The sequence below is a fragment of the Hamadaea sp. NPDC050747 genome (genome assembly GCF_040654195.1).
GTDB lineage: Bacteria > Actinomycetota > Actinomycetes > Mycobacteriales > Micromonosporaceae > Hamadaea.
This window is the reverse complement of the sequence record NZ_JBFAHM010000007.1, coordinates 1-57671: the sequence shown is the minus strand read 5'-3', so window position 1 is coordinate 57671 and position 57671 is coordinate 1. Positions and strand designations below refer to the sequence as shown.

53 protein-coding genes (1 of these 53 running past the window's edge) are annotated in these 57671 nt (G+C 69.9%); 30 read left to right on the top strand and 23 right to left on the bottom strand.

What is annotated here, in order from left to right; genetic code table 11:
* From AB0H43_RS17630 to AB0H43_RS17615, 4 genes are all read right to left on the bottom strand, one after another.
* Nucleotides 1-300, bottom strand: the 5' portion of a protein-coding gene (locus AB0H43_RS17630; RefSeq protein WP_360000419.1) for a hypothetical protein. 645 nt of this gene lie to the left of the window's left edge; the window shows 300 of its 945 coding nt (coding positions 1-300); it begins with the start codon at nt 298-300; its stop codon lies beyond the left edge, outside the window.
* Nucleotides 297-1337: an SPFH domain-containing protein gene (locus tag AB0H43_RS17625; RefSeq protein WP_360000418.1), complete on the bottom strand. Its 1041-nt coding sequence runs from the start codon at nt 1335-1337 to the stop codon at nt 297-299. The genes AB0H43_RS17630 and AB0H43_RS17625 overlap by 4 nt, the downstream gene beginning before the upstream one ends.
* Nucleotides 1338-1375: 38 nt before the next feature.
* Nucleotides 1376-2011 (bottom strand): TMEM175 family protein, encoded by a 636-nt coding sequence (locus AB0H43_RS17620; RefSeq protein ID WP_360000417.1) that lies wholly within the window; start codon nt 2009-2011, stop codon nt 1376-1378.
* A gap of 74 nt (nt 2012-2085) precedes the next feature.
* Complete coding sequence (locus AB0H43_RS17615; protein WP_360000416.1) at nt 2086-3627, bottom strand: M4 family metallopeptidase; 1542 nt, start codon at nt 3625-3627, stop codon at nt 2086-2088.
* 272 nt (nt 3628-3899) lie between these two features.
* Here AB0H43_RS17615 and AB0H43_RS17610 point away from each other — a divergent pair, with 272 nt between their 5' ends.
* Nucleotides 3900-4544 carry a hypothetical protein gene (locus tag AB0H43_RS17610; protein ID WP_360000415.1) on the top strand — a complete coding sequence of 215 codons (645 nt, stop codon included), beginning with the start codon at nt 3900-3902 and terminating at the stop codon, nt 4542-4544.
* Nucleotides 4545-4548: 4 nt separating this feature from the next.
* On the opposite strand, the gene AB0H43_RS17605 is transcribed toward AB0H43_RS17610, so the two are convergent.
* The 5 genes from AB0H43_RS17605 to bioB all read right to left on the bottom strand — a co-directional run bounded on the left by AB0H43_RS17605 (nt 4549) and on the right by bioB (nt 8777).
* Nucleotides 4549-5919: a nitric oxide synthase oxygenase gene (locus AB0H43_RS17605; protein WP_360000414.1), complete on the bottom strand. Its 1371-nt coding sequence runs from the start codon at nt 5917-5919 to the stop codon at nt 4549-4551.
* Nucleotides 5920-5934: 15 nt separating this feature from the next.
* A complete protein-coding gene (locus AB0H43_RS17600; protein ID WP_360000413.1) occupies nt 5935-6561 on the bottom strand; it encodes a lysoplasmalogenase in 627 nt (208 codons plus the stop codon).
* Nucleotides 6558-7424, bottom strand: a complete 867-nt coding sequence (locus AB0H43_RS17595) for a sterol desaturase family protein (RefSeq protein ID WP_360000412.1) — start codon at nt 7422-7424, stop codon at nt 6558-6560. The genes AB0H43_RS17600 and AB0H43_RS17595 overlap by 4 nt, the downstream gene beginning before the upstream one ends.
* Before the next feature lie 28 nt (nt 7425-7452).
* Complete coding sequence (locus AB0H43_RS17590) at nt 7453-7632, bottom strand: hypothetical protein (protein WP_360000867.1); 180 nt, start codon at nt 7630-7632, stop codon at nt 7453-7455.
* 149 nt (nt 7633-7781) lie between these two features.
* The gene (gene bioB, locus AB0H43_RS17585; RefSeq protein ID WP_360000411.1) at nt 7782-8777 is read right to left on the bottom strand and encodes a biotin synthase BioB; all 996 of its coding nucleotides are present in this window, start codon (nt 8775-8777) and stop codon (nt 7782-7784) included.
* A gap of 55 nt (nt 8778-8832) precedes the next feature.
* Between bioB and AB0H43_RS17580 the strand changes: the two genes are divergently transcribed.
* The 5 genes from AB0H43_RS17580 (at nt 8833) to aspT (AB0H43_RS17560) (ending at nt 16015) form a co-directional block, all read left to right on the top strand.
* On the top strand, nt 8833-9945 hold the full coding sequence (locus tag AB0H43_RS17580; protein ID WP_360000410.1) for an 8-amino-7-oxononanoate synthase: 1113 nt from the start codon (nt 8833-8835) through the stop codon (nt 9943-9945).
* On the top strand, nt 9942-10700 hold the full coding sequence (gene bioD, locus AB0H43_RS17575) for a dethiobiotin synthase (protein ID WP_360000409.1): 759 nt from the start codon (nt 9942-9944) through the stop codon (nt 10698-10700). The genes AB0H43_RS17580 and bioD overlap by 4 nt, the downstream gene beginning before the upstream one ends.
* A 64-nt stretch (nt 10701-10764) precedes the next feature.
* A complete protein-coding gene (gene aspT / locus AB0H43_RS17570) occupies nt 10765-12462 on the top strand; it encodes an aspartate-alanine antiporter (protein ID WP_360000408.1) in 1698 nt (565 codons plus the stop codon).
* 29 nt (nt 12463-12491) lie between these two features.
* Nucleotides 12492-14327, top strand: coding sequence for a bifunctional aspartate transaminase/aspartate 4-decarboxylase (locus AB0H43_RS17565; RefSeq protein ID WP_360000407.1), 1836 nt, complete (start codon nt 12492-12494; stop codon nt 14325-14327).
* Nucleotides 14324-16015 (top strand): aspartate-alanine antiporter, encoded by a 1692-nt coding sequence (aspT, locus tag AB0H43_RS17560; protein ID WP_360000406.1) that lies wholly within the window; start codon nt 14324-14326, stop codon nt 16013-16015. Before AB0H43_RS17565 ends, aspT (AB0H43_RS17560) begins: the two co-directional genes overlap by 4 nt.
* Here aspT (AB0H43_RS17560) and AB0H43_RS17555 read toward each other — a convergent pair whose 3' ends face one another.
* Complete coding sequence (locus tag AB0H43_RS17555; RefSeq protein WP_360000865.1) at nt 16016-17149, bottom strand: cytochrome P450; 1134 nt, start codon at nt 17147-17149, stop codon at nt 16016-16018.
* A gap of 121 nt (nt 17150-17270) precedes the next feature.
* On the opposite strand from AB0H43_RS17555, the gene AB0H43_RS17550 reads away from it, so the two are divergent.
* From AB0H43_RS17550 to AB0H43_RS17520, 7 genes are all read left to right on the top strand, one after another.
* A complete protein-coding gene (locus tag AB0H43_RS17550; protein ID WP_360000405.1) occupies nt 17271-18428 on the top strand; it encodes an acyl-CoA dehydrogenase family protein in 1158 nt (385 codons plus the stop codon).
* Complete coding sequence (locus tag AB0H43_RS17545) at nt 18425-20344, top strand: acetate--CoA ligase family protein (RefSeq protein ID WP_360000404.1); 1920 nt, start codon at nt 18425-18427, stop codon at nt 20342-20344. Before AB0H43_RS17550 ends, AB0H43_RS17545 begins: the two co-directional genes overlap by 4 nt.
* A complete protein-coding gene (locus AB0H43_RS17540) occupies nt 20341-21954 on the top strand; it encodes a 5-guanidino-2-oxopentanoate decarboxylase (RefSeq protein WP_360000403.1) in 1614 nt (537 codons plus the stop codon). Before AB0H43_RS17545 ends, AB0H43_RS17540 begins: the two co-directional genes overlap by 4 nt.
* Complete coding sequence (locus tag AB0H43_RS17535; protein WP_360000402.1) at nt 21954-23084, top strand: Glu/Leu/Phe/Val dehydrogenase dimerization domain-containing protein; 1131 nt, start codon at nt 21954-21956, stop codon at nt 23082-23084. The genes AB0H43_RS17540 and AB0H43_RS17535 overlap by 1 nt, the downstream gene beginning before the upstream one ends.
* A gap of 236 nt (nt 23085-23320) precedes the next feature.
* Entirely contained in the window at nt 23321-24259 is a 939-nt protein-coding gene (locus AB0H43_RS17530; RefSeq protein WP_360000401.1) for a PAC2 family protein, read from the top strand.
* A 124-nt stretch (nt 24260-24383) separates the two neighbouring features.
* Nucleotides 24384-25013 carry an HAD family phosphatase gene (locus AB0H43_RS17525; protein ID WP_360000400.1) on the top strand — a complete coding sequence of 210 codons (630 nt, stop codon included), beginning with the start codon at nt 24384-24386 and terminating at the stop codon, nt 25011-25013.
* A gap of 176 nt (nt 25014-25189) precedes the next feature.
* Nucleotides 25190-27586 carry an immune inhibitor A domain-containing protein gene (locus AB0H43_RS17520; RefSeq protein WP_360000863.1) on the top strand — a complete coding sequence of 799 codons (2397 nt, stop codon included), beginning with the start codon at nt 25190-25192 and terminating at the stop codon, nt 27584-27586.
* A 107-nt stretch (nt 27587-27693) separates the two neighbouring features.
* Here the strand turns inward: AB0H43_RS17520 and AB0H43_RS17515 are convergent, their stop codons facing one another.
* Nucleotides 27694-29796 carry a RecQ family ATP-dependent DNA helicase gene (locus AB0H43_RS17515; RefSeq protein ID WP_360000399.1) on the bottom strand — a complete coding sequence of 701 codons (2103 nt, stop codon included), beginning with the start codon at nt 29794-29796 and terminating at the stop codon, nt 27694-27696.
* Nucleotides 29797-29868: 72 nt separating this feature from the next.
* Here AB0H43_RS17515 and AB0H43_RS17510 point away from each other — a divergent pair, with 72 nt between their 5' ends.
* A complete protein-coding gene (locus AB0H43_RS17510) occupies nt 29869-30954 on the top strand; it encodes a hypothetical protein (protein ID WP_360000398.1) in 1086 nt (361 codons plus the stop codon).
* Between the two features lie 52 nt (nt 30955-31006).
* Here AB0H43_RS17510 and AB0H43_RS17505 read toward each other — a convergent pair whose 3' ends face one another.
* Both AB0H43_RS17505 and AB0H43_RS17500 read right to left on the bottom strand, forming a co-directional pair.
* Entirely contained in the window at nt 31007-32083 is a 1077-nt protein-coding gene (locus tag AB0H43_RS17505) for an endonuclease/exonuclease/phosphatase family protein (RefSeq protein ID WP_360000397.1), read from the bottom strand.
* 147 nt (nt 32084-32230) lie between these two features.
* A complete protein-coding gene (locus AB0H43_RS17500; protein ID WP_360000396.1) occupies nt 32231-32542 on the bottom strand; it encodes an MTH1187 family thiamine-binding protein in 312 nt (103 codons plus the stop codon).
* Between the two features lie 23 nt (nt 32543-32565).
* Here AB0H43_RS17500 and AB0H43_RS17495 point away from each other — a divergent pair, with 23 nt between their 5' ends.
* Nucleotides 32566-33147: an AAA family ATPase gene (locus AB0H43_RS17495; RefSeq protein ID WP_360000395.1), complete on the top strand. Its 582-nt coding sequence runs from the start codon at nt 32566-32568 to the stop codon at nt 33145-33147.
* A 94-nt stretch (nt 33148-33241) separates the two neighbouring features.
* Here the strand turns inward: AB0H43_RS17495 and AB0H43_RS17490 are convergent, their stop codons facing one another.
* From AB0H43_RS17490 to AB0H43_RS17480, 3 genes are all read right to left on the bottom strand, one after another.
* Entirely contained in the window at nt 33242-35161 is a 1920-nt protein-coding gene (locus AB0H43_RS17490; protein ID WP_360000394.1) for a M48 family metallopeptidase, read from the bottom strand.
* A 19-nt stretch (nt 35162-35180) separates the two neighbouring features.
* Nucleotides 35181-35777, bottom strand: coding sequence for a LemA family protein (locus AB0H43_RS17485; RefSeq protein WP_360000393.1), 597 nt, complete (start codon nt 35775-35777; stop codon nt 35181-35183).
* Nucleotides 35778-35901: 124 nt separating this feature from the next.
* Complete coding sequence (locus AB0H43_RS17480; protein ID WP_360000392.1) at nt 35902-36303, bottom strand: nuclear transport factor 2 family protein; 402 nt, start codon at nt 36301-36303, stop codon at nt 35902-35904.
* 58 nt (nt 36304-36361) lie between these two features.
* Here AB0H43_RS17480 and AB0H43_RS17475 point away from each other — a divergent pair, with 58 nt between their 5' ends.
* Nucleotides 36362-36985 (top strand): TetR family transcriptional regulator, encoded by a 624-nt coding sequence (locus tag AB0H43_RS17475; RefSeq protein ID WP_360000391.1) that lies wholly within the window; start codon nt 36362-36364, stop codon nt 36983-36985.
* 70 nt (nt 36986-37055) lie between these two features.
* Here the strand turns inward: AB0H43_RS17475 and AB0H43_RS17470 are convergent, their stop codons facing one another.
* Nucleotides 37056-37589, bottom strand: coding sequence for a hypothetical protein (locus AB0H43_RS17470; protein WP_360000390.1), 534 nt, complete (start codon nt 37587-37589; stop codon nt 37056-37058).
* 42 nt (nt 37590-37631) lie between these two features.
* Nucleotides 37632-38687, bottom strand: coding sequence for a DUF4037 domain-containing protein (locus AB0H43_RS17465; RefSeq protein ID WP_360000389.1), 1056 nt, complete (start codon nt 38685-38687; stop codon nt 37632-37634).
* A 169-nt stretch (nt 38688-38856) separates the two neighbouring features.
* On the opposite strand from AB0H43_RS17465, the gene AB0H43_RS17460 reads away from it, so the two are divergent.
* Nucleotides 38857-39876 (top strand): serine hydrolase, encoded by a 1020-nt coding sequence (locus AB0H43_RS17460; RefSeq protein WP_360000388.1) that lies wholly within the window; start codon nt 38857-38859, stop codon nt 39874-39876.
* Nucleotides 39877-39989: 113 nt separating this feature from the next.
* On the opposite strand, the gene AB0H43_RS17455 is transcribed toward AB0H43_RS17460, so the two are convergent.
* The gene (locus AB0H43_RS17455) at nt 39990-41213 is read right to left on the bottom strand and encodes an SLC13 family permease (RefSeq protein ID WP_360000387.1); all 1224 of its coding nucleotides are present in this window, start codon (nt 41211-41213) and stop codon (nt 39990-39992) included.
* 202 nt (nt 41214-41415) lie between these two features.
* Here AB0H43_RS17455 and AB0H43_RS17450 point away from each other — a divergent pair, with 202 nt between their 5' ends.
* The gene (locus AB0H43_RS17450) at nt 41416-45360 is read left to right on the top strand and encodes a P-loop NTPase fold protein (RefSeq protein WP_360000386.1); all 3945 of its coding nucleotides are present in this window, start codon (nt 41416-41418) and stop codon (nt 45358-45360) included.
* Between the two features lie 150 nt (nt 45361-45510).
* On the top strand, nt 45511-45921 hold the full coding sequence (locus AB0H43_RS17445) for a DUF2795 domain-containing protein (RefSeq protein ID WP_360000385.1): 411 nt from the start codon (nt 45511-45513) through the stop codon (nt 45919-45921).
* Between the two features lie 129 nt (nt 45922-46050).
* On the opposite strand, the gene AB0H43_RS17440 is transcribed toward AB0H43_RS17445, so the two are convergent.
* Entirely contained in the window at nt 46051-47052 is a 1002-nt protein-coding gene (locus AB0H43_RS17440) for a YbhN family protein (protein ID WP_360000384.1), read from the bottom strand.
* A 121-nt stretch (nt 47053-47173) separates the two neighbouring features.
* On the opposite strand from AB0H43_RS17440, the gene AB0H43_RS17435 reads away from it, so the two are divergent.
* Entirely contained in the window at nt 47174-47449 is a 276-nt protein-coding gene (locus AB0H43_RS17435) for a DUF2630 family protein (RefSeq protein WP_360000383.1), read from the top strand.
* A gap of 4 nt (nt 47450-47453) precedes the next feature.
* On the opposite strand, the gene AB0H43_RS17430 is transcribed toward AB0H43_RS17435, so the two are convergent.
* A complete protein-coding gene (locus AB0H43_RS17430) occupies nt 47454-47660 on the bottom strand; it encodes a DUF2277 domain-containing protein (RefSeq protein WP_290866869.1) in 207 nt (68 codons plus the stop codon).
* Between the two features lie 119 nt (nt 47661-47779).
* On the opposite strand from AB0H43_RS17430, the gene AB0H43_RS17425 reads away from it, so the two are divergent.
* The 3 genes from AB0H43_RS17425 (at nt 47780) to AB0H43_RS17415 (ending at nt 50269) form a co-directional block, all read left to right on the top strand.
* Nucleotides 47780-49228 (top strand): beta-N-acetylhexosaminidase, encoded by a 1449-nt coding sequence (locus AB0H43_RS17425; RefSeq protein ID WP_360000382.1) that lies wholly within the window; start codon nt 47780-47782, stop codon nt 49226-49228.
* A gap of 120 nt (nt 49229-49348) precedes the next feature.
* A complete protein-coding gene (locus tag AB0H43_RS17420) occupies nt 49349-49738 on the top strand; it encodes a DUF2784 domain-containing protein (protein ID WP_360000381.1) in 390 nt (129 codons plus the stop codon).
* Between the two features lie 15 nt (nt 49739-49753).
* Nucleotides 49754-50269 carry a DUF1877 family protein gene (locus AB0H43_RS17415; protein ID WP_360000861.1) on the top strand — a complete coding sequence of 172 codons (516 nt, stop codon included), beginning with the start codon at nt 49754-49756 and terminating at the stop codon, nt 50267-50269.
* Between the two features lie 14 nt (nt 50270-50283).
* Here the strand turns inward: AB0H43_RS17415 and AB0H43_RS17410 are convergent, their stop codons facing one another.
* Nucleotides 50284-50706: a hypothetical protein gene (locus AB0H43_RS17410; RefSeq protein WP_360000380.1), complete on the bottom strand. Its 423-nt coding sequence runs from the start codon at nt 50704-50706 to the stop codon at nt 50284-50286.
* 2 nt (nt 50707-50708) lie between these two features.
* Nucleotides 50709-51476, bottom strand: coding sequence for a hypothetical protein (locus AB0H43_RS17405; protein ID WP_360000379.1), 768 nt, complete (start codon nt 51474-51476; stop codon nt 50709-50711).
* A gap of 367 nt (nt 51477-51843) precedes the next feature.
* On the opposite strand from AB0H43_RS17405, the gene AB0H43_RS17400 reads away from it, so the two are divergent.
* The 7 genes from AB0H43_RS17400 to AB0H43_RS17370 all read left to right on the top strand — a co-directional run bounded on the left by AB0H43_RS17400 (nt 51844) and on the right by AB0H43_RS17370 (nt 57598).
* Nucleotides 51844-52833 carry a hypothetical protein gene (locus AB0H43_RS17400; protein ID WP_360000378.1) on the top strand — a complete coding sequence of 330 codons (990 nt, stop codon included), beginning with the start codon at nt 51844-51846 and terminating at the stop codon, nt 52831-52833.
* A 9-nt stretch (nt 52834-52842) separates the two neighbouring features.
* Nucleotides 52843-53310 (top strand): NUDIX domain-containing protein, encoded by a 468-nt coding sequence (locus AB0H43_RS17395; protein ID WP_360000377.1) that lies wholly within the window; start codon nt 52843-52845, stop codon nt 53308-53310.
* A 10-nt stretch (nt 53311-53320) separates the two neighbouring features.
* Nucleotides 53321-54073, top strand: a complete 753-nt coding sequence (locus AB0H43_RS17390) for a peroxide stress protein YaaA (RefSeq protein WP_360000376.1) — start codon at nt 53321-53323, stop codon at nt 54071-54073.
* 105 nt (nt 54074-54178) lie between these two features.
* Nucleotides 54179-54589, top strand: coding sequence for a hypothetical protein (locus AB0H43_RS17385; protein ID WP_360000375.1), 411 nt, complete (start codon nt 54179-54181; stop codon nt 54587-54589).
* Between the two features lie 13 nt (nt 54590-54602).
* Entirely contained in the window at nt 54603-55217 is a 615-nt protein-coding gene (locus tag AB0H43_RS17380; RefSeq protein WP_360000374.1) for a cell wall protein, read from the top strand.
* A gap of 68 nt (nt 55218-55285) precedes the next feature.
* Nucleotides 55286-56137, top strand: a complete 852-nt coding sequence (locus AB0H43_RS17375) for a MauE/DoxX family redox-associated membrane protein (protein WP_360000373.1) — start codon at nt 55286-55288, stop codon at nt 56135-56137.
* A 300-nt stretch (nt 56138-56437) separates the two neighbouring features.
* On the top strand, nt 56438-57598 hold the full coding sequence (locus AB0H43_RS17370) for an ROK family transcriptional regulator (RefSeq protein ID WP_360000372.1): 1161 nt from the start codon (nt 56438-56440) through the stop codon (nt 57596-57598).
* Nucleotides 57599-57671: the final 73 nt, after the last annotated feature.

The following is a 57671-nucleotide window of genomic DNA, read 5'->3' as shown; positions in this document are numbered from 1 at the left end:
GTCCTCGGGGCTGAACAGGAACCGGGGCAGGTCGGCGCGGTCGACCGCACCGCGTCGCCAGTCGGCCGGGATCGCGGCGCTCACCTCGGTCAGCGCCGCCTCCAGCGCGTCGTGGCGGGCCTGCACCTCGTCCAGACTGCGGCCCCGTTGGCGTAGAAAGTAGCCCGCCGCGCCGCGCGTACCGTGGCGGTCGAGGAGTTCGGCCAGCTCGCTGCGCCGGGAGACGACCACCACCCGGGGAGCGAGCGTGACTGACCGCACTCCTGGCGGCTCACGCAAGCGTTCGCCGGCGTAGCTCATCGGGACTCCGAGCCGCCCGAGAGCTTGGCGAGCAGCTGAGTCAAGACGTCGGGAGTGACGGTGAGCGACTGGATGTCGGGCAGCTGCCCGGCGAACTCCCGCAGCGTCAACGACTGCAGTACGCCGGGCGGCAGGTCACGATAGGCGCCGACGCGGGCGGCCTCCTTCTCCGCCTCGGCCAGCCCGACGACGCGTACGGCGTTGGCCCGGGCGTCGGCGAGCAGCTTCTCCTGCTCGGCCTGTGCGGTCGCGGCCACCCGCTCCCGTTCGGCCGCGCCCTGGGCGGCGGCGAGCTGCGCGGCCGCGTCCAACTCGGCCTGCCGCCGGGAGTTGGCGCCGTGCTGCTCCACGAGCTGCTGCTCCCGGCGAGCCAGCTCGATCTTGTTCTGGAGTTCGTTCTCGGCGATCGCACGCTCCTGCTCGACTGCTTGCGCGCGGCGGGCATACGTGGCGCGATCGGCTTCGGCCTGCACGGATTCCCGGGTCGGCGTCTGCAACGCCCGCTCCAGCTCCGGTTCCGGGCGGATGGCGACGACCCGGGCGCTCACGACCGCCACTCCGAGGTCGGCGAGCCGGGGGTCGTCGGCGAGCGCGGCCGACACCGCCTCGCGGACGGGGGAGATGCCGGCGGTCAGCGCCTCGGCCAGCGGCAGCCGGGCCAGCAGGTCCAACGCGGGCTGCTGGGCCAGCTCGGCGAGCAGTGTCGCCACCTGGTCCAGCGGCCGGGAGCCGGCCACGCCGGTCTGCGGATGGATCGAGAAGTCGAGCCGGGACGCGGCCACCGCCGGTTCGGCGACCCGGTAGGTAACCGTCGCCTGCACCGTCACGTCGGTGAAGTCACTGGTTCGCGCGTGGAACAGCAGCGGCAGCTCCCGATCGTCGACCGGCACCTCGCTGAGGACCGCGGTCAGCGGGCGGTACCAGAACGACAGCCCGACGCCCTCCCGCTTCACCTTGCCCTTGGCGTGATGCCGGACCCAGTTGGTCGGGGTGCTGCGCAGGTGCCGCAGAAAGAACCTGCGGGAGATGTCGGCCATGACTTCCCTTCCGGGATGAGGGGGTGCGCGCAGTGATGCTACTGAGCCGCCGCACGCTCCTGCCGGCCTCGGCGGATCCGCATGCCGATGGTGGAGATGGGCCAGGCGCTGATCCAGAAGAACGTCGCCCAGTCCGGGTCGGCGAACGCGATCGGAATCGACAGGCCGAACGCGACCAGCAGCGCGGACGCGCCGAAGACCATGTTGCTCGGAGCCGTCGTGGGCGCGTCCTCACTCCAGAGCTGCTGACGCGTCGCGGTCTGGGCCATCAGAATCCAGACGACGGCCCACAGCACCATGACGCAGGCGTAGAAGACCGGCCCGGCCGGGTGGTCGCCGAGCCCGGTGAGGACCTTGGTGGCGAACGGCATGAGGACGATCGCGAACAGGCCCAGGATGTTGAGCCAGATCATGCCGTAGGTGAGCCGCGCGATCTGCTGGAACATCCGGTGATGGTTGAACCAGAGCGTGGCGATCACGGCGAAGCTGATCAGGAAGGCCACGTAGTCCGAGCCCAGGTACTCCTTGAGCTGGTGGACCCAGTCTTCACCGCTCGGCACGGGCAGCTCGATGGCCAGCAACGTCAAGGCGATGGCGATGACGGCGTCGGAGAAGAAGATGACGCGTTCCAGGCCATGGCCGGACTCGGGCGCGATCTTGGGGCGTTCGGTCACGGCGTCATTCTGGCGTACGCCACCGACAGGTGCGGCCCCCAGGTAGTCCCCGGGGGCCGCGTTGAGAAACGTACTTACGACACGCTCACCGCGGACCAGGCGGCCGCGACGGTGGCGTACTCGGTCGAACCCGAGCCGTAGAGGTCGGCGGCGGCCGAGAGGGTCGCCGTCCGCGCGCCGCTGTACGCCGTGCGCGAGGTCATGTACACGGTCAGCGCGCGGTACCAGATCGCGCCGGCCTTGGCGTTGCCGATGCCGGTGACGGTCGCACCGTTGCACGTCGGGCTGGTGCCCCACGACGAGGTGCCGCTGCCGACGGCCAGCAGGTAGAAGAAGTGGTTCGCCACGCCCGACGAGTAGTGCACGTCGAGCCGCTTGACCGAGCTGGACCAGCAGTCGGCCGACGCCCCGTCCTTCGACGGCTTGTCCATGTAGCGTAGCGGCGCGCCGCTGGTCTGCAGCTCCTCGCCGATGAGGTAGTCGCCCGGGTCGTTGGCGTTGTTGGCGTAGAACTCGACCAGGGTGCCGAAGATGTCGCTGGTCGCCTCGTTGAGGCCGCCCGACTCGCCGCTGTACCGCAGGCCCGCGGTGTTGCTCGTGACGCCGTGGCTCATCTCGTGCCCGGCCACGTCGAGCGAGGTCAGCGGGGTCCAGCCGGTTCCGCCGTCACCGTAGGTCATGCAGAAGCAGGAGTCGCTCCAGAAGGCGTTGGTGTAGCCGCTGCTGTAGTGGACCCGGCTGTACGCCGCGACGCCGTCGTTGCGGATGCCGGTGCGACCGAAGGTGTTCTTGTAGAAGTCCCAGGTCATCGCCGCGCCGTAGTGGGCGTCGACGGCCGTGGAGTTCCGGTCGCTGAGCGTGCCGTTGCCGAAGACGTTGCTGCTGGAGGTGACCAGCGTGCCGGTGCCGGAGGTGGCGCCGAACAGGTCGTAGGTCTTGTGACCGCCCCGGGCGGAGTCGTTGAGCTGGTAGGTGCCGCCGCTGAGGACGGTGCCCACCGCGACGTCGCCGTTGTGGAAGCCGTGGCCCACACCGTCGGTCTGGATGGCGTCCCACGAGTCACGGACAGCGCCCGTCTTCGCGTCGACCAGGACGTGCAGTTCGCTCGGCGTCTTGTCGGCGGCCACTCCGCTGACGACCACCTCGTACGCCAGGGCGGTGTCGGCCCCGTCGGCGTCGACGACGAGCTGCGAGCCGTCGACCCGGCGGGACGCCGCCCGCGAGGCGCCCAGGGCGGCGGTCGCAGCCTGGGCGGCGGACAGCGAAGGCGTCGTGGACAGCGTCAGTCCACCGCGCAACGCGTGGCTCACACCCTTCCACGAGTTGCCCTTGCCGAGGTGGACGACGGTGTCGCCGCCGAGGACCGGCAGGCCTTGGTAGTACCGGTTGACGCGGACGTGCTCGGTGCCGTCGGCGTCGGTCTGCACGTTCCGGAGCGTGAACGACTCTCCGGCGCTGACCGCGCCCGCGGCCGCGTGGCTCTTGAGCTGCGCGACGGCTCGGCTGAACGGGCTGGGCGCCGCGGGGGCGGCGAGCGCGACCGGCGAGGCGGCGGCGAACAACGCCACCCCGGCGACCGCGGCACCCAAGACGGGGGTGATCCGGCGGATGGACAAGGTTTTCCTCCCTTGGTCAGGCGGACCGGGGCTGAGCTTCCTCGCCACGGTCCGTCCGGGTTAGTCGCCCATGGGCCGGTAGGCCAGGACGGCTGAACAGAAGGATGCTCATCTCCACGTGGTTTGTAAATATGGCGATGAAAGAATTACTCACGGTGATGATCGCCGGGTTCCCGACAATCGGCGAGCTTCCGCAGTGTCGGTGTCGGGCATTAGGCTCGCCGCGCTGAGTGATGGCTGAACAAGACGGACGACAGAAGGCTGGTTCGACAATGGCCGTGGTACGGCGTACCGGCACGATCCCGCAGCAGGCCTCCACGAAGGACGCCGCGCCGCAGCAGGCCCAGGCGCCCGGCGACGCCGAGACCGCGGCGGTCCCGACGATGCCGGCCCATCTCTGGGCGTTCGGGGTCGGATTGGCGTTGGTCGGCGGCGGCCTGCTCGCCGCCTGGGCGATCTGGGCGAACGGCCCGGTGAACACGTTCCGCGCCACCAGCGAGGGGTCCATCTTCGCCGGTCTCGTCGTGGTGACCGCCGCCGTCGAGCGCGTGCTCGAACCGTTCACCCGGTGGCTGCCGGGCCGCGCCGCGCAGCACCGCTATGACTGGGCGCTCGCCGCGATGGAGAACGGCGCCGGCACGACGGCCGCCACCGCCAAGGCGAAGGCAGACCTGGAGCAGGCCAAGGCGGACAAGGGCATCATCGCCTGGGGGCTGGCCACCGGCCTGGCCACCGTGATGTCGGCCAGCGGCGGCTTCTACCTGCTGCACATGATCGCCGAGAACCCGCAGTGGGACGCCGTCCCCGCGTGGGTCGACTCGCTGATCACCGGCCTGATCGTGGGCAGCGGGACCAAGCCGGTCCACGACCTCATCAGCCGCGTCCAGCAGAACAAGGAGAAGGGCCAGCTCGCCTAGCCGCCTAGGCCTTGCGGTTCCCGCGCAGCCAGCCTTTGCGCAGCGGCCCGGCGTCCGGGCCGCCCAACGCCAGGGACTCGGCGACGACGGGCACCTCATGGGTGGTCTCGTCGGCGGCCGGCGCCGCTGGGCGTACCGCCGGGTGATCCCGAGTGCGTTGCGCGGGCAGTGCCCCAGTCACGGACGTGGCGACCGCGACGCTGGCCGAGGCGTGGAAGGGGCAGCGCGACAAGTCCTTGGCGTTCTCGTCGAGGTAGAAGTTGGGCCGCTGGTCCGCCTCGGCGTAATACCGGTGGAAGACCGGGGTCGCGCCGCCCGACAGGGGCGGGACGATCCAGGACCAGTCGGCCGGGACCGTCCGGCCGGCCTTCTCCTCCTTGGCGATGTGGGTCAGGAAGTGCCGTGACTCCGTGTGATGGTCGGCGATCTTCACGCCGGCCCGCTCGAAGGACCACAGCACCGCCCGGTTCAGCTCGACCAGCGCGCGGTCGCGCCACAGGCTCGACTCGCGGGTGGTGTCGAGGCCCAGCCGAGCCGCGATGGCCGGGAGCTGGTCGTAGCGATCGGCGTCGGCGAGGTTGCGCGCGCCGATCTCGGTGCCCATGTACCAGCCGGAGAACGGCGCGAGCGGATAGTGGACGCCGCCGATGGTCAGCCGCATGTTGCTGATCGCCGGGACCGCGTGCCAGCGCAGGCCCAGCTCGGCGAACCAGGCCAGCTCGGGATGGGTCAGCGGCACTTCGAGCACCGCCTGCTCGGGCAACTCGAACAGGTGCGGCTCCTGGCCGGGCTCCTGCAGCACCAGCGGCAGAATGTCGAAGGCGCTGTGCTTGCCCCTCCAGCCCAGCTCGGTGACCGCTTCGGTGAAGTCGGCGTACAGGGGGTCGCCGATGCCGTCGCGGTAGCCCGCGTAGCGGATCAGCTGCTCGTTCCACAGCACGGTTCGCGGCCGGCCCGGCACGGCCTGCGGAAAGATCGAGATGACCGGACGGAGGCGGCCGCGGTTCTTGCCCTGTCCGGCGGCGATCTCCAGGTGCTGGACGAGCTGCTCGGCGGTGGCGTCGACCCCGGTGACGCCGCGGAGGTCACGGACGACCAGGCTGTTCCAGTAGAGCCGGCCGATGCACCGGCTGGAGTTGCGCCAGGCCATCCGTGCCCCGTAGATCAGCTCCACCCGCGTGTGCGCGTACGTGCCGAGGGCGTCGATCTGTTCGCGTACCTGCTCGACGCGGGCGGCGACGAGTCGCGCGTCCACGCCGAGCTTCGGTTGTTCGGCGTACAGCCGCCGCAGGAAGTCTTCCGCCTCGACCGGATCGGTGGGCTCGTTGTGGAACTGAGTGAGGGGGGCGTCGCGATAACCGGGGGCCGGGCTCATCCGGTCATTTAACGGTTACGATGCGTTGTCCATAGCGGACACTTTGTGCGACTGTCGCGCCCTGATGACAGCCGTCGCGAGCAGCACCTGGGCTAACGCATAGGTGACCATCACCCAGATGTCCGGGCCGGGCAGCTCGTGATCGGCCAGGCCCAGCGCGATGAGCGTGTCGGACAGGACGAAGAACGCGCCGCCGAGGCCCGCGCGCCACCCGAGGCGGGCGGAGGTCGCGCCAGTGGTGAACAGCAACAGAGAGTACGCGGCCACGGGGATCCGCAGCGCGCCGAGATCGGGCCACAACCACGCGATCAAGCCCACCCAGAGCAGCACATAGACCGGGAGGACACTGAGGCGGCGACGCCCGTGCCGGACGAAGTACGCGATGTAGCAGACGTGCGCGGCCCCGAAGAATCCCATGCCGACGAGGAAGAGGAAGTCGGGTTCGGCGAACTGAAGGGCCACGTCCCCGGCCGCCGACAGCAGCAGGGCGGCGACGATGAGGCCCGGCCCCTTCCGAAGCACGACGTAGAGCGCCAGCAACGGCATGAGCAGCGGTTTCGTGGCCCATTCGGCCCAGGTGACGTCGAAGGCGGAGACGACGATGTGCGTCACCGCGAGGACGGCGTACAGCGCGAGGATCACTTGCCGGCCCCCTCGGACTCGGCGGGCGCCGCCGGCTCCCAGCCCGGACCGGCGAAGATCCGGCCGAGCCGCTCCCGCCAGGTACGCGCGGCGCGCAGATCCCGGCCGATCGAGGCGTACTCGTGGAAGGCGACGCGCAGCGGGTTGTGGGTGCCGATGTTCTTGGTCAGCCCGTAGATCGGCCGTTCGGTCTCCGGGGCGAACGAGCCGAACAGCCGGTCCCAGACGATCAGGATGCCGCCGAAGTTCCGGTCGAGGTAGCCGCCCTGCGACGCGTGGTGCACCCGGTGGTGGGACGGGGTGTTGAGGAGGAACTCGAACGGCCGGGGCAGCTTGTCGATGCGCTCGGTGTGGATCCAGAACTGGTAGACGAGGTTCACCGAGCTGCAGAAGGCCAGCACCGCCGGGTGTACGCCCAGCGCGATCATCGGCAGGTAGAACAGCCAGCTGGTGAACCCGGTCCACGGCTGCCGGAGCGCGGTGGAGAGGTTGAAGCGGCGGCTCGAATGATGCACGACGTGCGACGCCCACAGTACGCGGATCACGTGGTGGCTGCGGTGCGACCAGTAGTAGAAGAAGTCCTGCGCGAGCAGGCAGACCAGCACCCATTGCCAGGTGATCGGCACGTGGAGCGGCGTCACCAGGTTGATCGCCGAGTAGACCAGCGCCGGGACGATGCCCCAGAGCAGGTCGAAGCCGAGGCTGCCCAATCCCATGGACAGGCTGGTGGCAGTGTCCTTGGCGGCGTACCCCAGCTCGTCGTCGTCCGGGTGGAGCCGGTACGAGATCGCCTCGAGCAGGGTCAGGAGGATGAACGCCGGGATGGACCAGAGCACGACGTCGGGCAGGTCGGGGACGGGCATGCGCGGATACTAGTGAGTAACTCTCGCGTTAGGAAGAGCGTGCTCCGTGTTCGACACAGGTCGCCGACCAGCCCGTCGGGACGACCTGCACTTTCATCCGCCGGCCGCACTCCGTGCAATAGCGCGGCGGCTCCAACTCCAGCGCCGCCGCGCAGCCGGCATGCGCCGGCCCGGCCACCAGCTGCCGCCCGCACCGCGGGCAATGCATAGTCTCGCTGCTCATCCGGACCCCTCCTCGAAGCGTGATCATTGCGTCAGCCATGCTGGTACAACGGGCATTTCACAGCCCGAAACGACTGACTGAACTTCTGGCGGCTCGCGCAAGCGCTCGCCAGCGGCTGACGCAATGATCAAGAACTACAGGGTTGCCGACAGCGCCTTGACGGGCATCTTCAGGTCGGCGAGTAGCTGCAGGTCTTGGGTCGCCGGGCGGCCGAGGGTCGTCAGGTAGTTGCCGACGATCACGGCGTTCACCCCGCCGAGCAGGCCGTCGCGCGTACCGAGGTCGCCCAGGGTGATCTCGCGGCCGCCCGCGTACCGGATGATCGTCCTCGGCATCGCGAGCCGGAAGGCGGCGATGGCGCGCAAGGCGTCCTTGGGGTCGAGGACCGGCTGGTCCTCCAGCGGCGTGCCGGGGCGCGGGTTGAGGAAGTTCAGCGGGACCTCGTGCGGGTCGAGGTCGGCGAGCTGGACCGCGAACTCCGCGCGCTGCTCGACGGTCTCGCCGAGGCCGAGGATGCCGCCGCAGCAGACCTCCATGCCGGAGTCGCGGACCATCTTGAGGGTGCCCCAGCGCTCCTCCCACGAGTGCGTGGTGACCACGTTCGGGAAGTAGGTCCGGCAGGTCTCCAGGTTGTGGTTGTAGCGGTGGACGCCCATCTCGACCAGCTCGTCCACCTGCTCCTGGGTGAGCATGCCGAGGCTGGCCGCGACGTTGATGTCCACAGCCTCCTTGATCGCCTTCACGCCCTCGCGCATCTGCGTCATCAGCCGGGCGTCGGGGCCGCGGACGGCGGCGACGATGCAGAACTCCGTCGCGCCGGTGGCCGCGGTCTGCTTGGCCGCCTCGACCAGCGACGGGATGTCCAGCCAGACGGCCCGGACCGGCGAGGAGAAAAGCCCCGACTGGGAACAGAAGTGGCAGTCTTCTGGGCAGCCGCCGGTCTTCAGCGAGACGATGCCCTCGACCTCGACCTCCGGCCCGCACCAGCGCATCCGCACCTCGTGCGCGAGCTGGAGGGCGTCGGCGATGCGCTCGTCCGGCAGCCGCAGGACCTCCAGCACTTCGGCCTGGCCGAGGCCGACGCCCCGGTCGAGAACCTGCTCACGGGCGCGGTCGAGGATGTCGGTCATGGCCGTACCCTACAAGGTGCCTTAACCAACGCTCACCTCGAAGGGGACCTGCGAAGTGTCCGACTGGCTGGCCACTCTGGCGCGCAAGGCAGAGCTGCGCGACAAGGCCGGACTGCGACGTGAGCTGCGTCCCCGTCCGGCCGCCGATCCGGTGGTCGACCTGGCCGGCAACGACTACCTCGGGCTGGCCCGCCACCCGGAGGTGCTCGCCGCGGCGGGCGAGGCGCTGGCCGAATACGGCCTGGGCGCGACCGGGTCGCGGCTGGTCCGGGGCACCACCGAGCTGCACGCGGAGCTGGAGCGGGAGCTGGCCGCCTGGATCGGCACCGCCGAGGCGCTGGTGTACTCGTCGGGGTACCTGGCGAACCTCGGCGTCGTCCGGGCGCTGGTCACACCGCAGACGGTGCTGGTGGCCGACGAGCACGTGCACGCCAGTCTGATCGACGGCTGCCGGCTGTCCGGGGCTCGCACGGTCACCTATCGCCACGGCGATCCCGGTCACCTCGCGAGCGTGCTTCGCGACACCAAGCGCGCGGTGGTGCTCACCGAGTCGGTCTTCTCCGTCGACGGTGATCTCGCCCCGCTGCGGGACCTGCACCAGGTCGCGCGCGAGCAGCATGCCCTGCTGCTCGTCGACGACGCGCACGGCCTCGGGGTCGTCGAGGACTCGACCGCCGGGCTGGCGGGCGCCGACGACGTGGTGATCACGGCCACTCTCTCCAAGGCTCTGGGTGGCGCGGGTGGCGTGGTCGCCGGTCCGTCCGCGCTGGTCCGGCATCTGATCGACACCGGGCGCACGTTCATCTTCGACACCGCGCTGCCGCCGTCGGTCGCGGCCGGCGTCCGCGCCGCGGCCAGGATCGCGATCACCTCCCCCGAGTTGCGGGTCGAGCTCCGTTCGCGCAGCTTGTACGCGTACCGCCGGCTGGCCGACGCCGGATTCCGCGTACGCCCGCCGGCTGGTGGCGTGGTGTCGGTGGAGGCGCCCTCGGCCGACCAGGCGGCGGCCTGGGCCGCCGCGTGCCTGCGTTCGGGGGTGGCGGTAGGGTGCTTCCGGCCACCGTCCACTCCGGACCACGTGTCCCGGCTGCGGCTGACGGTCAACGTCGGAGTGCCCCGGGCGGCCTTCGAGCAAGCGCTGGAGAAAGTCGTAGAGGCAGCACCATGAACACCCCTCCCACCGGTCCCCTCACCGGAACCGTCATCGTCACCGGCACGGACACCGGGGTCGGCAAGACCGTCGTGACGGCCGCCATCGCCGCCTGCGCCACCGCGAGCGGACTGCGGGTCGCCGTCGTCAAACCCGGGCAGACCGGCGTCGACCCCGCGTACGGGGAGGTCTCCGACGAGGAGGTGGTGCGGCACCTGGCGGGTCCGGCCACCACCCGGACGCTGGCGTCGTACCCCGATCCGCTCGCTCCGCTCGCGGCGGCCCGGGTGGCCCACCTGCAGCCGCTCGACCTCTACACCGTCGTGGACGAGGTCAAGCGGCAGGCGGCCGACCACGACCTCGTCCTCGTCGAGGGCGCCGGGGGACTGCTGGTTCCGATGGGTCCCCGCCTGGCGGACATCCCGGGCGGCGGCTCGTGGACCGTCGCCGACGTCGCGGTGAGCTTGGGCGCTCCCGCCGTCGTCGTGGCCCGAGCCGGACTCGGGACGCTGAATCACACGGCGCTGACCCTGGAGGCGCTGGATCGCCGGGGTGTCAGCGGCCTGGTGGTGCTGGGCGCGTGGCCGGCCGAGCCGGAGCTGGTTCATCTGACCAACCTCGACGATCTGCCCGGTGACCTGCACGGACTGCTCCCCGACGGCGCGGGTTCCATGGAACCTGGGGTGTTCCGGCGCAGTGCGCCCGGCTGGCTGACGGAGACGTTGTACGGCAGTTGCGAGGACCCTCGAATGCTGGCCGAGGACGATTACTGATCTTGCCCGTGGATGTTTCGCAATCACCACATCCAGTCAGGGCATTTGCCGTAATTTGCCTGGTATGTGGCATTGGTTCAAGGAGTCGATGCAAGCTCATCCCGAGCTTGCCATCTTCCTGACCCTCGCCCTGGGCTTCACCATCGGCCGACTGAAGATCAAGAGCGTCACCCTCGGCTCGGTCACCGGTACGCTGCTCGCCGGCGTCCTGGTCGGTCAGCTGGACATCCAGATCCCCGACCTCGTCAAGACGGTGGCCTTCATCGGCTTCCTGTTCGCCCTCGGCTACCGGGTCGGGCCGCAGTTCTTCGCGGCCCTGAAGAAGGACGGCGTACCGCAGCTGGTGATCGCCGTGATCGGCTGCGTCTTCGGCCTGATCGTCGCGTACGCCATGGCGAAGATCATGGGCTACGGCCCGGGCTGGGGCGCCGGACTGCTGGCGGGCGGGCTGACCCAGTCGGCGGTCATCGGGGTGGCGACCGACGCCATCAACGGCTCGTCCAGCATCCCCGACGATCAGAAGCAGACCCTCGTCAACCAGATCCCCGTCGGGTACGCCGTCTGCTACCTGTTCGGGACGGCCGCGGCGGCGTACTTCCTGTCGCAGCTGGCGCCGCGGATGCTGGGCACCCGGAACCTCGCGGCTGAATGCGCCGAGCTGGAGAGGCAGCTCGGGACGTTCTCCGACCCCGACAGCCAGCCCGCGTACCGGCAGGTGGTGCGGCGGACCTATCGCGTCTCCGAAGGTTCGGAGCTGGACGGCAGCACCGTGCAGGCCGAGGAGACGCTGGCCCGGAACCGGGGTCGCCGGATCTACCTCCAGCGCTTCCGGCGTGGGGACGAGCTGGCCTTCACCACGCCGGACACCGTTCTGCGGGCCGGTGACGTCGTCACGGTCACGGCGAACCACAGCGACTTCATCCACGGCGAGATGACCGCCGTCGGCACCGAGGTCGACGACACCGAACTGCTCGGCTACGACATCGAGACGCTCTCGGTCGTCCTGCTGAACAAGAAGCTCCAGGGGCGTACGCTCGCCGAACTGGCCCAGCAGGACGAGGCGCGCAACCTGTTCGTCAAGAAGGTGGTGCGTGCCGGCGTCGAGATCCCGTTCGGTCTGACCACCGTCCTGCACCACGGTGACGAGCTGACCATCGAAGGCCCCAAGGAGCTGGTCGAGCAGGCCGTCCCGGTCATCGGCAAGCCCAACCGGACCAGCGACGAGACCGACTACTCCTACATCGGGTTCGGCATCTTCCTCGGTGGGCTGATCGGCATCCCGACGGTGGCCATCGCCGGGGCGGACATCGGCCTGACCACCAGCGGCGGCGCGCTCATCATGGGTCTGATCTTCGGCTGGCTGCGCTCGCGGAACCCGTCCTTCGGCCGGTTCCCGCCGGCCGCGGAGTGGTTGATGGACACCGGCGGCCTGTGCATGTTCGTGGGCATCGTCGGCATCCAGTCCGGCCCCAACTTCATCTCCGGGGTCAAGAGCGAGGGGCTTGGGCTGCTCTTCGCCGGGCTGGTCGTCACGCTGCTGCCGATGTTCCTGACGCTGTTCCTCGGCAGGTGGCTCTACAAGTGGCCCACTGCCACGAACCTCGGGTCGACCGCCGGCACGTTCACCACGACGGCGTCGATCGGAGCGATCTGCGACGCGGCGAAGAGCCGCGTGCCGGTCCTCGGCTACACGGTCCCGTACGCGATCGGCAACACCCTGCTCACCATCTGGGGGACGGTCATCGTCGCCCTCTTGTCCTAAGTAGAACGATCTTTCGGGGGGAAGAAGAGATGCCTACGTCGAGGGCCGAACAGAAGCGACTCGAGTCGCTCAGCCCGTTCGAGCTGAAGAACTCGCTGATCGACCTGGCGAACGAGAACGTGAAGCTGGAAGCGGTCACGATGCTCAACGCGGGCCGGGGCAACCCGAACTGGATCGCGACCGAACCGCGCGAGGCGTTCTTCCTCCTGGGCCGGTTCGGCATCGAGGAGTCCCGCCGGGACTGGGACGAGTGGGACGGCGTCGGGGGCATGCCGACCAAGGCCGGGATCGCCCAGCGGTACAAGGCGTTCCTGCAGACGAATCGGAACGAGCCCGGGGCCTCGCTCCTGCAGCGCAGCTTCGACTACGGCGTCAAGAAGCTCAAGTTCGACCCGGACGCGTACGCCTGGGAGCTGGCCGACGGCGTGATCGGCGATCACTATCCCGAGCCCGACCGGATGCTGGCCCACATGGAGAAGGTCGTCCACGCGTACCTGGTGAAGGCGATGTGCGGCGGCAAGGCGCCGAAGCAGCCCTTCGACCTGTACGCCGTCGAGGGCGGCACGGCGGCGATGTGCTACCTGTTCGACTCGGCGCTGATCAACGGCATCCTGAACAAGGGCGACACGATCGCGATCATGACGCCGATCTTCACGCCGTACCTGGAGATCCCGCACCTGGAGCGGTATCAGTTCACCGTCGTCGAGCTGAAGGCGTCCCGGTTCGACTCCGAAGGCTTCCACACCTGGCAGTACGACCCGGCCGAGCTGGACAAGCTGGCCGACCCCAAGGTCAAGGCGCTGTTCCTGGTGAACCCGTCGAACCCGCCGTCGGTCGCGTTGTCCCAGGAGTCCCGCAACCACATCAAGCGGATCACCGAGACGTCCAACCCGGGCCTGACCGTGATCACCGACGACGTCTACGGCACCTTCGTCGACGGCTTCGAGTCGCTGATGTCGACGGTGCCGCGGAACACCATCGGGGTCTACTCGTTCAGCAAGTACTTCGGCTGCACCGGCTGGCGGCTCGGCGTCATCGCCGTCAACCGGGACAACATCTTCGAGGGCAAGCTGGCCAAGCTGCCGGCCAAGCGCAAGGCGCAGTTGAGCGAGCGCTACTCGTCGATCACGCTGGAGCCCGAGAAGCTCAAGTTCATCGACCGCATCGTGGCCGACTCCCGGCAGGTGGCGCTCAACCACACCGCCGGGCTGTCGTTGCCGCAGCAGATCCAGATGGGGCTGTTCGCGCTGTTCGACCTGCTGGACGAGCAGGGCGCGTACCAGGAGACCTGCCAGACGATCATCTCCCGGCGACTGCACGCGCTGGTCAAGGGCATGGGGGTGAAGCTGCCCAAGGATCCGCAGGCGGCGCACTACTACATCGAGCTGGACCTGATGAACTACGCGCAGCGGTATGTGAGCCCGGAGTTCGCGAGCTGGCTGGCGAAGAACTTCGAGCCGGTGGATCCGGTCTTCCGGCTGGCCGAGAAGGGTTCCGTCGTGCTGCTCAACGGCGGCGGCTTCGACGGTCCCGAGTGGAGCGTCCGGGTCAGCCTGGCCAACCTGCGCTATGAGTCTTATCAGGACATCGGCAGGTGGCTCCGGGAGACCATGGAGGACTACTACGCCGAGTTCCAGAAGGTGACGGGCGGCGCCCAGAAGGCCACCGGCGCCAAGGCCACCGCTGCGAAGGCGGCCACGAAGAAGGCGGCCGCGAAGAAGGCGGCTCCCGCGAAGAAGGCGGTCGCCAAGGCGCCGGCGAAGAAGGCGGCGACGGCGGCGAAGAAGGCGCCTGCGAAGAAGACGACGGCCAAGAAGACCACGACAGCCAAGAAGGCTCCCGCCAAGGCCGGGTCGAAGCGGTGAAGGACTGGCTGACCGATCTGTTCAAGTCGGTCGACGGGCTGGTGCTCTTCGTCTGCCTGGCGCTCGGCTTCGCGATCGGGAAGATCAAGTTCTGGAAGATCTCGCTGGGCGGCGTCGCCGGCACGCTGATCGTCGCCATCTTCGTCGGCATGCTCGGCGTGACGCTCAACAGCCAGGTGAAGAACATCGCGTTCGCCCTGTTCATCTTCACCCTCGGCTACATGAGCGGCCCGTCCTTCTTCGCCAGCCTCAACAAGGCCAGCCTGAAGTACGGCGTCTTCACGCTGATCGAGGTGGTCACCATCCTGCTCGTCGTCGGCCTGGCGACCGTCATCCTCGGACTCGACCAGGGCACGGCGGCCGGTCTGCTCGCCGGTGGCGCGACGGAGTCGGCGGTGGTCGGCACGGCGACCGATGCCATCGGCAAACTCGATCTACCGGCGGATCAGATCAAGATCCTCCAAGCCAACGTCGGCACGGCGTACTCGATCTCCTACATCATGGGCCTGATCACGATCGTGCTGCTGACCAGCCAGATCGCCCCGGCCCTCATGCGGATCAACCTCCGCGAGGAGGCCGAGAAGCTCTGGAAGAAGCTGGGCGGTGGCTCCGACTCCGAAGGCGCCACCCCGGCGTTGCCGGAGGTCGTCGGCCGGGCGCACGAGGTGACGATGGCGGCCGGGCAGACCGTGCGGCAGGTCGAGAACGTGCTGGGCCAAGGGGTGGTCGTCGAACGCATCCAGCGCCAGGGCGAGGCGGTCCCGGTGCAGCCGGACACCCGGCTGACCTCCGGCGACCTGGTGTTGTTCAACGGCCGCCGGGAAGGTCTGCTCGACGCCGACCAGATCATCGGCCCGGAGCGGGCCAGCGTGAGCGGGTTCAACGTCGACCTCGACGTCCAGGAGGCCGTCCTCACCGCGCCCGGATACGGCGGAAAATCGCTCGGTGATCTGCGGGAGGCCATCCCGGTGGGGGATCGCCACGGCATCTTCCTGACCGGCATCACGCGGATGGACCACAACCTGCCGGTCCAGAACGGCACGCAGATCAACACCGGCGACACGCTCAAGTTCACCGGGATGAAGAGCGACCTGAACAAGTTCGTCCCGCGGGTCGGCTTCAAGATCGATCCGACCGTGAAGATGGACATCGTCTTCATCTCGATCGGCATCATCCTGGGCATGCTCATCGGCAAGATCGAGGTGCCGCTGGGCGACATCCCGCTCTCGCTCGGCACCGGCGGCGGCTGTCTGCTCTCCGGTCTGCTGTTCGGCTGGCTGCGGGCGAAGAACCCGAAGCGGGGGCAGTATCACCCGGCGGCGGCGCAGGTCGTGAAGGACCTCGGCCTGGCCACCTTCATCTGCGCGGTGGGCCTGTCGTCGGGCCCGGAGGCGGTCGACCTGATCAAGAAGTTCGGGTGGGCGCTGCCGATCTCCGGCATCCTCGTCACGCTCATCCCGGCGTCGATCTCGCTGATCGTCGCTTGGAAGATCATGAAGCTGCCCGCGCCGCTCACCCTGGGCGCGGTGGCCGGTCAGCAGTGCTCCACCCCGGCCGCCACGGCGGTCCAGCAGGCGGCCGGCAACGCCACGCCGTTGATGAGCTACACCATCGTGTACGCCTTGTCGAACGTGGTGCTGCCGCTGATGGGCCCGATCGTCGTGGCCCTCGCCGGAGCGCTCAACTGATCAGCGACGCCGGATCTGGAAGGCGTCGGGCATACGGAAGCTGAGGTTGTCGGGGCACCACGGAGCCCGGACGACCTCGGTTTCGCGTACAAGGGAGGCGGCTTCGGCGACGACGACGGCCGCCTCCATGCGCGACAGCTGAGCGCCAATGCACCGATGCGCGCCCGCGCCGAAGGCCAGGTGCCGCCGAGACCCCCGTTGGCCGGGGACGAAGTCGTGCGGGTACGCCGTCACCGACGGGTCGCGGCCGGCTTCGGCCAGCCAGAGCAGGATCGACGCGCCGGCGGGGACGTCGACTCCGCCGAGCGAGACCGGCCGGGTGGCGACCCGGCGCCAGGTGGTGATCGGCGGGACGAGCCGGAGCCCTTCTTCGACCACGTCGTCGACCCGGATCGTGCCGCGAGCGAGCCCGCTCACGACGGACGGTTCCTCGGTCAGCCGGTGCAGCAGCAGGGTGAGGAACTGCGACGTCGTCTCCTGGCCCGCGACGAGCAGGAAGAACAGCGCACCGACGGCGAGATCGGGGTCGCCGAGGGCGCGGAGCTCGGCGATCATGCCCTCGCCCTGCTCGGCGTGCTTGCGGAGGACGGCGTGGTAGTGGCCGACCGTCTCGGCCAGGGCGAGCTGCCGGTCGTGGTCGACCGGGGCCCAGAAGAGTTCGAGCGCCGCCCGGGAGAACTCCTTCACGACGCGTACGTCGTCGTCGGGGAGGTCGACCAGCCGGGCGAGCACCAGCAGCGGCAGGTCCGAGGTGAGGTCGGCGTACAGGTCGACGGTCTCGCCGGACCGCAGCCGGTCCGCCAGGGTGGTCACCCGCCGCCGGACCACGCCGGTCAGCCAGCCGGCCTGGGCCGCCACTCGGTGCGGGTGCAGCGCCTGTTCCACCAGCGTCCGGATCGCCGGATGCGACGGGGTGCCGTTGTTGGCCAGCGTCGGCGGCAGCCGGAACCCGTGCCCGGCCAGTACCCGTAAAGCCGCGACCGGAATCGGGGTCACCGCGTCGAGGGCGTTGTCCGGCGCGAAGGTCTCCGGATCGGCGAGCACCTGCCGGACGAGGGCGTGGGCGGCGACGAGCACCTGGTCGCCCTGGATCACGACGGGGGAGTCCGCCGACGCTTCCCAGGTCCGAAACAGCACGTCATGGAGAGTATCCGGAGCGCCGGGGAGGGCTCGACCGAGCCGCCGGGAGCGCGGTCGGCATTGACAGCCCCGCGGCCGGGCGGTCTACTGACTCACCGATCAGTAAGGAGTCGCGGTGGACCTCCCGACCGACCTCGTGCCGTTGACCGACGAGCAGCGTGACCTGCTCGACCTGTGCCGGGAGTTCGGCGCGCGCGAGATCCGGCCGGTGGCCCGGGAGGTCGACGAGGCCGACACGGCGACGCCCTGGGAGCTGTGGCGTGCGGCGGCGGCGGCTGGGATCACCGACTTCATGCTGCCCACCGCGTACGGCGGGGGCGGCGCGACCGACGTGTTCACCCAGTGCCTCGTGCAGGAGGAGCTGGGCGCGGCCGACGCCGCGATCGGCAACCTGCTGACCTCGAACGGGTTCTTCGCCGACCCGATCCTCGAACTGGGCTCCGAGGCGCAGAAGGAGCGCTGGCTGCGTCCCCTGACCGGGCCGAACCCGCCGATGACGGCGCTGGCGGTGACTGAACCGGGCGTCGGCTCCGACTCGGCCGCGATCACCACGCGCGCGGAGAAGGCCAGCGGCGGCTACCGGCTGACCGGCCAGAAGGCGTGGATCTCCAACGGCGGCGTCGCGGAGTACTACGTGATCTTCGCCACCGTCGATCCGGCGAAGCGTGCCCGGGGTGTCACGGCGTTCCTGCTGGACAAGCACCGGGACGGGCTGAGCTTCGGGCAACCCATGAGGAAGATGGGCCAGCGTGCGATCACCAACACCGAGATCTTCCTCGACGGCGTCTTCGTGCCCGAGGAGGACCGGCTCGGCGACGAGGGCCGCGGCTTTCACGGCTTGATGCGTACCTTCGAGATCTCGCGGACCGTGCTCGCCGCCTCGGCCACCGGGCTCGCCCGCGCCTGCCTGGATCTCGCCACGAGCTACGCCCGTGACCGGGTCCAGTTCGGCAAGCCGATCATCGAGCATCAGGCGGTCGCCTTCCGGCTCGCCGACATGGCCACCAAGATCGCGGCGTCGCGCCTGCTCACCTGGCGCGCGGCCAAGCGTCTCGACGCCGGGCTGCCGTGCGCCGCGGAGTCCGCCATGGCCAAGCTGACCGCCAGCGAGACGGCGATGTTCTGCTCGTGGGCGGCGGTCCAGACCCTCGGCGGCTGGGGCTATTCGCGCGAATACCTCGCCGAGAAGTGGATGCGCGACGCCAAGCTGGAGGAGATCGAGGAGGGCACCTCCGACATCCAGCGGCTCATCATTTCGAGGTTCCTGCCGTGAACCCCCTCTTCGCGCCGGACTCGATCGCCGTCTTCGGCGCTTCGGCCAAGCCCGGCTCGTGGGGCCGTCACCTCGCCGAAGGCGCGTTGCGGTCCGGTGTGGACGTTCAACTGATCAACCCCCGGCCGGGCCGCCTGCATACCGTCGAGTTCACCCCGGCGCCCGAGCGGCCGATCGACCTCGCCGTGATCGCGGTGCCGGCCACGGGATTCGCGGCCGCCGTCGACACCGCCCTGGCCGCGGGCGCGCGGTCCGTCGTCGGGATCACCGCCGGCCTGTCCCGCGCCGAGTCCCGTCAGGTCGCCCAAGTGGTACGCGATCAGGGCGCGACCTTGCTCGGCCCCAACTGTCTCGGCGTCTACGACTCCCGGAGCGGCCTGAGTCTGCTGTGGGGCGAGCTGCCACCCGGTGACGTCACGTTGTTCTCCCAGAGCGGGAACCTGGCTCTGGAACTCGGCGCGATCGCGCGCCGGTCCGGGCTGGGATTTCGCCGGTTCGCCTCGTTGGGCGACTGCGCCGGACTGCGCGCGGCCGACCTGTTGCCCCAGCACGGCGACGCCCGGTCGATCGCGCTCTACCTCGAAGACCTCACCGACGGCCGGGCGCTGCTCGAGCAGGCGGCCGGGATCGTCGAGAGTGGAATTCCGGTGGCGCTGCTGGCGGCCGGGGGTTCACCGATGGGCGCGGCCGCCGCGAGTACGCACACCGGCGCGCTCGCGGGAGATCACGCGGTGCTGGCGGCGGGCTGCCGGGACGCGGGGATCCGGCTGGTGCGTACGCCGACCGAGCTGATCGAGGCATGCCGGGTGGCGCCGAGGATCCGGGGCGGTCGCCTCGGCGTCGTCGGCGACGGTGGCGGGCACGGCGTCCTCGCGGCTGATCTGGCGATCGCGGCCGGGCTGTCCGTTCCCCGTCCGCCGGTGGACCTCGCCGGAGCGGGGGAGCGGGACATGTCCGCGTACGCCCGGGCGGTCGCCGCCTCAGCGGTCGCCGGTGACGTCGACTGTGTGCTGCTCACGGGGTATTTCGGCGGCTACAGCGCGGACGATCCGGCGATGGCGGCGACCGAGCTGGCGGTGGCGGACGAGATCGCCGCCCGGGCTGCCGAGTCGGGCGTACCCGTGGTGGTGCATAGTTTCGCCGGATTCCCGTCCGGTGGCCCGTCGGCGAGCGTACGGCGGCTCATGGCGGCCGGGATTCCCGTCTGGCCTGCTGTCGAGCACGCGATCGGTGCGCTCGCCCACGCGGCGTGTCCGGTGCGGGGCATCCCGCCGATTCCATCGACTGTGGACAGCGTTCCGCCGGGCGACTGGTACTTCGCCGGCCGGGCCCTCCTGCCCGAGGTCGCCTTCGCCGAAGCCGAGCCGGTACGCGACGCCGAGGAGGCCGTGGCGGCCGCGGAACGGGTCGGGTATCCCGTCGTGCTGAAGGCACTCGGCCGGGCGCACAAATCCGACGACGGCGGGGTCGTCCTCGGACTGCGAACCGCGGCCGAGGTGGCCGCCGCGTTCGGCCGGCTTCCCATCAGTCCCGCGTACGCCGTGGAGCGGCAGCATGACCTCGCCGAAGGCGTCGAGGTGCTGGTCGGCGCGCGAGTCGACCCCTGCTTCGGCCCGGTCGTGGTGGTCGGCGCGGGCGGTCTGCTCGCCGAGGTGCTCGAAGACTCCGCCGTCGCGTTGGCGCCGGTCGATGCCGGCCGAGCCGGTGAGCTTCTGCGCCTCCTGCGGTTGTTCCCGCTCCTCGCGGGCCATCGTGGCCGGTCGGCCGTCGACCTCACCGGGTTGACCAGAGTGATCGAGGCGGTTTCTCAGGCGGTCTGCCGGACGGCCGGACTCGCCGCTCTGGAACTCAATCCGGTACTCGTCACCTCGTCCGGGGCTGTGGCATTGGACTGTCATGGAGAAAATGTTTCATGACTCATACCCTGAGCCAGCCCGGCTCGGCTCGGCTGACCGGTGGCGAAACGCTGGTCGCGAGCTTGGCCGCCCACAAAGTGGACACGGTCTTCGGCATCCCCGGCACCCATAACCTGGAGATCTACCGCCATCTGGCGGCGGCGAAGATCCGTCATGTCACCACGCGGCACGAGCAGGGCGCCGGATACGCCGCCGACGGGTACGCCCGGACCTCGGGCCGGCCCGGGGTCGCCCTGGTCACCACCGGGCCGGCGCTGCTCAACATCACGGCGGCGCTGGCGCAGGCGTACTCGGACTCGGTGCCCGTGCTGGCCGTCTCGCCCGGGATGCCGTTACGCCATCCGCAACGTGGCACCGGACTGCTGCACGAGATGCGGGATCAGCGGGCCGCGCTGGCCAACATCGTGCGCTATTCGCATCGTGTGAGCAGCCACGCCGAACTGACCGAGGCGGTCGCCCAGATCTTCGCCGACTTCGCCGCCGAACGGCCCCGGCCGGTGCACCTGGAGATCCCGCTCGACCTGCTCGCCGAGAGCGCCGAGGTGAACATCGCCGCGCCGTTGCGGATCGCCCGCCGCCGCGCCGACGAAGCGCAGATCATCCGGGCGGCGACCCTGCTGAACGGGGCTCAGCGGCCCGGCATCCTGGCCGGCGGCGGGGCGCGGGGTGCCGCCGCCCAGGTGATCGCGATCGCCGAGTTGCTCCACTGTGGAGTGCTCACGACCGCCAACGGCAAAGGCGTCATCCCGGAGAACCATCCGCTCAGCCTGGGCGCCGCCGCGCATCTGCCGACCGCCGGAGAATGGCTGGCCGATCGGGATGTGCTGCTCGCGATCGGCACCGAGATGGCGCCCAGCGACTTCTGGTACGAGCCACCGACCCCGCGTGGTGAGGTCATCCGCATCGACCTCGACCCGACCCAACTGCTCATCAACGCCCGCCCCGCCCTGCCGATCTGCGGCGACGCCACGGCCGCGCTCGAGGAGCTGCTGCCGCTGCTGAAAGCCGCCGACGGGATCGCCGAGCAGAGCGCTGCCTCCGGCGTACAAGCGAAGATTCGAGCGGAAGCCCGCGCGGAGGGTGCGCGCTGGACGGCCTGGATGGACGCGCTGGCCGGGGCCCTGCCCAAGCGCGCGCTGGTCCTCGCGGACAACGCGATGGCGGGGTATTACGGCGCGCTGGGCAATCTTCCGGTGCACGAGCCCGGCGCGTTCGGCTTCCCCACCGGCTTCGGCACCCTGGGCTACGCGCTGCCGGCGGCGATCGGCGCGAAGGTGGCGCGCCCGCGACGGCCGGTCGTGGCGTTGTGCGGCGACGGCGGCCTGATGTTCAGCTGCCAGGAGATCGCCACCGCGGCGGCCGAAGGCGTCGCCCTGCCGATCGTCGTCTTCGTCAACGGCGGCTACGGCGAGATCCGGGCCGAGATGCGCGCGGCGTCGATCGACCCGATCGGCGTCGACCTGCCGGTGCCCGACCTGATCGCGCTCGCGACCGCGCTCGGCGGGGCCGGCTTCGCCGTCCGCACCCCGGACGAGCTGCGCAGCCTGGTCAAGGCGAGCCTGGAACACCCCGGGCCGACCCTGCTCGTGGTGGAGGAAGAGGTCCCCTAGTGTCCTATCTGGAAGTCACCTGGACCGACGAGGTCACCGGCTGCCGCGGCTACCTGGTCGTGGACGCGCTGCGGCAAGGCGTGTCCAGCGGCGGCCTGCGCATGCGCGAGGGCTGCACTCTCGACGAGGTGCGCGACCTGGCCCGGGGGATGACCCTCAAGGAAGCCGTCGTCCGCGTCCCCGGCGACCGCTACCAGCCGTTCGGCGGCGGCAAAGGCGGCATCGACTGCTCGCCGCACCACCCGGACGCGCGGGGAGTCCTGCGCCGCTACCTCCAGGCGATGCGGCCGCTGCTCGAAACGGTCTGGTCCACCGGCGAAGACCTCGGCGTACGCCAGGACGTGCTGGACGAGCTGGCCGGCGAGATCGGGCTGCGGTCCACGATCGAAGCCGTCCTCCGGCTCCTGCCCGACCCCGAAGCCGGCCTGGCGCAGGTCAAGGCGGGCTTCGCCGTCGACGTCGACGGGATCAGCCTGGCCGACCTCGTCGGCGGCTACGGCGTCGCGACCTGCGCACTCACGGCGCTGGGCGCTTCCGCGCCCTCCTCGCGCGCGGTGATCCAGGGCTTCGGCTCGATGGGCGGGGCCACCGCCCGCTACCTCGCCCGGGCCGGCGTACGCGTCGTCGGGATCGCCGACGCGGACGGGCTCGTGGTGAACCCCTCCGGCCTCGACGTGGAGCACCTGCTGCGTCATCGCGACAGCTTCGGCCGGATCGACCGGTCCCAGCTCGCGCCCGGCGACGCCGTCTCGTCGGACTCCTGGCTCGACGTGCCCTGTGACCTCCTCGTGCCCGCCGCCGTCTCGTACGCCCTCACCTCGGACACCGCGCCGACTGTGCGAGCTCGGCTGGTAGTGGAGGCGGCCAACGTCGCCACCACCCCCGCCGCCGAAGCGCTACTCCATGCCCGCGGCGTCGTGGTGGTGCCCGACTTCGTGGCGAACGTCGCCACCAACGCCTGGTGGTGGTGGACGCTCTTCGGCGACATCGCGCCGACCGCCGACTCGGCGTACGCCAAGATCTCCGCCGTGCTGGAGGCGCTCACGCGCTCCGTCCTGTCGCAGGCGGCCGCGTCGGGCGTGATGCCTCGCGTCGCCGCCGAGGCCATCGCCCGCTCGCGAGTTGCCTGACGGACGGCGTTCATGATCATGGTCATTTGCGCGTTGTCATGACGACACGGAAGTGACCCTGATCATGGGTGGGCCTTCGGCGGCGGCTCGCGCGGGTGTGATGTGATCGGGGTCGCGGAGGCGCGTCTGGCCGCACTCGTGGCGGTTCGTGCGAGCGCGCTCCGAGGCGGGAATGGATCACGAAGCGCACGCGTTGTGTGCTTTGTACGTGTGCGGACCGTGAGAGGTTTACGACTGTGCGAGACCCGCAGGAACTCTTCGAGCTGGCGCCGGAGCTGACCGGCCCGGAGGCGGCCGATCTCGGGCGTCCGGTGCTGTTGCACGCCCTGAGCGGGTTCATCGACGCCGGCGGGGCCGGCCGGCTGGCCCGTGAGCATCTGCTGGACGTCCTGGAGCCGGCGCTGCCCGGCCAGTCGGTGGTCGCCTCGTTCGACATCGACCAGCTGCTCGACTATCGGGCGCGGCGCCCGTTGATGGACTTCGCCGCCGACCACTGGGAGTCCTACGACGACCCCCGGTTGGAGCTGCATGCCCTGCGCGACCACGACGGCACCCCGTTTCTCCTGCTCACCGGCCCGGAGCCGGACATGCAGTGGGAGCGGTTCATCGCCGCGCTGACGATGCTCATCCGGCGGCTCACCGTCCGCGTCACCGTGGGCATCCACGCTATTCCCATGTCCGTGCCGCATACGCGACCGGCGGGGGTCACCGCCCACGGGACGCGCGCCGAGCTGATCGCGGGTTACGAGCCTTGGATCGATCGGGTACGCGTACCGGCGAGTGTGACGAATCTGCTGGAGTTCCGGCTGGGCGAGACGGGGCTGGACGCGATCGGGTTCGCCGCGCACGTGCCGCACTACTTGGCTGAGGGGGAGTACCCGCCGGCCGCCGAGTTGCTGCTGACCTCGGTCTCCCGGGCGACCGGGCTGCTGCTGCCCGCCGACGAGCTGCGGGAGGCCGGCGTTCGCGTACGCGCCGAGATCGAACGCCAGCTGGTGAGCAACCCGCAGGCGGCGGCGGTCGTGAAGGCGCTGGAGGAGCAGTACGACGCGTTCACCCGCGGCCGGGACGCCAATCTGCTGACCGAGCCGTCGCCGTTGCCGACCGCCGACGAACTGGGCGCGGAGCTGGAGAAGTTCTTGGCCGAGCATTCGCGGCGAGACCAGGCCGACTAGTTCACCCGCATTTCAGCGTTTCGAGGGCGGTTTTCCTGGCGGAGGACCGCCCGCAGCGCTATCCTTCATCTCCCCTGCTGGCAGAAAGGCCCCCTGAGCAGGGTGTATGTGAAGGGAGGGCGGAGTGAGCCGGCTGCATCTGTTCGACATGGACGGCACGCTGATCCGCGACTCCTCGGCCAACATCGAGCTGGCCAAGGTCATCGGCAAGGTGGACGAGTTTCGGTCACTGGACGGCCAGTTCGCCTTGGGCGTGGTCGACTCCGCCGAGTACGCCCGGCAGGCGTACGCGATGTGGTCCGCGTTGACGGAGGACGTCGTGGCCGACGCCTTCGCGCGGGCGCCGTGGCTCGCGGGCATCCGCGACGTCTGGACCGAGATCACCGAACGCGGTGAGCACTGCGCTGTCATATCTTTGTCGCCGAGTTTCTTCGTCCGCCGGCTGAGCGCCTGGGGCGTGCACGACGTACGCGCGGCGATCTTCCCCGACGTGCCGTTCCCGGCCGGCACGACCCTCGACGTGTGCGGTGTGCTGAACCCCCAATCGAAGGTGACGATCGCCGACGAGCTGGCTGCCCGATACGGTCTGACCAGGGACGACTGCGTCGCGTACGGAGACTCCAAATCGGACAGCGCGTTGTTCGCGGCAGTGCCCGTCCGGGTGGCCGTGAACGGCGACCACCATGTGCGTACTTTGGCGACGCATGTCTATGCCGGGGGCGATCTGCGGGAGGCGTACGCCCTCGTACGGTAGTCGCCACCCTACGCTCGGCTAATACTTTTCGATACTACGGTATTCCGATCTCCCGATATATCGTCTAGGTTGCATGTCGTCTCTCCGATCGAGAGGCTTACCACCACGCTCGACACCTGATCAACCGAACGGTGGAGAGCGACCCCCTACCGGAGGTGGACATGCGCAGAATCGTCGTGGGGTTGCTTGGCTTGTCGCTGGCGTCCGGACTCGGCACCACGCTGGGTTCGGCCGCGCTCGCGGCGCCCAAGCCGGCGACCCCAGTCAGCACGGAGGTGACCGGCGACAGCGTGCCGGGCACCGACGAGCTGCCCAACCCCTTGGAGGACAAGCGAAGGGAGCTGCGCGAGCAAGGTCTCACCGCCGTTCTGAACGGCGAACGGAAGGCTGAGCAGCGCGGCGCGAGCACGGTCGTCAAGGTCGGACAGACGGCCGCCGGCTCTCGCAACGCCTTCTCGGGGCGTGGGAAGAAAGACCAGTACGTGGAGCTGTCTCGGGAGACGACCGACCGGGTCTTCGTGATCCTGGCCGAGTTCGGCGACACGAGGCACCCCAGCTACCCCGACCAGGACACTGACGTCAACACGCAGGGTCCGGCGACATTCGAGGGTCCGCTGGTCAACTCGATCCCGGAACCGAACCGCGCGGTCGACAACTCGACCGTGTGGCAACCCGACTACAACCGGGAGCACTACCAGGAGATGTACTTCGGCACCGGCAAGGGTGTCGAGTCGCTCAAGACCTACTACGAGACGCAGTCGTCCGGGCGGTACAGCGTGGACGGCACGGTCACGGACTGGGTCAAGGTCCAGTACAACGAGGCGCGCTACGGCCGGTCGAACGGCTACCCGTGCGCCGGCAACGTCTGCTCGAACACGTGGGCGCTGATCAAGGACGCGGCCAACCAGTGGTACGCCGACCAGAAGGCCCTCGGCCGCACGGACGCCGAGATCGCGGCCGAACTGGCGACGTTCGACAAGTGGGACCGTTACGACTTCGACGGCGACGGCAACTTCAACGAGCCCGACGGGTACATGGACCACTTCCAGATCGTCCACGCCGGCGGCGACCAGGCCGACGGCGACCCGCAACAGGGTGAGGACGCCATCTGGAGCCACCGCTGGTACGCGTACACCAACCTCGCCGGGTCGCAGGGCCCGGCCGGGAACCTCCTCGGCGGCACCCAGATCGGCACCTCGGGTCTGTGGATCGGCGACTACACGATCCAGCCGGAGAACGGCGGCCGGAGCGTGTTCTTCCACGAGTTCGGTCACGACCTCGGCCTGCCGGACGACTACAACATCACCTACGGCGGGGACAACAACAACGAGCACTGGACGCTCATGGCGCAGAGCCGGCTCGGCGCCAAGGGCGAGCAGTTCATCGGCGACCGCGCCGGCGACCTCGGAGCCTGGAACAAGCTGCAGCTGGGCTGGCTGGACTACGAGACGCTGGTGGCGGGAGCAGGGGTCGGCGGGAACCGGACGCTGACGCTCGGCCCACAGGAGTACAACTCGACCAAGGCGCAAGCCCTCGTGGTGGTGCTCCCGAAGAAGGAGGTCGTCACCGCGCTGGGTGCGCCGGCCGCCGGTGCGAACCAGTGGTGGAGCGGCTCCGGTGACGACTACGCGGCCACGCTGGCCCGGCAGGTGACCCTGCCGGCCGGATCGGCTTCGCTGTCCTTCCAAGCCCGGTACGACATCGAGGACTGCGGCGCCGACGCGTGCGACTACGCGTACGTCGAAGTCGACGACGGCACCGGCTGGAAGGCCATCCCCGGCAGCATCGCCAAGGCGGCCGAGGGCAACGGTATCGACGGCACGCAGGCAGCGTGGACCGCGGCGACGTTCGACCTGTCGGCGTACGCCGGCAAGACGGTCTCGCTGCGCATCCGCTACGCCACGGACGGCGCGGTGGCCGGCAACGACCCGGCGGTGCCGAACGGCATCTTCGTGGACGAGGTCGCCATCACGGCGAACGGTTCGGCGATCTTCGGTGACGGCGCGGAGAGCGGCGCGAACGGCTGGACCGCGGCGGGCTTCTCCGCCGTCGGGACGTCCATCTCGGCGTTCTACGACAACTACTACATCGCCGGGCACCGGTCTTACGTCTCCTACGACAAGTACCTCAAGACCGGGCCGTACTACTTCGGTTACCTGAACACGGCGCCGGACAAGGTCGACCACTACGCGTACCAGCAGGGCCTGCTCATCTCCTACTGGGACACGTCGTACGCCGACAACGACACCTTCGCCCACCCCGGCTCCGGCCGGAACCTGTACATCGACTCCCACCCGGTTCCCCTGTACAACCTCAACGGGGTTCCGTGGCGGTCGCGGGTCCAGGTCTACGACGCGCCGTTCAGCCTGACCCGGGCGGACTCGTTCACGCTGCACATCAACGGCGTGGCGAACTACATCCGGGGCCAGGCGGCGCAGCCGCTGTTCGACGACACCAAGACCTACTGGTACGCCGAACTGCCGAACCACGGCGTCATCCTGCCGGCGGCGGGGGTCAAGATCCGCGTGCTCGACGAGAGCGGCACGTCGATCAAGATCCGCGTCACCTCCTGACGCTTCGTTCCCTTCTAGTTGCGTGATCATTGCGTCAGCCACGTCGTTTCGGGTGGCGATTTGTCCGCTGAAACAGCATGGCTGACGCAATGATCACGCGGGAAGCATCACGCGTTGAGGGCGAGGGCGAGCGGGTAGACGGCGGCAGCGCCGGCCTGCCGTAGCTCGCGAGCGACCAGGGTCGCCGTCCAGCCGCTGTCGACGACGTCGTCCACCAGCAGAATCGGGCCATCGACAGTGGACAGTGCGGAGGCGAGGCCGGCGCCGATCTCGATCGAGCCGTGGACCAGCCGCAGCCGTTGGGCGCTGTTACCGCCCGCCACCGGGGACAGCGGCCCGAGCGGGGTGGTGAGTCCGAGCAACGGAAGCCGGCCGATCTCGGCTATCCGGGTCGCGGCGGACGCGACGAGCTCGGGGCGTCGGCGGGAGCCGATGCCGACCACGCCGGCCGGGCGTACCGGCCAGGGGTCGTCGCCTTTGGCCCAGTCCTTCAGCACCTCCACGAGCGCCTTCAGGACGTCGTCGGGCACGGGTCCGTCCCCGGCGTCGAGGAGCGACCGCAGCCGTGGCCCCCAGCCGAGGTCGGACAGTCGGCCGATCGCCCGGCCCGCCGAGGCCTGCTCCTCCGGCGGTACGCGGCCGGACAGGTCGAGGCCGATGGCGGCCAGCCCGGTGGGCCACTGCCGCCGGGGCTCGATCGTCACCCCCGGCCGATGCAGGTACGCCGTCGCCGCCGCCAGTGCCTCGTCGCTGACGGAGGACGGCAGGAACGCCCCGGCGCAGGTGTCGCATCGTCCGCACGGCTGCGACTCGGGATCGTCGAGCTGCTGCCGCAGGAAGTGCATCCGGCAGTCCGAAGTGGAGGTGTACGCCAGCATGGCGCGCTGTTCGGACTCGCGGGCGTCGGCCACGCGCCCCAACCGGGTGGTGTCGTAGGACCACTTCTCCCCGGTCGCGAACCACCCACCCCGTACGCGACGGACGGCGCCGTCGACGTCCAGCACCTTGAGCATCATCTCCAGACGCGTACGCCGCAGGTCCACGAGCGGTTCGAGCGCCTGCGTCGACAGCGGCCGACCGGCCTGGTCGAGGACGTCGAGCACCCGGCGTACCTGTTCTTCGGGCGGGAAGGCGAGCGAGGCGAAGTATCGCCAGATCGCAGTGTCCTCCTTGCCCGGCATCAGCACCACGTCGGCCGACTCGACCGCACGACCGGCCCGGCCGACCTGCTGGTAGTACGCGATCGGCGAGGCGGGTGCGCCCAGGTGCACGACGAACCCGAGGTCGGGCTTGTCGAAGCCCATGCCCAGCGCCGACGTCGCGACCAGCACTTTGACCTTGTTGTCGAGGAGATCCTGCTCGGCCTGGCGGCGTTCGGCGTCCTCCGCCTGTCCGGTGTAGACGGTGGCGGAGTAGCCGCGCGACCGCAGGAACTCGGCGGTCTCGCTCGCTCCGGCGACGGTCAACGTGTAGACGATGCCGGAACCGCTCAGGCCGTCGAGGTGGTCGGCGAGCCAGCCCAGCCGGTGCGCCGCCGACGGCAACGACAGGACCGACAGCCGCAGGGAGTCCCGGCCGAGCGGGCCACGCAGCACGAGGACGTCGGCTCCGAGCTGCTCCGCGACGTCGGCGCAGACCCGTCCGTTGGCGGTGGCGGTCGTCGCCAGCACCGGCACTCCGGCGGGCAGCTCGCCGAGCAGCGTACGCAGCCGCCGGTAGTCGGGCCGGAAGTCGTGACCCCAGTCGGAGACGCAGTGCGCCTCGTCGATGACGAGCAGGCCGGTCGTCGCGGCGAGCTTCGGCAGCACTCCGTCCCGGAAGTCCGGATTGTTGAGCCGTTCCGGGCTGATCAGCAGCACGTCGATCGCCCCGGCGCGGATCTCGTCGGTGATCTGGTCCCACTCCTCCAGGTTCGCCGAGTTGATCGTCCGAGCGCGGATGCCCGCCCGTTCGGCCGCGGCGACCTGGTTGCGCATCAACGCGAGCAACGGCGACACGATCACCGTCGGCCCGCTGCCGTTCCGGCGCAACAGCGCGGTGGCGATGAAGTAGACGGCCGATTTGCCCCAGCCTGTCCGCTGCACGCAGAGGACGCGCTGATCGCGTACGACGAGGGCCTCGATCGCCGTCCACTGATCTTCGCGCAGGGTCGCCGCGGCTGACCCGACCAGCTCACGCAGGACCGATTCAGCCTGATCACGCAGCTCCACGCCACAGACACTACAGGCGGACCCTCCGAACGGCGGTTGCCGCTGCAGTGGATCGATGAAATCGTTTGCGCCGTGACCTTGATCCTCACCGGACCTGCGCAGACCGCGGTGCACCGGCCGGCCGAGTTCACGCTGGAGGCGGTGCGCCCCGCGTACGAGATGGGTGAAGAACCGATCATGACCGTGACCGGTCCGTGCGGCCTGACCACCGCGGTGCCGGCTTTCCGCCACGAGGCGGGGTGGCGCGTGCGGTTCGCGCCGCCGCTGGCGGGTCACTGGCAGCTGGTCGCGAGTCAGGGAACGGAGCTGAGCCCGCCGCTGTCGATGGAGGTCGAGGCCGACCCGCAGGCGCATGGGGCGATTCACCCGCAGGATGGGGCATTTCGCTACGAGTCGGGTGAACCGTTCCTACCGCTGGGTGCGGACCTGGGCCCGCTCGCGGACGCCGACCGTCGGCTGGCAGAGCTCGCGGCGGCGGGCGCGACGGTGGCACGCCTGGCCGCCGAGCCGCCGGGAGAGACCGCAGCGCGGCTGGACGAGGTCCTCGACCAGGGATCTGAGCTGGGCCTTTCCGTGATCATGATGCTGCCCGCCGCGGACTGGGCGCCGCACGCGGCCGCACGCTGGGCCGCTCATCCGGCCGTGTTCGCCTGGTCGCCACCGAGTCTGGAGTGGACGGAGGTGCTGCGGGCGGCCGATCCCTACGGGCATCCGATCGTCGGGGTGGACGTCGAGATCGGCTCCGGCCGGGCTGACCTGCCGGTTCTGCACGACGGCGACCGCTCCCCGTGGGCAACGATCTTCTCGGGATTCGCCGGTCACCTCGCCGACGTGGACTTCCGCGGCCTCCGCACGTTCCTCGCCGGGGAGCGGCTGAGCCGATACACGCCCCTCGCGACCGGCCCCGCCCTCGCGCTGACCTCGCCGACCAAGGCGCTGCTGTGGATCCCGTCCACAGCAGAGGGATCGGTGGCGCTGACCGGCTTCGCGCCGGGCGCCTACGTGGCCACCTGGTGCTCGACCGCCGACGGGTCCGCGCGGCACCAGGATCCGATGGTCACGGCCGACGGCACGATCCGGCTCGCGGTCCCCGCGCTTGCCGCAGACTCGGCGGTACGCCTGACGCAAGCCGTCCCGGCGCAGCGCACGCCGTCGTAGGTCCCCGAGAGCCGTCGCCCCCGAGCGGCGGTCGCCGCCCGGGGGCCGTTGGTCAGGCGGTGGTGCTCACCTCGATGAGGCCACGGTAGAAGTCGTGGTCGGAGACGATGTCGGCGACCTCGATCGGCAAGGCGCTCACCGAGGCCGGGTCCACGGTTTCGGAGTAGAAGATGTAGTCGTACTTCGTGGCCGTTCCGAGAGTCTTGGCACCGCTGCGGCAGGCCGCTGCCGACGTGCTGCACCGCGTCCCGTAGTAGCGGTCGTCATCCTGGTCGGCCTCGTAGAACATGCCGAACCCGCCGCCGGGCAGGGTTTCCGGGCGGTAGAAGGCGTCCATCGCGGGGTCGACGGCGTGCGAGTTGAAGTCCCCGCCCACGACCACGATCTTGCGGCCGGCGATGTCGCCGTCGAGATCGGACGCCAGGCGCGTCGCCTGCGCTGTCCGGGCTCGCTTGTTGATCCCGGCGGGATCCTGGAATGCGCGGAAATGAACGCTGCACCCCTTGACCACGCGACTGCCCAGCTCCGCCAGGCGGACGTCGAAACACAGCGCGCGGAAGGTCCGCGGATTGACCGCAGTCGACCCGTTGATCTGATGGCGCTCGCCGCCGACCGAGATCTCGTCGCGGCCGCTCAGCGTGCCCCGGGCGGCCATGACCTGACCAATCCAGCAGCGTCGGTCGTCATTGGACGGATCCGCGTCCTCGTTCACCGCACAACTTGTCGCCCCACAACCGGTGTAGTTGGTGAGCATCGCGGTGAACCCCATCTGATACTGCCCGGATGTGAAGGTGTGCGCGCCGAACCACTCGAACTGCTGGTAGCACACCTCCTGAAACATCATCAGATGCGGCGAGTAGGCGTCCACCAGATCGGTCACGACCGGCAGATTGGTGGTCGTCCCGTGCTGACACATGCCACCGCAGATGTTGTGGCTGATCACCTTGAGCCCCACGGTGGCGGCGACGGCGACATTCGCCGTGACCGCGCCCGCCGGGGCTGGAGTCGTCAGAACGGTGGTGGCCGTGACCTCGCCGGCCGAAAGAACCGCGGCCCCACTGGGCACCGCGCCCGGGATGATCATCCCGGCGACGGCGATCACCAAGATCGCCAAACTCCTGCGAACCACGTCTTCGCTCCTCCCCAGGTCTTACGTGGTCGTCGAACTCCTCCGTTCGCTGGAATCACGGCCGGTGGAACCGACGAAGACCACCCGGACCGAGCCGGCCGGCTCGTGGCGGTCGGGGGGATTGTGCCACTAAATCCATCGATCCGGTCAGTCCGCCTTTTCGCCGAGGAGGCGGTCGACGGTCGCGACCTTCGCGTCCAGCGCGCCGCTGACGCCGTCGCGCCAGTCGAGTTTGAGCACGAGCCCGGTACGCGGAGAGCGGGCGTGGACGGCCTCCGTGGCGGCTTTGACGACGGCCATCACCTCGTCCCAGGTCTCGCCCTCGATCGTGGTGAACATGGCGTCGGTGCGGTTGGGCAGGCCGGACGCGCGTACGACGCGAATGGCCTCGGCGACGATCTCCCCGACGTCCTCGCCGGTGCCGACCGGGGAAACACTGAACGCGACCAGAACGGACATGATCACGAGGCTATCATCGGGGCGTGAAAGACCAGGTCGCCGACGTGTGGGTGGTCGCCGGGCCGCCCGGGGCGGGCAAGTCGACCGTCGCCGGGCTGCTGCTGGAGCGGCTCGATCCGGTTCCGGCCCTGCTCGACAAGGACACCCTGTACGCCGAGTTCGTGGCGGCGACCCTGGCGGCGTACGGGCGGCCGGAGGGCGAACGCGAAGGACCCTGGTACGACGAGCACATCAAGGAACACGAATACGCCGGGCTCACCGCGACGGCGCGGGAAGTGCGCTCGCACGGCTGTCCCGTGTTGCTGTCGGGACCGTTCAGCGGCCCGATCCACGACCCGGAACGGTGGCACTCCTGGGTCGGCGCGCTCGGCGGTCCCCGCGTACGCCTGGTCTGGGTGCACACCGATCCGGTGACGCTGCGGGGTCGGATCGAGGCCCGGGGGCTGGCCCGAGACGGGCAGAAGCTCGCCGACTACGCGGCGTACGTGGCGCGGATCCGGCCCGACCGGGCTCCGGCGGTGCCACATGAGCGTGTGGACAACCGGGGTGGCCGGGAAGCGCTCGCTCGGCAGGTCGCCGAGATCGTGCAGCGGGCTCAGTACTAGTGCCGCGGCTTCCGGCGGATCAGGGTTCCCGGTCGAATCTTGAGGAAAGATTCGACCGGGAACCCTGATCCAGCGCCAAAAGGGGTGTGGCGGGTCAGCTGAGCGGGGGGAGCGGGCAGTGCAAGAGGGAGCACACCGTCCGCAGTAGCTCGCCCTCGGCGACGGTGACCGTGCCGTCGGACGCGATGACCGCGACGATCGCCTGAACCAGGCGCGACTTGTCGTCCGGGACGAGCCCGTCCAGCGCGGCCCAGACCGATTCGAGTTCGACGACGCCCCGTGGGGGAGCGACGTACTCGGCTTGCTTGCCGGGCAGCAGGACGGCGACTCCGGCGTCGAAGGCGCTCTGGGCCCGGGTGGCGCTGACCGCGCCGGCCTGGGCGAGCACCGCCAGCAGGATGAGCGCGGCGTCGGTCGAGGTCGCGAGCGTACGCGACGGCTCCCGCCAGCCGGACTTCGGCTTCATCGACTCCTGGAGCTGATCGAGCAGCAGCCGGGACAGGCAGTACTCGAAGACGGTCAGCCGGCCGTCGGCGTGGATCAGCGCGAAGACCGCGCCCAGCAAGGCCTGCTGATCGGCGGCGGCCAGCGAGCGCAGCGCGGGGAAGGCGATCTCGGCCAATGGCAGGCGGTGAGCCGGAGCCAGGGTGGCCAGCTCGCCCGCCTCCGTCAGCGCGGCGTCGGCCATCCGTTGCCCGAGCTTTTCCAGCAGCGTCCGGTACTGCGCGTCTCGAGCCGACGGGTCCTCCGCCATGAGCAGGCCCAGGACCAGCGGGCCGACGGTGTGCGGGTTGCGGGCGCGGACGAGCACCGCCTCGGGGATCTGACCGAGCAGCGCCCCGGCCCGCTGGTAGGACTCGCTGGTCGGCGCCGCGACCTGAGTGACCACGACGGACGGCTGGACGGCGGCCTTCGGAGCGGCCGCGGGCGCGACCGGCGGGGGCGGGGCGAAACCGAGGGCGATGTCCTCCTGCTGCCCGTCCGGCGGCTGCTGCGACCACTGCTGGGCCAGCCGGTCCAGCTCGGCGGGGTCGAACTCCGGCTCCAGCACCTTGATGCGATCGGCCAGCGGCGGGTGGGTGGCGAACAACGAGCTGAGGCGGCGGCCGGAGCCGAACAGCATGTGGCCGACCTCCTCCTCGCGCGGGTTGCGGATCTGCGACCCGGTCGGCAGCCCGCCGATCTTCTTCAGTGCTCCCGCGATACCGGAGGTCTGCCGGGTGAACTGCACAGCCGAGGCGTCGGCCAGGTACTCGCGCTGCCGCGACACCGAGGCCTGGATGAGCCGACCGGCGAAGACGCCGATGAGCCCGGCGCCGACCATGGCGATTCCGATCAGCGGCAACGGGTTGCCGCCGGACTTCTCGCCGTCTTTGGAGCGGTTGCCGCCGCCGCCCGCGAAGAAGCCCCACCGCAGCAGCTCCCGGCCGATGACGGTGAGGAAGAGGATGCCGAACAGCAGCCCGATCAACCGGATGTTGAGCCGCATGTCGCCGTTGAGGACGTGGCTGAACTCGTGCGCGATCACGCCCTGCAACTCGTCGCGGTTGAGCCGGTCGAGGGAGCCCTGAGTGACGGCGACCGCCGCGTCCGTCGGCGACCAGCCCGCGGCGAAGGCGTTGATGCCCTGCTCCTGGGGCAGCACATACACCTCCGGCACCGGTACGCCGGACGCGATGGCGATCTCCTCGACCACGTTGCGCAGCCGCCGGAGCTGGGGGTTTGTCGTGTCCTGCGGCACGAGGACGCCGCCCAGTTCGATGGCGACCTTGCCGCCGCCGCCCCGCAGGCTGACCGTCCGGAACAGGCTGGCCAGCCCGATGGACAGGCCGGTCACGAAGGCGGCGGCGACCGCCAGCCCGACGATCGTCGTGGGATCGGAGTCCCAGGCGCCGAACGCCGTGATCACCGCCAGCGAGACGGTGACGATGATGCCGATCACGGCTACGACGAAGAGCACCACCAGGCGCGCCGACATGCGGCGGACCTGTTGCTGGCGGCCGAAGAAGTCCATCCGAGGGGTCCGCCCGGGCTCAGAACTGCACCTTGGGCGCCTGACGCTGCTGCGGGTCCTCGATCTCCAGCAGCGCGGCCTGGCCGAAGCCGCCCATCCCAGCGATCATGTTCGCCGGGAAGACCTCACGCTTGTTGTTGTAGGCCATCACGGAGTCGTTGTAGGCCTGGCGGGCGAACGCCACCCGGTTCTCGGTGCTGGTCAGCTCCTCGGAGAGCTGCATCATGTTCTGGTTGGCCTTCAGGTCGGGGTAGGCCTCGGCGACGGCGAACAACCGGCCCAGCGCCTGGGTCAGCATGCCCTCGGCCCCGCCCAGCTCCTGCATCGCGGCCGGGTCGCCCGGCTTGCCGGTGGCGGCGGACTGCGCCGCGACCGCCCGGGTCCGCGCCGCGGTGACGGCTTCGAGCGTCTCCCGCTCGTGCTTGATGTAGCCCTTCGCCGTCTCCACCAGGTTGGGGATCAGGTCATGCCGCCGGGTGAGTTGCACGTCGATCTGAGCGAAGGCGTTTTTGTACGCGTTGCGCGCGCGAACGAGCCCGTTGTAGACGGACACGCCCCACCCGCCGACGACCAGCACGATCAGAACCAGACAGACGATGCCGATCAGCCATTCCATGGCGCTCTCCTTGGGCAGCGGGACAGTTCCCCCTTGGGATCTCCACCTCAGCCTAGGCAATGGAGTCCACTGGGGCTGATCAACGGGGGGCCGGTCCCAGATCGGCCCGGCCCCCGCGCAGCGATCAGGCGGCCGGCCGGAGCTTGCTCACGTCCGGCGGACCCGAGCGGGGGTCGTGCAGCGGGCCGATGTGCACGGCGGCCACCCGCTGGTCGTCGCCGTCCCCCACGGCCACGATGGTGACCCGGTAGCGGCCGGAGCTGTCCTTGCCCTGGTGGGTCGTGTGCTGGTCGAGTACGCCGATCACCACGGCCGCGCCGCCGTGGCCGTGCACCTGGGCGTCCTCGACCGCGACGGCCTGGTTCTCGAGCCCCTGGCCGAACCGGGCGAGCCATTGTGACCGGTTCAGCACGAAGCCGAACGGCCCGACGCCGACGAATTCGTCCGCCAGCACCTGGTCGAGAGCGTCAGCGTCGTTCCCCTGCTCGGCGGCGGTCCAGCGCTGGACGAGATCGAGTACGGTCATGATCCTCTCCCTAAACTTGGTGTTGCCCCAATTTTAGAGCCGACCTAAGATTAGCGCCATGGGGTTGCGTGAAGTCAAGAAGGAGCAGACCCGGCGGCACCTCGCCGAGGTCGCGGGCCGGTTGTTCGCCGAGCGCGGGTTCGATCGCGTGACCGTCGCCGAGGTGGCCCGCGAGGCGCAGGTCGCCGAGGCGACCGTCTTCAACTACTTCCCGGCCAAGGAAGACCTCTTCTACTCCCGGTTCGAGAGCTTCGAGAGCAGCCTCGTGGCCGCCGTGCGTGATCGTGCTCCGGGCGAAACGGCGTTGGCCGCGTTCCGGGGTCGCCTCCTGCAGACCGGTGGCCTGCTGGCCCAGGTCGCCACCGATCCGGAGGCCTGGGAGCGGCTGCGTACCCTCAACCGCGTCATCTCCGGCAGCGCCGCTTTGCGTACGCGGGAGCAGCGGGTCATGGCGGAGGCGACCGTGGAGCTGAGCGGCGTCCTCGCGGCGGAGCCGGGCGGCGACGCGGTCACGGCGTACGTGGTCGCCAACGCTTTGATGGGCGTACACCGGGCTCTCATCGATCACGTCCGCAGAGCCGTCGCGGCCGGTGTCGCGCCCGGGCGGATCGCCGCGGAGACCACCGATGTCGGCGTACGCGCCTTCGACCTGCTCGCCACCGGGCTGGGCGGGGAGTCGTGACACGGTTCGGCTCGCGTACGCGATGGGAGGAGCCGTGGGGCCGCCGCACGACGAGCCCCACGGCCCGGGGTCACGCGATCATCGCGCAGATGTCCTTCTCGGTGCCCTGAGCGGACGTGATGGTCCGGCCCGTGGCGGCGAGTTCGGCGGTGTAGCGGCCGGTCATCAGGTAGAGCCCGGCGGCGTGGTTGTTGACGCGGTCGCCGCGGAAACCGAGGACGATCGGGCCGGACCAGTCCCAGGTCTGGCTGCCGTCGGCGTGGTACGTGACGACGTGAGCGTGGCCGCTCGCGTTGACGGTGGCCGACGTGCCGGTATCCAGATTGGTCACCTTGACGGTCAGCGGGCCGACGTACTCCTCCTGGAGTTCCGGCTCGGTGGCGACGACCCGGCCGCGGACGCCGTCGATCGGTTCTTCCAGGCGGACGGGGAAGGCGCACAGCGCGCCGCCGGGAATCTCGGCGGGTTCGCTGGGCGTCGGGAACCAGCCGGAGTCGCCGTAGGGGCTCTCCGGCTGCCCGGCCGCGGTGGCGGGGATGACGACGGCGGTGACGCCGAGGGCAGTGGTCAGGGCGGTGATGGCGAATGCTCGGATTAGACGCACGAGGGGTGTCTCCTCACGATCGAACTAACCAGGTACCTCCACTTAACTGGTTAGTCCGTCCGTCAGGTTGTCGTAGATCCCCGCGAGCTTCGCGCGGTTGTCCGGATTGCTCAACAGGGGGTCGGAGTCGACCCACTGACCGACCGCGCCCACGCCGTACGGGATCGCCTTCAGTCCAGGGTCGGTGACCTCCGCCAGCAACGAGAACGGCACCTCGTCGGCGATCGTCCGGAAGGGACGGTCGAAGAACCGGGCCGTCGCCGTCTCCGGTCCGGGGCGCCCGTTCTCCCGTTGCACCTTCAGGAGCAGCTCGGCCGCGTCGAGGACGGCCTGCTCCCGGTCGCGCCAGTCCGCCGCGCTCAGGAGCCGGGACAGCGGCTCGGTCAGGGCTTCCTTCGCCGGGAGCAACGCTTCACGCCATTTGGCGTACGGCGCCCAGCGCCGGTGGACGAGATAGGACAGCTCCATCAGGTCCCCGGCCAGAGCCGCCGAGATGATCCGCGACTGGAGTTCCTGACCTCGCTCAGCGGTACGCCCGATGAACGACATCCGCATGCCGATCCGGATCCAGGCGGTGGCCAGCACGAACCGGTCCACCTCGGCCGGGTACCAGCGCAGCGACTCGCGGAGCGGACCCAGTTCGCCGGTGGTGTCGGCGAAGACGGCGCCCGCGGTGACCTCCAGGACGCCCTGGCCGGTGACGGTCAGCCAGCCCTTCGTCGTCAGTTCGCGGCCGGAGGAGGGTCGCGTACCGAGGCGGCTGGCCGCGAAATCGGTCACCGTCGCCACCTCGACCTGGTGCGATTCGGTGCGGTTCCACGTCACGGGGAAGCGCACGGGATGGCCCGCGTACTCGGCCGGCAGCTCCGCTTCGAGCACCGTGTGCACGGACTCCACGCGAGCGTGGTCGGCGTCGGGCAGGAGGAGGGTCAGCCGGCACCCCCAATCGTGATCGCGGCTGATCTCGTCGTCGAGCCCGAGCATGTCCGAGCCGGAACCCAGCCGGGCGGTGGCATGGCGCAGCTCGGGGAAATGCCGCGCGAGCAGCGGCTCGACGACGTCGGCGGCGAACGCCCGGGAGAGGTCGATGCCCTTCATGATCGCAGCAAACCGGAAAACCCGGCCGACATGCAACGTAATTCCGCTTCGCTGACGTCTCCCGCACAGATGATCTCTACAAGGAGGGGAACTGCATGAGCGACCGCAGGTCGATCATCCAACAGCACAGCCCCAGTCATGCGAGCGCCGGCCGCAGGACGGTGATCGCATGACCACTGCCATGAGCCGCCGGGCCGCGCTCGGATTCGGTAGCGTCGCAGCTGCGACCGCCGTGTTCGGCACCGCCGACTCCGCCGCCGCCGAGGAGGCCAGCCTGTCCGTGTCCGCCCAAGCCACCCCGGAGCAGGCCGCCGCCGCGATCAGCCTGGTCTACAAGGCCGCCACGAAGAAGGCCGGGGGCACCTGGAACGCCAAGGTCAGCGTCGAAGCCGCGGCCGGGCCGATCTCCGCTGTAGACGAGGGCGTCGACGACACCGTCGAGGCGTACAGCGTGAACAAGATCCCGGTCGCGATCGCGGTGCTCGACAAGGTCGACCGCGGGCTGCTCTCGCTCGACCAGCGCATCGAGGTTACCTCCGCGATCGTCATCCCCGGCGGCGACGGCATCTTCAGCCTCGACGGGGCGTACCCCAGCTCGGTCACCCTGGGTCACGCGCTCGCCGCGCTGCTCACGGTCTCCGACGACACGGCGGTACGCCTCTGCGGGCTGGTCGCCCCGGCGTTGGAGATCAACCAGATCCTCGTCGCCAAGGGCTTCCCGCGTACGCAGGTGGAGCCGGTCGCCAACCCGAACCGGTTCTTCCTCGGCACCACCACGCCCACCGAGATGCACAACCTGCTCCGGGCGCTGGTCCGGGGCGACCTGCTCAGCCCGGCGTCCACGGCGTACCTGTTGGGTGTGCTCCGGTCGCCGATCGCCTTCACCGACGGCGTACGCCGTGAGATGTCCTCGGACGAGCGGGCTCGCATCGCGACCAAGGCGGGCTGGTTCGACGACGGCCGCAACGAGGCCGGGATCATCTTCGACACCGCGGGCGCGCCCCTGCTCACGTACGCCTTCTTCGCCCGAGGTCAGGCGCACCCGGAGGACTTCGGCGCGACGCACCCGGCGGTGCAGGCGCGGGCGGCCATGGGCCGGGCGTTCCTGAGCATCCTCGCCCGGCTGTCCGGGCCGGCCGAGCTCACCACGCTCACCGCTCGGACCTACCGCCCCTCCAACGGCGGCTAGCCCCCTCGCTGTCAGTGGCGGTTTCTCAGCGCTGGATCAGGGTTCCGCGTCGAATCTTGACCCAAGATTCGACCGGGAACCCTGATCCAGCGCTCACGGTGAGAGCGAGATCGTCAGGTGACGATCAGGACCGCCACGCTCGCCGCCAGCACGGCGGCGGCCGTGGCGGCTCCGGTCAGGACGAATTTACGCCAGTCGATCGCGACACCCCGGTTGCGGCAGTGCTCCGCCCAGATCAGCGTGGCGAGCGACGCCCACGGCGTGATCAGCGGGCCGACGTTGGTGCCGATGAGCAGCCCGAGCAGCTGCGTGTGGTTGGCTTCCGGGATGACCGCCTCGCCCGCGACGTAGCTGGGCAGGTTGTTGAGCAGATTGGCGAATCCGCCGCCGGCCACCGCCGCACGCCAGGCGCCCTCCGCGCCGGGGTCGGTGCCGATGAGCGAGGTCATCATCGAGTCGAGACCGTGCTGGCCGACCGTCTCGACGACCAGGAACAGGCCGGTCACGAAGACGACGAGCCGCCAGGGGATCAGCCGCCAGCTCAGGTGCCGCCGTCCCCACTTCGCGAACGCGGCGACCAGGACAGCTGTGCAGACCGGAGTCATGTACTCCAGGGGCACGTCCAGGAGCAGGCCGGTGATGAAGACGGCGCAGCAGACGGAGGCGACCCAGAACAATGGACGGTTGGCCGCCCGGTGCGGCGCCGGCGGGGTGTACCGCTGCGGGTTGCGCCGCCAATAGAAGATCCAGAGACAGCCCGCGACCACGACGATCGCGGCGATCTGGGGCAGCACCATCCGCTCGGCGAAGGCGACCGGGCTGAGCTGTACGCGATCGGCGGCGAGGAGGTTGGTGAGGTTGGAGACCGGTAGCAACAGGCTCGCCGTGTTGGCCAGCCACACCGTCGTCATCGCGAGCGGCAGCGGAGCGACCCCGGCACGGACGGCGGTCGCGAGCATGACCGGCGTGAGCAGGACGGCGGTCGTGTCGAGGTTGAGGAACATCGTGGTCAGCGCGGCGAAGGCCAGGCACAGCCAGAACAGGGCGACGTTGCTGCCCCGGGCGGCGATGGTCACGCGCGCGGCGATGACGTCGAAGACCTCGGCCTCGGCGGTCAGCTCGGCCAGGATGACCACGGAGAACAGGAAGATCAGGATCGGCAGGATGCGCGTCAGCGTCTCGCTCGCGTCGTGCGTCGGCAGGAGCCCGGTCGCGGTCGCCAGGCCGCCCGCGACGAGCAGCGCGATCGCGAGCCAATCCATGCCGCTGAGCCGGCCGAACAGCCGGCGCGGCTGCGCCGGCGCGACCGCCGAGGCGGCGGAGAGCTCTTCGTCCATTGCCACCTCGCGACGCCGTCGTATGCCCGTCTTCACCATGCGCTCGCCTCGCCCGAGCCGGGGCTGACGCCGGGATGGGTCATGAACCGGACACCCGAACAGGAACGCCGCATGATATCCACGTAGTGCCTTCGACAAGTGCGATGGAAGTGCCTTGCCAGAAAGTACAACAAGACCGCAAGGGCGAACGGGGGACGACCACGTGGCGGAACTGACCAGGCTCGGCGGCGCCGTCGAGAACATGACGTTCCTTCGGCTCGACGGTGAGCTGATCGTCGCGGCCAGCCGCAGCCAGGGCGTGGAACTGCGTACGGCGCCGGAGAACGAGGTCATCCGGGTGCTCGCCACCGGGATCGCCGCCCATTCCGTCGCCCGGCTGCCGGGGCGGGACGGCGTACCGGATCGGCTCGTCGTCGGCGGGGCCGACGGTGTGGTCCGGCTCTACGATTTGGCCACCGGCCGGCAGGCCGCCGTGCAGCGGGTCGGCGAAGGCGCCGTTCAGGACGTGGCGGTCGGTGTGCTGGCCGACGGCACCCAGGTCGTCGGGGCGATCCACGACGAGGGCGTCGTCCTCTGGCTGCCGGGCTCCGACAGCGTCATCACCCTGCCCGACTCGGCCGGCGGCGGCGACGTCCGCCCGTTCAAGATCTGCGCCTATCGGGCGCTCGGCTCGCAGTGGCTGGCGTGTGCGTACAACGACAACTCGCTGGCCACCTGGGACCTGCACGACCTCGACCGCGGCCGGGTGTCGCGGGAGCCCCGAGTCCACGGTGGGCAGATCTGGTCGCTGATCGCCGTCGACGAGCCCGCCTCGGGGTACGTCGTCGCCAGCGGCAGCGCCGACGGCACCGTCAAGCTCTGGATCGCCGACCGGAACGCCGGGCTGCGCCTGGGCCGGACCTTGTACGAAGCCTCGACAGTCCGCCGTCTGCGGTTCGTCCGCGACGCCGAGACCCCGCTGCTGGTCTCGGCCTCGGCCAGCGGTTCGGTGGCGTTGTGGCGGTTCGACGGCCCCACCGACCGGCCGCTCCGGGAGATCACCCGGCACCTCGGCGAGGTCTGGGCGCTGGCCTGCGCGACCACCTCCGACGGCGGTGTGGTGATCGCCTCCGGGGACATGCACGGCCGGGTCGAGATGACCCCGCTGCAGACCGAACTGATCAGCGACATCACCGGGCGGGACCTGTTCGCCGCCCCCGGCACGACCTGGGTGGCCGTCAGCGGCGTCACCGCGAACGGTCAGTACGTCGCGTGCGCCGGAGTGGATCAGACGGTCCACGTCCTCGACCCCGACACCGAGATGCCGTCCGGCGGCTTCGACCCGATGGCCACCGCCCGGCAGCCGCTCGCCCTGAAGGCGCACGTCAGCACCGTCCGCTCGCTCACCTCGGCGGGCACCGCGTTGAACCCGCATCTGATCAGCGGCGGGGCCGACCGGCGCGTGTTCGACTGGGACCCGGTCTCCGGCGGGCTGCGTACGGAGCTGCCGATGGGGCATCAGGGCGAGGTGTGGGCGTTGGCGCCGTTCCGCCTCCGCGGTGCGCAGTACGTCGCCAGCGGCAGCGCCGACGGTTCGGTCCGGATCTGCGGGCTGTCCGAAGGGGACACGGCCTCGGTCCTGCTCAGCGACTGCGGGGCGGTCAACGCGCTGGTCGCGGTGCCGTACGCCGACGGAGCGCTGCTCACCGTCGCGTCCACCCGGGGCGTACGCGTCGTGGCCGTCCAGAGCCCGGACGCCGTCACGGTCGTCTCGAATCACCAGATCTCGGCGGCGTGCCCGCTCGACGACGGCACCCGGCATCAGGTCGTCATCGCCCGGCCGGACGGCGACACCTGCATCCTGGAGTACGTCGATCCCGTCGCGCGGACGGTCGCCACCGGCTTCCGGTACACGCACAGCAGCGCCCAGGTCTCGGCGCTGGCCGCCGCCCGGATCGGTCAGGAAGTCCTCATCTTCGGCGGATTCGACGACGGCCGGGTCCTGGTCTGGCAGACCGACGGGACGCCGGTCGGCAAGCCAGTCCGGTTCGGCACCTCGACCGTCCGGGCGCTGGGCGTCGTCGAGATCGCGCCGCCGGACGGCCGTGGCTCCGGCGTCACCCGGCCGGCCTTGTTCGCCGCGGACGACGACGGCGGCGTACGCCTCTGGCCGATCGCGACCGGCAGCCTGCTGCGATCGGGCGGCTCGATCGGCTCCGCCGTCCGCCCGGCCTCCATCCTGCTTCAGGATCAGCCGACCGACCTCGACAAACTCTCCCGGGACGGGCTGATCGACACCATCCACTCGGTGCTGATGTCGCCCAACACCGAGCCGCCGGTCGTCGTCGGCATCCACGCGCCCTGGGGCCAGGGCAAGTCGAGCGTCCTCCGGCAGCTGCGCTCCAAAGTGGATCCGGCCGGGGCGGCCGCGGCGGACGCGGAGACGCCGGTGGAGGCCACCCACGAACTGGTGCCCCGGCCGTCGGCGAAGACACCGAAGGGGCTGTTCGCCAAGGCGCGTACCGACTGGCGGGGCGGCGTTGTGCGTACCAGATTGACCAGGGCCTGGGCCTGGCGGCAGATCGCCCGGCCCGCGGACGGCGACCAGCGACTGGAGTACGAGATGCGGCCGCGGGCCGGCGCCGACGGGCGAGCCGCGATCACCGTGTGGTTCAACCCCTGGATGTACGAGAAGCCGGACCAGGTGTGGGCGGGCCTGACCCGCGAGATCCTGACCTCGATCACGGACCGGCTCCCGCCCGCGCAGCGCGAGCGGCTGTGGTTCGACCTGAACCTGCGGCGCACCGACCCCGCCGCGATGCGCAAGCGCATCCTCGCCAGCTACATTCCACGGACCCTGGTCGGCATGCTGATCGGGCTCGCCGTCGCGGTCATCGTGATCATGGGCGTCGTCGCGGTCGGCGTCGCCGCCTGGAACAACACCGACTTCAACGCGCTGCTCGGCTCCGGCGCGGTCATCGGCATCACCGCCGCCTGGATCATCGGCAACCTGGCCTTCTCCAGCTTCAAACAGGTACGCGGCTGGATCTCGCCCGACGTGCTGACCCGTCCGGCGGCCGAGGGCGTGGCCGCGGCGGACACCGGCGACCGCGATTGGAAGGCCGCCCGCGATCCGCTGGAGAACAGCCAACGCGGCTACCTCTACATGCTGCAACACGACGTACGCGAAGTCGTGGCGCTCGCCACCGCGCACTCGCCGGTGATCATCATGGTCGACGACCTCGACCGCTGCAGCCCGGCGATCGTCTCCGACACCATCGAGGCGGTCAACCTGTTCCTGAACAAGGCGTTCGGGGACTGCCTGTTCGTGATCGCGCTCGACCCGGCGACCGTCGCGGCGCAGCTGGAGACGGTCTACGAATCACTGCGGCGGCGGGCGCACGACGACCCCGCCACGTTCGGGCACCTGCAGCACACCGGGTGGCGGTTCATGGAGAAGATCCTCGACCTGCCAATCCGGCTGCCTCGCGTACGCGATCAGGCGATGGCCTCGTATCTCGACGCGCTGCTCGACACCTCCCCGGCCCCGGACTCCACTCCGGCGCGGGTTCCCGCCCAACGGGCGGCCGGTGTTCCGAATACGCCGGAGGCTGCGCCGCGGGCGCCGGGAGTGGCCGCCGATCCGGCCGGGCTGGCCGCACCGTTCGCCGCCCTCGACCCGTCGGCGCCCACCGACACGGCCAGCGGAGCACAGCTCGCGGAGGATCTGGAGCGGCTGCCGCCGGTTCGGCTGGCACTGCGTACGGCGGTGCTGAACCTGCCGCAGCGCAATCCCCGGCAGACCAAGGCGTTCCTCAACCTGTGGCGCTTCTACATGGTCCTCGACTACCTCACCGGGCACCTGAGCAGCAGCATCTCGGCGGTCGAACGGCACAGCATCGAGATGGCCCGGTTCGTCGAGCTGATGGTCCGCTGGCCGTGGCTGTTGGACACGCTCGGAGCGTTGCGAGGCGAGGAGAGCACCTCCGCTCGGACGACCCTCGCCGAACTGCTCGACTCGGCCGGCGACGAGGAACGCTGGAAGCAGGCCGCCGAAGCCGCCGACCTGAACGCCGACGACCCCACGATCCGGGGCCTGCGCCGGCTGTTCGACCGACCCGGGACCGATCGCGAGGTGTTCGCGTCGATCGCCGTCCGCTACCTCTGAGCCCTCGTCGCGCCCCCTCCGGGTAAGCGTGATCATTGCGTCAGCCATGCCGTTTCAGGCGGCGAAATGTCCGATGAAACGACATGGCTGACGCAATGATCACCCACCCGAGAATGTTCGCCGCGCCCACGGGTGGGTAAGCGCACGGACATGGAGCGCGGGAGCAGCAAACACGGCCCCCAGTTGGACGAGCAGATGGCCCGTGAGACGCAGGGACTCACCCAAGGCGGCGGCGCGGGCGCCCGTAGCGAGGAGTGGCGGGAACCCGAACCGCCGGCCGACGGCGAGCCCGAACCGGGCTGGGCGCCGGAGGGCGGGATAGACCTCGCTGAAGGGGACGAAACCGACGCCGATCGCCGGGAATGGCGTGCCCGGATCGGGTCCTACCTACACAAGAACACCTTCCCGGCGAACCGGGACGCCGTCGTGGCCGCCGCTGAGGCGGAGAACGCGCCGGACGACGTGCTCACCGCCTTGCGGAAGCTGCCCGACGACGGCGAGTACGCCAACGCCCGTGAACTGTGGGGCGCGCTGGGACTCCGCATCGACGAACGGTTCTGACCCGTCGGGTTCGCCCGTCAGCAGCAGATCACGGTTACGCAGGCCATCTCGGACGTCGGAGGCATGCGTACCCGTGATCTGCGGGGGGAGCACGCGGGCAAACCGCGGGCAAAACCGCGGGCAAACCGGTCAGACGGCGGCGGGCTCCGGCTCGGCCTCCACCACGGACGCGGGGACCTGCGACGGGGTGACCGCGTCCAGCGCCGCCCGCCCGGCCCGGCGTAGCGCGGTCCAGGCGAGGAAGCCGACCGGGATGATCAGCCAGCAGGAGAGCACCCGGTAGCCGAGCACGGTCGCCGCCGCCGGGGCAGTCGCGGCCCCCGCCCCGACCAGCCCGGCGAGCAGGCCGGTCTCGATCACGCCGATGCCGCCCGGGGTCAGCGGGATCTGCCGGACGATCTGCACGCCCAGGTAGGTCGCCGCGATGGCGCTGACCGACAGGCTCACGTCGAACGACCGCGCGACGGCGAAGAGGCAGAGCAGGTCGGCGAACCAGTTCACCACCGCGAAGAGCAGCGCGAGGAGCCAGTGCCGGGGCGCGACGTCGTGCGCTGAGCGTACGAGGCGGGCGATCCGGCCGTCGGACGTCGGGTTCCACCGGCGCCACAGCACCACGACCAGGGCGGTCAGCCCGATCAGGCTGGCCGCGCCGACGCACACGCTGATCAGCCCCGCGATGGTGCCGCCGACCAGGTAGAGCACGCCCAGGCCGACGAAGGACATCACGCCGGACAGGATCATGACCGCCGTGGCGACCGGCTTGCTGGCACCCTTCGCCCGGAACTGCTGGAAGGCGAAGGCGGCCGAGACCGCCGATCCGGCGGGCAGGCTGATCGCGATCGCGGAACGGCTCAGCGTCAGGGCCATCGACTGCGGGAGCGTCATGCGTACGCCGAACGCGCTCAGCAGCCGCCGTTGCTGGCGAGCGAAGTTGGCCAGGGAGCAGATCTGCGCCACGGACGCCAGAGCGAACCAGCGGAGGTCCACGGATCGAGCGGCGGTGATCACGTCGGCGGGATGGGGCAGCCGGTCCCGCAGCACGAAGAAGACGATTGCGGCTGTGACGCAGTACGCCGCCCACCGCAGCCATTTGCGCGAGGGGCGGGCCGCCGCGATCGCAGCCTCGCTCACGGTCAAAAGCGTGCTCCTGGGGTGGCCTGGTCCGCAAGATCGGATGACGGACGCCACATCCGCTGGCAGACTGAGCAACGGGTCCCATCCGCGCGGGGGACGCGTGACAGGAGGAACAGCGATGTCCGACCAGGCCGACAAGCGCCGGCATCTGACCGACGACCAGATCCTCAAGCACATCAACGACCTGGAGACCGAGGAGCGCGAACTACGGTCGAAGGTCGGCTCGGGTTTGCTGAACCCGGAGTCCGAGCAGGCCCGGCTGGCCGCGATCGAGGTTGAACTCGACCAGTATTGGGATCTGCTCCGGCAGCGGCGCGCCAAGTCGGCCGCGCATCAGAACCCGGACGACGCCGAAGCCCGCTCGGCCGCGCAGGTCGAGGGCTACCTGGGCTGATCGGCTATCGGCGCACCTGCAGCGAGCCCAGCAGCTCGGCGGTCGCCTGAGTCACGGCTTCGACCGCGCGGTCGAACGCCTCGGCGTTGTGCGCGGCGGGCGCGCGGAAGCCCGAGATCTTGCGGACGTATTGCAGCGCGGCCGCCCGGATGTCCTCCTCCGTCACCAGTTCCTGGTACGGCGGGCGCAGCGTCTTGATGCTTCGGCACATGGCCCGATTATCTCGCGGAACACCGACATCGGCCGCCCCTGGCGAAGCCGCCCCCCGGTCCGGAGCGGACTCTGCGATCATGGTCGAGGAAAGCGCTGTCCCCTCAGCAGGGAGTTCCCATGCCCGAGCCCGCGATCATTCCCCGGCCGGCCCACGCCGCCTTCCCGCCCGGCGTCCTGCCGCTCGACGAGCCGGCCCAGGTCACCGCGCCCCCGGCGATCGCCGGCCTCCTCGCCGAGGTGCTGCCGGGCGTCGGTGGCATGTTTCAGCTGACCGAGGATGCCGAGCTGGGCCCGGAGGGCTACCGGCTGCGGATCGACGGCGCCGGAGTCGAGGCGCTCGCCACGACCGAAACCGGCCTGCGCTGGGCGGTGTCCACCCTCCGTCAGCTCGCCCAGCCCGGCGGCCTCCCGTACGCGGAGATCACCGACGTCCCGCGGCTGCCCTGGCGGGGCGCCCTGCTCGACGTGGCCCGGTGGTGTCACCCGCTGGAGTTCGTCTACGAGTTCGTCGATCTGCTGGCCCTGCACAAGCTCAACACGCTCCACCTGCACCTCACCGACGATCAGGGCTGGCGTTTCGAGGTACGCAAGTACCCCCGGCTCACCGAGGTCGGGGCTTACCGGACGGAGTCCAACGCCGGGCATGCCCGCGAGGGCAACTTCGACGGGACCCCGCACGGCGGGTTCTACACGCAGGAGCAGTTGCGGGACCTGGTCGCGTACGCCGAGCGTCGGGGTGTCCGGATCATGCCGGAAATCGACCTGCCCGGCCACATGCAGGCCGCCATCTCGGCGTACCCCTGGTTGGGCAATGAGCCCGAACGGCAGCTCCCCGTGCGTACCGCCTGGGGTATCTCGAAGCATGTCCTCAACACCGAGGACGCGACGCTGGCCTTCGCCCGCGACGTGCTGGACGAGGTCGTGGCGGTCTTCCCCTTCGAGTATGTGCACCTCGGCGGAGACGAGGTGCCGCTCGACGAGTGGACCGCGAGCGAGGCCGCGCAGAAGCGCGTGGCGAACGAGGGCCTCGCGGGCACGGCCGAGCTGCTCGGCTGGTGGATCAAGGAGATGGGCGACCACCTGGCCGCGCACGGCCGCAAGATCGCGGCCTGGGACGAGCTGGTCGAGGCCGCGCCCCCGAAGGACACGTTGATCTTCGCGTGGCGCGGCGCCGAGCGGGTGACCGCGGCGCTGAACGCCGGCCACGAGGTCGTCGCGGTCCCCCAGGAATTCGTCTACCTCGATCACTACGAGACGCGGTCGCCGGACGAGCCGCTGGCCATCGGCGGCCACACCCCGCTCGAGCGGGTCTACGGCTTCGAGCCGGTGCCCACCGGCGCGGCCGGGCGCGTGCTGGGCACCCAGGGCATGCTCTGGAGCGAGTACACGCCCACGCAGGCGCTCGTGCAGTTCCGGGCCTTCCCGCGCCTCGCGGCCGTGGCCGAGATCGCCTGGTCCGCGGATCGCGACCTGTCCGACTTCCAGCGGCGTCTCGACGCCCATCTGGTACGCCTGGAGCAGCGCGGCATCACCGTCAACCGCCTTGTCCCGCCGATCATGAACTAATGGTCGTGATCGACCGGTGTGTCGTGTCCGTAGCATCCTGATCGACTCCGTAGTCGCATGATCAACGGGAGCCTGAGAATCATGCGCGCGACGGCGGATCGGCCGGGTTAGGCTCGACTCATGGGGTATCGGCTGGTCGCCGAGGCGACCATGGTCGTGCACTTCGGACTGCTCGTCTTCCTCGTGGTGGGCGGCTTCCTCGCCTGGCGCTGGCCGTGGGTGATCTGGCCGCATCTGGCCATGGCGACCTGGGGGCTGACCAGCACGGTGTTCGGCTGGCACTGCCCGCTGACCGCGGTGGAGGACTGGGCGCGGCGAGGGGCGGGCGAAGCCGGCCTGAGCCGAGGGTTCATCGACACCTACCTGACCGGGGTGGTCTATCCCGCCCGGTACACCACGCTCATCCAGGTCACCGTCGGCGTCGTCGTGGCGATCTCCTGGATCGGCTTCGTCCTGCGCCGCCGTCGGCTGCACCGCGAGAAGGCGTTGAATGTCGGTCGGGCCGCCTAGGGTGCGCGCGTGGGAATGTATGGGGAATGGATCCGGCTGACGCCGGCCGAGCTTGAGCGCGCCCAAGAGGACCTGGACTGGGCCCACCGGTACGCCTTGGACCAGTCGAAGGTGGAGAGTGACGACGGCGAGGAGCTGCCGGTGGCGCGGCGACGGTCGTTCGGGAGTGACAAGACCTGGCACGCGTTGCTGTTCCTGTTGGCGCGCCGGGAGTTTCCGATCGACATCATCACCGGCGAGTGGTTCTTCACCGAGGACACCGAGGACGAGTCGCAGTACTGGGGCTACTCGCCGCCGGGGTTCCTGCTGCCCGAGGAGGTGCAGCGCGCGTCGGCGGCGCTGGCCGAGCTGACCGCCGAGGACTTGATTCGCGGGGTGGATCAGGCCGAGCTGGCGGCGGCCGAGATCTACCCGAGTGTCTGGGAGCGTCCGGGCGAGCTGGAGTGGGCGGTCTGCCACTTCCCGTTCGTCAAGGAGTACTTCGCGGCGGCGGCGCAGGAGGGCGACGCCGTCGTCTGCTGGATTTCGTGACGCCCTGACGCCGCTCAGTGCCGTGGCCGGCGGCGCGCCGCCAGCACGGCCAGCTGGGCGAGGTCTCGGGGTCGTCGGAGCATGCGTTTGGTGGCTTCGACGACCTCGAGCCGGATGAAGCGGATGCCGTCGATGACGTCGGCTTCGTCGATCAGCGCGGCGGCCCGCCAGCGTGGCGGGAACCATTCGTCGAAGAACTCCAGGTGCCCGTGGAAGAGGCTGACTTGGGCGGATCCGCTGATGGGCGCGCGATTGAGCGAGCCGATCCGGCAGACCGTCTTCCAGGCTTCCCCGCGCGCGATCACGTCGATGTCCCCGGGGTCGTCGATCCAGCCTCGAGCGAAGAGTGGACCGCTTCCGGCCACGGCATAGTCGTCCGCCGGAAGGTTCAACGTCGCGAGTTCGCGGAAATACCGATGGTCGCGGAATCCGGTCATGGCTACACCGGCGAGAGGCCCAGAGCCAGGCGTACGACGACTGCCGTGAGGGCGGCGACCAGGAGGCTGGAGAGCGTACCCACCAGAACGTATTCGCCGAAGCCGGCGGGGTGCTGGTCGACGTTGGGCAGCCGGGTCAACGACTTGGCGGCGACGGCCAGCGCCGCGGCTTCGGGGTGGCCGCCGGCGACGAAAGTGAAGACGAGTGTTCTTTCGATCCAGCCAATGTAGGCGCTCGTCGGCACGATCTGATGGATGTCCGCGCCACGCTCGGCGAGTCGGCGGATCAGCGGCCGGACGGCTGTGGCGACGAAATCGCCGCCGGTGAACACCGCGAGGAGCAGTCCCGAGACGACGATCGCCACCCGGTCGTCGGCCAGCACGCGACCCAGCACCTCCAGTGATCGCCGGCCGAAATGCACGGCGGCGACGACCGGTAGCAGGGTGAGGAGGCCTGCGAGGGCGTACACGACGTGCCGGTGCGCCTGCCAGATCCGGTGCGCCAGCCGGGCCAGGTCGTCGCGGTCCAGCGTCTTGTCCGCGGCGGTGGTGCGGCGGCGAACGGTGATCTGGGCCGCGACGCCGATGCCGACGACGCTGAGCCAGGTGATCAACGCCTTGCCGAGGGGGAGTGCCGGGAAGATGGCATATGCGGCATAGGTCGCGGTGAAGACGCATCGCACGGCGGTGTTGGTACGCCGGGCGGGCAACCCGAGCGGCACCGCTACCGCGACCAAGATCCCGAGCCACAACCTGACGACGTCGATCACTGCGTCACAATAATCGACGCACGCAAATGGCAGGACGGATCGCGTTGCCCTCGGTGGCAGCCTGATGACCGATGGTGAACCGAGGGCGGCGGCGTAAACGATCGTGGTAAGGGGACGATTCGGGCTCGAACGGGCGAGCCCGGTCGGCCGATCTCGGTGGCAGGAAATTCCCAGCTCGGAGCCATAACTCAATCAGGTGATGTCGATAAGCTGGTCCAGATTGGTCAGCGCAGCGGAAATGCCGGACATGACCGAAAAATCAGCGCCGCCCGACGCGTACCCGCGCGCGAAGATAGACCGGCCACAGTGTGATTCAGGTCACCCGTAAGGGGTTTGCGACCAAGTTTTCCCTGCTTAAGGTCGACCAATGCGCCCCCAGCATGACGACCACGACGGTCGACCCAGCCCCCGTACGCAGACGCCCCGACCCGACCTCTGGACCGACACTCAGACGTTCTTCCTCGACCGTATTCGCGAGGACCGTCCCGAGGGTGAGACGGGCCGGCACCGGTTGGCCAAATCGGCGAAGGACGCGCAGAAGGCCGCCGCTAAAGCCGAGAAGCCCAGCGCGAAAGCCGAGAAGGCCACCGAGGCCGCGGAGCGCTACCTGACCCCGGCCGGTCCGCTGACCCCCGGCATCGCCCCCGTACGCGGACTGCACAGCTCGGCGAAGGCGGGCCGCGTGGTCGCCCTCGGGCTGATCGCGCTCCTCGGCGTCTCCGTCGCGGCCAGCCAACGGGGTACGCCGACGCAGTTGGACAACGCCGCGCAGCAGCTCGCCGACCGTAACGCGGTCGCCGACGCCGCCGACCGCTCCGCGCCCCGGACCACGACGTCGGCCAGCCCGTCCCCGAGCGTGAGCGTCAGCGCGTCGCCGTCCCCGTCGGCGACCGTGAAGAAGGTCGTGACCTCAGTGAAGCCGGTCGCGGGCCTCGACCAGAAGCAGATGAACAACGCGCTGACGGTCGTCAAGACCGGGCAGAAGCTGGGCGTACCGCAGCGTGGACTGCTGGTCGGCATCATGACCGCGATGCAGGAGAGCGACCTCTACAACCAGGCCAGCTCGGCGGTGCCCGAGTCGTTCGACTACCCGCACGAGGGCAGTTCGGTCGACTACGACTCGTGCGGCCTGTTCCAGCAGCGCACCAGCATGGGCTGGGGCTCGGTGAAGCAGATCATGAACCCGGCCTACTCCTCGACGAAGTTCTTCCAGGCCCTGCTCAAGGTCTCCGGCTGGCAGAACATGGAGCTGACCCTCGCCGCTCAGGCCGTGCAGGGCTCGGCCTATCCGTACGCGTACGCCAAGCACGAGGCGACCGCCCGGAAGGTCCTCACCGCGATCCTGAACGTCCTGTAGCCTCCAGCGGTGATCGCTACGACGCAAGCCGGGCGTCCGGCGTACGTGGTCAACGTCGAGGTCGTCCTCCACCGAGACGGCCGTTGGCTGCTCATCCGCCGTGGAAACGAGGGGCACGCGGCGGGTACGCTCGCCGGCCCGGGCGGCAAGGTCGAGACCGACGGGTTCCTGCCTGGCGTGCTGGAGGCGACGGGTCGTCGGGAGGTCCTCGAGGAGATCGGGCTCGACCTCGACGGCGTGCCGATGGCGTACGTGGGCAACTCGCTGTTCGTCAGCGACGACGGCGACGCGGTGGTCAACGTGGTCTTCGCCGCCGAGGTCCCGCCCGGCGCCGAGCCGTACGCCGCCTCCCCGGAGGAGGTTGCCGAGATCCTGTGGTTGACGACAGAGGAGGCTCTCGCGCATCCGGCCTGCCCGCCGTGGACCCGCCGCACCCTGACCGAGGCGACCGCCCGGGTGGCGGCTTCGACCAGCTAGGCTCACCTGCGTGTTCATCCTGCTGCCGCCGTCGGAGGGAAAGGCCGCCGCCGGCTCCGGCGCGGTGGTCGACCACGATTCGCTGTTTCTGCCGCAATTGCGCCGCGCTCGGGAACGTGTCCTGAAGGCGCTGGTCAAGCTGTGCTCGGCGAAGAGCAAGGCGGGGCAGGCCAAGGCGTTGGCGACGCTCGGGCTGAGCGAGGGTCAGCGGGACGAGCTGGCCCGCAACGCCGGTCTGCTGACCGCGTCGACGTTGCCGGCGCGGCACGTCTACACCGGCGTGCTCTACGACAACCTCGATCTGGCGAGCCTGCCGCCCGAGGTGGACACGGGGAAGATCCTGGTCTCGTCCGGCCTGTGGGGCGTCGTCCGGCTCGACGACGAGATCCCGCCGTACCGCTGCTCCATCGGGGTCAGTCTGCCGCCGGTGGGTGGGCTCACGGCGTACTGGAAGAAGGCCTTGAACCCGGCGCTGGACCGCGAGGTCCGCGACGAGCTGGTCTTGGACCTGCGGTCCGGCGCCTACGCGGCGACCTGGACGCCCCGCGAGAACGTGGCGGTACGCGTGCTGCAGGAACGCGACGGCAAGCGCACGGTGGTGAGCCATTTCAACAAGGCGACCAAGGGCCGGCTGGTCCGCGACCTGCTGCTGTCCGGCGCGCGGCCGCAGACGACCGATGAGCTGCTCGGCACGTTGCGCGAGCTGAAGTACACCGTCGAGCCGGCCGCCAAGGGGTTCGACATTGTCGTCCGTGAATTGTGATTCGTTAAGGATTGACTAACAACGATCTTATTGCCATGATTGCGATAAGTGTCGATGGCCATCGCACGCTCCCAGGAATACCCCCAGTCCTGAAAGGAGTAGCCCATGGCCGGGGTTTACGGCGAGGTCTCGTGGTTCTGCTGCGGCAGTTCCTGGGGCCCCTGCGGCTCGGCGGGGCACGGCGCCTGCGGCACCTGTAACTCAGGCAGCCGTCAGCACGCCTGGCCGAACACGTCCGACGCCTGTCACTCGATCACGAACCCGGAAGCCTGCGGCGAGAGCCTCAGCCGCCGCACCTGCGGGTTCAAGCACTACACCACGAACCGCTGCACGGGTCAGAAGGTCGGCACCACCATCGCCGACTGCGGCCCGCAGACCGACCTGTTCTGCGGCGAGCGCACCTGCTGCGGATCGGTCTGCGGATCCAACCGCCTGATCGACCTGACGCCGGCGGCGTTCAGCGCCATCTCCAGCCTCTCCTACGGGCTGCGGCCCGCATACATCGACATCGTGTAGGGGAGGACTTCAAATGGCTCTCAACATGGATCGCCGGTCTCTGCTCACGTCGGCCGTGCTCGGCAGCGCCACGCTCGTCGGCGCGACCGCGCTCGGCTCGCTCGCCCCCGAGGCGGCGTTCGCCAAGGGCGACGACGTGGAACCGGGCGCGCCCGACCCGAACTTCGCCGAAGGCCGGGTCACCGGCATCAACGAGGGCATGCTGCTGGTGGCCGGCTCGGACGGCACCCTGTGGCGGATCCGGGTCACGAACGCCTCCAGCATCTGGAAACTGCACCCGACCAGTCTCGACAAGGTCGCGGTGGGTGACGGTCTCTACGCCCGTGGCGTACGGCTCAACGACGGCACGCTGGCCGCCGACGCGATCTGGGTCAACATCGTGAACCTCCAGGTCCACATCGCGGCGCTGGCTCCGAAGAAGATCCACTTCGACCATCGGGGCAAGCGCATCATCGGGCACGTCGTGCCCGGGGTCACGGCCGCCTCCTACAACAGCACCCCGGCCATCGCGGACATGACGATGGTCCAGGTAGGACGGCACGCTCAGGTGATCGGGGCGTGGATCCCCGACACCAACGAGATCGAGATCGCCACCCTCTACACCTCCACCATCGAGCACAACCACTAATTGGTATGCACAAGGCAGTCCGGCGCGGGTGCGGCCGCCCGGCTGCCCGGTTCCCGTGGGGAGAAGTCATGATCGCCTGGATCGGATCGCTGCAACCCCTCCTGCTCGGCGCGGTCCTGCTGTGGTCCGCCCAAGCCAAGGTTTTCAGCCGGTACGCGGCCGCGCACGCCCGGCGTACGGCGCTGGCCCCGCTGCTCGGCGAGGATCGGGCGGTGCTCGCCTATCGCACGCTCGCCGGGGTCGAAGCGGTGCTGGGCGCGGCCCTCGTCCTCCCCGGACTCGTACGCCTGGAGGCGGTCGCGGCGACCGCGCTGAGCACCGGGTTCCTGGGCTATCTGGCGTACGCGAAGATCAAGGACCCGAAGGCGTCCTGTGGTTGCCTGAGCGCGCAGCCCATCCCGATCAACAGCCGCAGCTTCGGCCGGGCCGGGCTGATGCTGGCCGGATCGGTGCTGGCGGTCGCCTCCGGCGCCACGTGGCCCAGTGGGCTGGCCGATCATCCGGTCGCCGGAGTGGCGCTCCTGCTGGTCGAAGCGGCCGCGATCGTCGTCTTCTCGCCGGAGTTCGACGAACGCTGGCTGATGCCTCTGCGCCGCCTGTACGCCCGCCTGTCGCACCCTCTCGCCTCGCCCGGCGCGTTCGACGTGCCGTTGGAGTCGACCGTGGACCAGCTGCACAACAGCAGCGCGTGGCGGGACCTGGCCCGCACCGTGACCTCGGACGTGCGCGAACACTGGGACGAGGCGGACTGGCGAGTGCTGGTCTACTCCGTCCGGTACGCCGGCCAGGCCGCGTCGGCGGTGTTCGCCGTCCCGCGACTGCGGTACGACCCGCAGGCGGTCCGGGCGGCCGTCGTCGACGACAACGGCAGCACGCTGGCCGCTCTCGAATCGCACCCCCAACCCGAGTACGCCGTCTAGCTTTCGAGGCCCCGCGGTCTTCGCTTCCTGAGGCGCTTCAGTTCGCGCTGGATCAGGGATCCGGGTCGAATCTTGTCGGACTGCACTCCTGGCGGCTCGCCCAAGAGGCTCCCCGGCGAGATTCGACCGAGATCCCTGATCCAGCGCTTTTGAGTGCCCGCGACCAGAGCAGCTTTTGATCACGTTGGCAGAACTTTTGATCGAACCGACAAAACTATGGACAGCGTCGGAGAAAGCTCGTAACGTGTGCGCCACACCACGCACATGCGAGCGTCGATGCGTCCATAGAGGAGAGACGGCATGCATGTCAGGCTCCTGCGGCTCCTGCGCGACGAAGGCCCGTTGTCCCGGGCCGAGTTGGCCGCCCGGCTGGACGTTCCCCGGCCACGCCTGCTCGCCGAGTTGGATCGGCTCGTCGCCGCCGGTCAGATCGCCGAGGCCGGACCGGCGCAGTCCCGGGGCGGACGACGGTCCACCCTCGTCGAGCTGAACCCCTCGATCCGGTACGCCGGAGTCGACCTCGGCGCGACCTCGATCGACGTCGAGATCACCGACGGACGGCTGGAGCCGGTGGCGGCGTACAGCGAACCGGCCGACATCCGCTCCGGGCCGAAGGTGATCCTGCATCGCGTCACCGAGCTGCTGGCCAAGGCGAAGGCCGAGGGAAGTTACACCCACCTCGACGGCATCGGGATCGGCGTACCGGGGCCGGTCAGCTTCCGCGACGGGATTCCGGTGTCGCCGCCGATAATGCCCGGCTGGGACCGCTATCCCGTACGCGAGCTGCTCACCCGGGAGTACGGCTGCCCGGCGGTGGTGGACAACGACGTCAACATCATGGCCGTCGGCGAACGCCACGGCGGTGTCGCGCACTCGGTCGACAACTTCCTCTTCGTGAAGATCGGCACCGGCATCGGCTGCGGGATCTATCTGAACGGCGAGGTCTACCGGGGGTCCGACGGGTGCGCCGGGGACATCGGGCACATCCAGGTCGACCCCGCCGGGCCGGTGTGCACGTGCGGAAACCACGGTTGCCTGGAAGCGGTGTTCAGCGGGGGCGCCCTGGCTCGGGAGGCGACCGCCGCGGCTCGCTCCGGGGCTTCGCCCGCGCTCGCCGAACGGCTCGCCGCGAACGGCGTCGTGACCGCCCTCGACGTGGCGGCCGGGGCCGCCGAGGGCGACGTCGCCTGCATGCAGCTCATCCGGGACGGGAGCCGCCGCGTCGGCGCCGTCCTGGCGAGCCTCGTGAGCTTCGTGAACCCGTCGCTCATCGTGATCGGCGGCGGGCTGGCCCAACTCGGGCACGTGATGCTGGCCGAGATCCGCAGCGTCGTCTACAAGCGCTCGCTGCCGCTCGCCACCGGCAACCTCCCCCTCGTCCTGTCCGAGCTGGGCAGCCGGGCCGGCGTCGCCGGGGCCGCCCTGCTCGCCAGCGAGATCGCCTTCGAGCAGGCGTCATGAGTACCGCCGGGGGACCGCGCTGGATCAGGGTTCTCGGTCGAATCTTGGGCCAAGATTCGACCGAGAACCCAGC

Bases quoted from the DNA above. Each gene is read 5' to 3' on its own strand.
- AB0H43_RS17540 (WP_360000403.1), top strand. From the start codon at position 20,341: ATGACTCATACCCTGAGCCAGCCCGGCTCGGCTCGGCTGACCGGTGGC.
- AB0H43_RS17480 (WP_360000392.1), bottom strand. From the start codon at position 36,303: ATGACCGTACTCGATCTCGTCCAGCGCTGGACCGCCGCCGAGCAGGGG.
- AB0H43_RS17465 (WP_360000389.1), bottom strand. From the start codon at position 38,687: ATGAAGGGCATCGACCTCTCCCGGGCGTTCGCCGCCGACGTCGTCGAG.
- AB0H43_RS17500 (WP_360000396.1), bottom strand. From the start codon at position 32,542: ATGTCCGTTCTGGTCGCGTTCAGTGTTTCCCCGGTCGGCACCGGCGAG.
- AB0H43_RS17445 (WP_360000385.1), top strand. From the start codon at position 45,511: ATGGAGCGCGGGAGCAGCAAACACGGCCCCCAGTTGGACGAGCAGATG.
- bioD (WP_360000409.1), top strand. From the start codon at position 9,942: ATGAACACCCCTCCCACCGGTCCCCTCACCGGAACCGTCATCGTCACC.
- AB0H43_RS17595 (WP_360000412.1), bottom strand. From the start codon at position 7,424: ATGCCCGTCCCCGACCTGCCCGACGTCGTGCTCTGGTCCATCCCGGCG.
- AB0H43_RS17415 (WP_360000861.1), top strand. From the start codon at position 49,754: ATGTATGGGGAATGGATCCGGCTGACGCCGGCCGAGCTTGAGCGCGCC.
- AB0H43_RS17565 (WP_360000407.1), top strand. From the start codon at position 12,492: ATGCCTACGTCGAGGGCCGAACAGAAGCGACTCGAGTCGCTCAGCCCG.
- AB0H43_RS17385 (WP_360000375.1), top strand. From the start codon at position 54,179: ATGGCCGGGGTTTACGGCGAGGTCTCGTGGTTCTGCTGCGGCAGTTCC.
- AB0H43_RS17490 (WP_360000394.1), bottom strand. From the start codon at position 35,161: ATGGACTTCTTCGGCCGCCAGCAACAGGTCCGCCGCATGTCGGCGCGC.
- AB0H43_RS17485 (WP_360000393.1), bottom strand. From the start codon at position 35,777: ATGGAATGGCTGATCGGCATCGTCTGTCTGGTTCTGATCGTGCTGGTC.
- aspT (WP_360000408.1), top strand. From the start codon at position 10,765: ATGTGGCATTGGTTCAAGGAGTCGATGCAAGCTCATCCCGAGCTTGCC.
- AB0H43_RS17400 (WP_360000378.1), top strand. From the start codon at position 51,844: ATGCGCCCCCAGCATGACGACCACGACGGTCGACCCAGCCCCCGTACG.
- AB0H43_RS17425 (WP_360000382.1), top strand. From the start codon at position 47,780: ATGCCCGAGCCCGCGATCATTCCCCGGCCGGCCCACGCCGCCTTCCCG.
- AB0H43_RS17590 (WP_360000867.1), bottom strand. From the start codon at position 7,632: ATGCATTGCCCGCGGTGCGGGCGGCAGCTGGTGGCCGGGCCGGCGCAT.
- AB0H43_RS17380 (WP_360000374.1), top strand. From the start codon at position 54,603: ATGGCTCTCAACATGGATCGCCGGTCTCTGCTCACGTCGGCCGTGCTC.
- AB0H43_RS17375 (WP_360000373.1), top strand. From the start codon at position 55,286: ATGATCGCCTGGATCGGATCGCTGCAACCCCTCCTGCTCGGCGCGGTC.
- AB0H43_RS17370 (WP_360000372.1), top strand. From the start codon at position 56,438: ATGCATGTCAGGCTCCTGCGGCTCCTGCGCGACGAAGGCCCGTTGTCC.
- AB0H43_RS17430 (WP_290866869.1), bottom strand. From the start codon at position 47,660: ATGTGCCGAAGCATCAAGACGCTGCGCCCGCCGTACCAGGAACTGGTG.
- AB0H43_RS17455 (WP_360000387.1), bottom strand. From the start codon at position 41,213: ATGGACGAAGAGCTCTCCGCCGCCTCGGCGGTCGCGCCGGCGCAGCCG.
- AB0H43_RS17410 (WP_360000380.1), bottom strand. From the start codon at position 50,706: ATGACCGGATTCCGCGACCATCGGTATTTCCGCGAACTCGCGACGTTG.
- AB0H43_RS17420 (WP_360000381.1), top strand. From the start codon at position 49,349: ATGGGGTATCGGCTGGTCGCCGAGGCGACCATGGTCGTGCACTTCGGA.
- AB0H43_RS17625 (WP_360000418.1), bottom strand. From the start codon at position 1,337: ATGGCCGACATCTCCCGCAGGTTCTTTCTGCGGCACCTGCGCAGCACC.
- AB0H43_RS17435 (WP_360000383.1), top strand. From the start codon at position 47,174: ATGTCCGACCAGGCCGACAAGCGCCGGCATCTGACCGACGACCAGATC.
- AB0H43_RS17610 (WP_360000415.1), top strand. From the start codon at position 3,900: ATGGCCGTGGTACGGCGTACCGGCACGATCCCGCAGCAGGCCTCCACG.
- AB0H43_RS17475 (WP_360000391.1), top strand. From the start codon at position 36,362: ATGGGGTTGCGTGAAGTCAAGAAGGAGCAGACCCGGCGGCACCTCGCC.
- AB0H43_RS17460 (WP_360000388.1), top strand. From the start codon at position 38,857: ATGACCACTGCCATGAGCCGCCGGGCCGCGCTCGGATTCGGTAGCGTC.
- bioB (WP_360000411.1), bottom strand. From the start codon at position 8,777: ATGACCGACATCCTCGACCGCGCCCGTGAGCAGGTTCTCGACCGGGGC.
- AB0H43_RS17605 (WP_360000414.1), bottom strand. From the start codon at position 5,919: ATGAGCCCGGCCCCCGGTTATCGCGACGCCCCCCTCACTCAGTTCCAC.